This window comes from Proteus hauseri ATCC 700826 (assembly GCF_001654965.1).
GTDB classification, from domain to species: domain Bacteria; phylum Pseudomonadota; class Gammaproteobacteria; order Enterobacterales; family Enterobacteriaceae; genus Proteus; species Proteus hauseri.
Window position 1 is genome coordinate 1 of record NZ_LXEV01000022.1, and the last position, 57,671, is coordinate 57,671.

The following is a 57,671-nucleotide window of genomic DNA, read 5'->3' on the forward strand; positions in this document are numbered from 1 at the left end:
TAACCATAGAGTTAATTACGCCTTTAACACCTGACACGTTACGTGTGGTTTCTATGGCTTTATTTGCATCAGCTTGAGAAGAAACAAAACCACTGAGTTGTACTTTCCCCTTAAAAGTTTCAACACTAATTTGTGTTGAGTTCAGATTTTTTTCACCAATAAGTGCAGTTTTTACTTTAGTAGTGATTACTGAATCATCAAAGTATCCACCAGTACCTTCAGAAGTTGGTGTAGGTGAACATGCAGATAAAGCTAGTGCCATAACCATTGCTGCAAACACAGCAGAAATTTTCGCCCATAATTTCATTATTCAACTCCCTATTGTTACGATGTGATTGGTTATTTAAGAAATGTAAAGATAAAGCTCTGTTTCAAGTATGTGCAAAAAATAGAATATTGCCAAATATTTACTAAAAATAATATTTTTTTGTTTAGGAAAATGAGATGTAGCAATATCACAATAGATCAATAAGTTGTTATCAGAATAAAAGAGGGGATTCGATAAATAACTAGAATAATAATTGAGAATAATCCGCTTAGAAAAAGAAATTTTCTTCTGCTAAAGCGGATTTTTTATAGAAATCTATTGAGTGATTATGCTGTGAGTGTTGCTGCCTTCATCTCTTTTACAAATTGGGTTAGGGTTTTTAGCATCACATCTGGCTGATTAAGGTTTTTCTCAATAATTTGTACCACCGCAGAGCCTGAAATAGCGCCAGCTGCGCCATTGGCTAAAGCTTCTTTAACTTGTTTGGGCTCAGAAATACCAAAGCCTTGTAATGCAGGTGGTGCATTATAGCTGGTTAGTTTTTCTGTTAAATGTGCTAATGGTGTCACTGCTCGTTTATCTGTACCTGTTACACCAGCTCGAGAAAGCAGATAGGTATAAGCTTTACCTGATGTTGCTAACTCTTTTAATAGCTCATCATCGGCGTTAGGTGGGCAGATAAATATAGGCGCAATATTGGCGCGTTGTGCAGCTTCGCGAAATTCTTGCGATTCACGTAGTGGCACATCACCGATTAAAACCGAATCTACACCCGCTTGCTGGCATTTAGTATAAAAATTATCAATGCCATTACTGAATACTAAATTAGCATAGACTAATAACCCAATAGGAATATTAGGATATTTTTCACGAACCTGGGCTAATAATGCAAAGCAAGTAGTGGGTGTAACATCTGCATTTAATGCGCGTAAATTAGCGCCTTGGATTGTTGGCCCATCAGCTAGGGGGTCAGAAAATGGAATACCAATTTCTAAGGCGTCAGCGCCACCAGCAATTAAAGCATCAATAATTTGTAATGAAAGCGCTGGGGTTGGATCACCTAATGTGACAAAGGGAACAAATGCACCTTGGTTTTTTTCTTTCAGTGTATTAAAGCACAATTGATAACGGTTCATTAAATTTCTCCTCGCGCTGCTAAAATATCATTTACAGTAAAAATATCTTTATCGCCACGGCCTGATAAGTTCACAATGAGTAATTGCTCTTTATTCGGATTTTGTGCGATTAATTTCAAAGCATAAGCAAGGGCATGTGATGATTCTAATGCTGGAATAATTCCCTCACGACGAGAAAGTGCTTTAAAGGCATCGATAGCTTCATCATCAGTAACAGAAACATAATCGGCGCGGCCAATGCTATTTAAATGTGCATGCTGTGGCCCCACGGATGGAAAGTCGAGCCCCGCTGAAATAGAGTAAGACTCTTCAATTTGACCTTCATCTGTTTGCATAATCGGTGATTTCATACCGAAATAGATGCCAAGTTTGCCGTGTTTCAATGGTGCACCATGTTCACCTGTTTCAATGCCTTTACCTGCGGGTTCGACACCAATAAGCTGCACTGAGCTTTCAGGAATAAATGAGGCAAATAATCCAATAGCATTTGAGCCTCCACCAATACAGGCGATAACAGCATCAGGTAAACGGCCTTCGCGATCTAAAATTTGCGCTTTAGCTTCATCGCCAATCATTCGCTGGAATTCACGTACAATGGTCGGATAAGGATGTGGGCCTGCCGCGGTACCTAATAGATAGTGAGCGCGGTCGTAACAGCCAGACCAGTCACGTAAGGCCTCATTACAAGCATCTTTTAAGGTAGAAGAGCCACTGTGAACAGGGATCACTTCAGCACCCATTAAACGCATACGAAAAACGTTAGGTGATTGGCGCTCAACATCTTTTGCTCCCATATAAATACGGCATTTCATATTTAGCAGTGCGCAAGCTAACGCTGTTGCTACACCATGTTGACCTGCGCCTGTCTCAGCAATAATTTCTGTTTTGCCCATTCGTTTTGCTAACAGTGCCTGGCCTAACACTTGGTTAGTTTTATGTGCACCACCATGTAATAGGTCTTCACGTTTTAAATATAAACGGGTACGAGTACCTTCAGTAAGATTGCGGCAAAGTGTTAATGCTGTTGGTCTACCTGCGTAGTTTTTTAGTAAATCTTGGAATTCTTGCTGAAATGAAGGATCGCTTTGGGCATCAATAAATGCTTGTTCGAGTTGATCTAGTGCTGGCATTAAGATTTCAGGTACATATTGGCCGCCAAATTCGCCAAAGTAGGGATTAAGTTTTCTCATTATGCTGTCATCCTGTTTAAAATTTTATCTTTGTGACAAGTTATCTTGATGTAATTGATTAAATACTTGAGCAAGAAGTTGGGGATCTTTTATACCCGGTGCAGACTCCACTCCAGAGTTAAAATCAAGACCGATACAACCTGTTTTAACTGCGCTTAAACAGTTTTCACTGTTAAGACCTCCAGCTAGTAATGCTTTTTCACGTAAGGTTTTCGGAATATGTTGCCAATTAAAGGTTTTTCCTGTGCCACCAGCACCATTATCAAGAACATATTTATCAGCGAGAGCTATCGGCTGAATGTCATCTTGTTTCGCCATATTTATCGCCTGCCAAATTTCACAGTTAGGGGAAAGCTTTTGGCGTAACTGTTTAATAAATTGGCTGTCTTCTTGGCCATGTAGTTGAATTGCCGATAAACTAAGTTCTTCTGCATAATCACAAATAAGTTCAAGAGGTTGATTTTGAAATACACCAACGTAACTCATCGGGGCTTGTGTGATTAATTTTTTTGCTTGTGACAATGTCACCTTGCGTGGTGATTTTTCTGCAAAAATAAGCCCTGCATAATAAGCACCCACAAGATATGCCGTTTTAATATCTTGTGTACGGGTTAAGCCGCACACTTTATGCTTTCCCAATGTAAGTGCTCTTACTGCTTGGTCGATATTTTCTTGCGACATTAATGCGCTACCGACTAAAAAACCATTCGCAAATTGGCTGAGCGCTTTAACTTGCTGGTGGGTATGAATACCTGATTCGCTGATAATAATGGCGTCTTGCGGTAAACCTTGACTAAGCTGTTGGGTGCGGGCTAAATCAATAGAAAGATCACGTAAATCGCGATTATTAATACCAATGACTTTGGCATTAAGATTAATTGCACGCTGACGCTCTTCTTCTGTACTGACTTCCGTTAATACGCCCATATTTAATTGATGAGCAACAGCTGAAAGTGCACGATATTCATTATCATTTAGCACTGATAACATTAATAAAATGGCATCAGCTTGATAAAAGCGTGCTAAATAGATTTGATATTCATCAACAATAAAATCTTTGCATAAAACAGGTTGATGTACAGCATTACTCACTTGTTGTAGATAATCAAAACTTCCTTGAAAATACTTTTCATCAGTTAAAACTGAAATAGCCGCTGCATAAGGCTGATAAATTTTAGCAATTGTTGCTGGATCAAAATCGGCCCGAATTAATCCTTTTGAGGGGGATGCTTTTTTGCATTCTAGAATAAATACCGTTTGAGGCTGCGTTAATGCCTGATAAAACGAACGTGTTGATGGTGTTATTTTGTGCTGAAATTCTGATAGTGGCTGAGCTGCTTTGCGGGCAACCAGAAACTCTGCTTTATCTTTAACAATGGCATTTAATACAGTCATGAATTTATCCTCTTGCCGCTAGTGCGTTTACACGATTAATGGCTTTGCCACTGTAAATAGTATGCATGGCAATTTCGGTATTTATTTTTAGATCTTCCTGACCATGTAAGCGCATTAATAGCGCCACATTGGCTGCAACAGATTCGGTGTGCGCTCGTTTACCCTGTCCTTGTAGTAAATCAGTCAGTAATTGACGGTTTACTTCAGGTTCTCCGCCTTCAAGATCGGACATTGCACAAGGGCGTAGACCAAAATCACTTGGTGTTAATTCATAACGGATGATTTCACCATTATGAAGCTCAGCAACTTGTGTTGGTGCATGTAATGAGACTTCATCCATACCGCCACTATGAACGACAGCAGCACGCTCATAACCTAATACTTTAAGGGTATCGGCAATAGGGAGTAACAAATCTGGGCTATATACCCCAATTAATGCTAATGGTGGGCGAGCTGGGTTAATCAACGGTCCTAACACATTAAAAAGTGTGCGCGTTTTAAGTTGTTGACGAACAGATGCCGCAAAGCGAAAACCGCTATGATATTGGGGGGCAAATAAAAAACAGACGTTAACATCATCAAGTAATCGACGAGCATCAGCAGCGCTATTATCTAATGCAATACCAAAGGCAGCTAATAGATCAGAAGAACCAGAACGGCTAGATACACTGCGATTACCATGTTTTGCGACTTTAATACCTACTTCAGCGGCAACAAAAGCACTTGCTGTTGAAATATTAATGCTGTTTGCACCATCACCACCGGTACCAACAATATCGCAAAAGGTATAATCAGGGCGAGGGAAAGGCAGTGCATTATCAAGTAAAGCACGAGCGGCACCCGCGATTTCTTGTGGATGTTCTCCACGCATTTTCATGCTAATTAATACCGCCGCTAATTGTGATTCAGTTAATTCACCGCGAATAATTGCGCTAAAAAGAGTTTGGCTTTCTTCTAGCGTTAATTGTTGTGCGCTAAATAATTTATTGAAGATAGTTTCCATTTTATGCGTCTCCTTTAGGCGTCTGTGCCCATGCGATAGTTTGTTCTAATAGTTGTGCGCCTTTTGTGGTTAAAATTGATTCCGGATGAAACTGAAAACCACAGGTTTTATGTTGACGGTGACGCACCGCCATAACGGTGTTATCGCACCACGCATTTATAATTAGTTCTTCAGGTACTTGTTCACCAGAAAGCGAATGATAACGGGCTACAGGGAGTGGGTTAGGTAAGTTGTTAAACATAGCATTGTCATCGTGCTGAGCTAATGTCGCTTTACCATGTAAGATCTCGCCACAAGAAGAAACTTTGCCACCATAAGCTTCAATAATGGCTTGATGGCCTAAACAGATGCCAATAATAGGTAAAGTACCTAGTACTCGTTGCAATAATTCAGGCATACAACCTGCTTGTGAGGGTGCTCCTGGGCCGGGTGACAGCAATAAAATAGGATGAGTTAATTCATTGAGCTTTTGTTCAATAAAATCGGCACTCATATTATTGCGATAAATAACCACTTGATGATTATTACTGCGCAATTGATCGACTAAGTTGTATGTGAACGAATCGATATTATCGAGGAGTAGAATAGTCGCCATTAGTAAGCTCCTTGTGCTGTCGTGACAGTGTGTGCTTGTAAAATGGCATTAATAACGGCTTGTGATTTGTTTCTTGTCTCTTCAGCTTCCATTTTGGGATCTGAATCAAGCACAATTCCGGCACCAACTTGAATAGTGGCAATATTATTTTCGACATAAGCAGAGCGAATAACTATGCAAGTATCAAAATCTCCAGCACCAGTAAAATAACCAATAGCACCACCGTAACTACCACGTTTGGTATTTTCATAGCGCGCAATTAATTGCATCGCACTGACTTTAGGCGCGCCTGAAAGTGTTCCCATATTCATGCAAGCTTGATAAGCATGGAAAATATCTAAATCATTACGCAATTTCCCGACAACGCGAGAGACTAAATGCATAACAAAAGCGTAGCGATCCACTTTAGTTAATTCAGCAACATAACGACTACCTGCTTGGCAAATTCGCGCTAAATCATTGCGAGCGAGATCAACCAGCATTAAGTGTTCTGAAAGCTCTTTGGTATCGGTACGCATTTCTAATTCAATACGACTATCTAAATCCTGATTGATAGAGCCGTCCGCATTGCGTCCTCTTGGTCGAGTACCGGCAATTGGGTAGATTTCAATTTGGCGATCTGCTGCTTGATATTTCAATGCACTTTCAGGTGAAGCCCCAAAAACGGTGAACAGCGGATCTTGCATATAAAATAGATAAGGGCTTGGGTTTTTCGCTTTTAATACTTGGTAAGCAGCAAGTGGTGAGGGGCAAGCCACTTGAAAGCGGCGAGAAGGCACAACTTGGAAAATATCACCACGACGAATATAGGTTTTCATTGCTTCAACAATATCGCCATAGCCATCATCATTCATATTGCCGCGTACCACGGCTTCTTCGGCTGATAATCGGCGGGGATCCGGCTGTTTTAACGGTTGTTTTGTCTGCTCAATTAATTGTTGTTGACGCGCTTGAATACGCTGGTTTTCAGTTTTATCGCCAGTAAATGAAATTGAAACTAACTGGCTATCGCGATGTTGATGGTCGATAACAATTAATTGTTCTGCTAAATAAAAACAATAATCAGGGCAAGAAAAAGTACTATCTAAATCTACAATAGGTTCAAAACCACAGACTAAATCATAGGCAAATAAGCCACCGACAAAGATAAACTGGGCATCATTAGCGTTGGAATTACTTAAAAAGAAACGCAGAGCATCAAATACGCTGGCTGATTTAAGTTTGCTCTCTTCATCAATATTTTGTTGTGTAGCTGAAAAAGTAAATACGCACTGCTGTGCTGTTTCTGATATCAGCGTTGCTTGTTCTTTTAGTGCGATTTTTATGCCTGGTAATAGGGCTTGGCCGTTAACCGTTAACGCGTCGATAGTGACCTGATTTTTTAATGCGCTAATGCGTAATGCACTATCGACAATTAATAAACTTTTTAAGTTGGCTTTCGTTTCTATTTGAGCTGATTCTAATAATAATGTGTGTCCGCGATTTTCACATAATGTATTGAAAATCAAGGCCGGTTCGCTGTGATAAGGTAAGGATGCTGCCTTAGTTTTAAATGAGAAGCTGTGTGATGTATTCATTGTATCGCTCTATATTGATTGTCTTTGTTTGTGGCTTGCCGTACTTGTTTTGGCGCATAAAAAAACCCGCCTAGGCGGGTTTTTGATATCACTGGCGCTAAGCCGGAGATCAAACCGCCCATAACATAGGATTGCGCCACCAAAGAGCGATAAAATGTTGATAGGTGTTCATAAGATCTCCTTAAAGATAATCATAAGTAGCAATTAACGAACTAGCTCGTGTTGTGTACTAGTAAACTAGAACTGATTGGGTTCGTCAAGTACTTTGTGGCATACTCTTTAAAAATTATTGTATTGTTAGCGGTTATAAAAGGAGAACCAATGACAGAACGGCTATCTGATTTACGAGTGATTTATGATTTACACAGCCACACTACCGCATCAGATGGCGAGCTTTCACCTGAAGAGTTAGTTGAAAGAGCAGTAGAGCGTCAGATTAATGTGTTAGCAATAACCGATCACGATACAACGGCGGCAATTGAACCCGCAACTCGCTATATCACAGAAAAAAATCTTCCTCTGACCCTGATATCAGGTGTCGAAATATCGACTTTGTGGGAGAATATAGAAATCCATATTGTGGGGCTTAATATTGATATTGGGCATGATGTGATAAAAAGTTGCCTTGCCTCACAAAGCCAATGCCGAGAAGAACGCGCTAAAATGATAGGTGAGCGTTTGGCAAAAGCGGGCATTCCAAATGCTTGGGAAGGTGCAAAAGCGTTAGCACAAGGCGGACAAGTGACAAGAGGACATTTTGCTCGCTTTTTAGTTAATGCAGGGCACGTAGACTCTGTTAATAAAGTATTTAAACGCTACTTAGCTAAAGGTAAAACAGGCTATGCTCCGCCACAATGGTGCTCTATTGGTGACGCTGTCACGGCAATCCATGCCGCTGGTGGTGTTGCTGTGTTAGCACACCCAGGCCGATATGGTCTATCCTCTAAGTGGTTAAAACGTTTAACGCTTTATTTTAAACAACAAGGTGGCGATGCTATCGAAGTGGCGCAATGTCAACAGCCACCACAAGAACGAGAACAACACGGTGCATTAGCACAATCTTTTGAGTTAAAAGCATCGTTAGGTTCTGATTTTCATCGTCCTTGTTCGTGGATAGAATTAGGACGTAATTTATGGTTACCCGGTGGCGTCGAACCTGTTTGGACGTTATGGCAGGAGTAACATCAGAAAGTCGTTGAGGGATGTATGAGCCAACTTTTTTATATTCACCCTGATAATCCGCAGGCTCGTTTAATTGAACAAAGTGCTGATATTTTACGCAAAGGCGGTGTGGTGATTTATCCAACAGATTCTGGTTATGCCATTGGCTGTTGTTTAGATAACAAAGATGCAATGACGAGAATTTGTCGTATTCGTCAATTAGATAAAAATCACAATTTTACTTTAATGTGTCGTGATTTATCTGAGATAGCAACTTATGCCTATGTGGATAATGTGGTTTTTCGGTTAATTAAAAATAACACTCCGGGAAATTACACTTTTATTTTAAAAGCGACCAAAGATGTACCTAAACGTTTAATGAATGAGAAACGTAAAACAATAGGTTTACGTGTTCCGTCTAACCCTATTGCATTAGCATTATTAGAAGCAATAGGTGAGCCATTAATGTCGACTAGCCTGATTTTACCAGGCAATGATTTTGCTGAGTCTGATCCTGAAGAGATCAACGATTTACTCAGTAAACAGGTTGATATGGTGATCCACGGTGGTTATTTAGGGCAAAAACCGACCACTGTGATTGATTTAACCGAAGATAGCCCTGTTATTGTGCGAGAAGGAACGGGTGATATCACACCTTTTCAATAAGCATTAAATAACAAGTCAGCATTCTTTTGGTGGACAGCTTTTATCGCGTAATAAAGATATAAAACGTGAAGCTAACGGCTGCTTGTGTTAAATTTATACGTTGCGACAAAAGTCACGATACATGCCTTTAAGTTGGTTATAACCATTAACCTTAGATAAGTGCGTTTAAGTAGTTAAAGGTGGTTTTTGTTGGCACTATTTTTGTTAGCACTGTTGGTATTTAGCTTTGTTATCAACAGTGTTTACCTTAAATTATAAGCCTTTGTTTGTTAAATAATATGTTGTTAAAAGATATTGTAAACAAGGGTTGTTTTTACTTGATTGATTTTAAAAAATTAATTTTATTTTATGACGCCTGTGAAGGCGACACATGAGGTTGTTTCATGAGCGATAAATCGCAACGCACCGAAAAATTACAAAAAATTCTAGCTCGTTCGGGTCATGGCTCACGCCGTGAAATAGAAGGCTATCTGCAAGAAGGTCGTATCAGCATTGATGGCGTAAAAGCTACTCTTGGTGATCGTATTGATGTTACTACAACCGCTAAAATTCGTTTAGATGGTCGTATTTTAAGCATTCGCGAAGCACAAAAAGATGTTTGTCGTGTTTTGGCTTATTACAAACCAGAAGGCGAGTTATGTACCCGTAGCGATCCTCAGGGACGCCCAACGGTTTTTCAACGTCTTCCGCGTTTAAATCATGCTCGTTGGATTGCGGTAGGTCGTTTAGATGTAAATACTAGTGGTTTATTACTGTTTACTACAGATGGTGAGTTAGCTAACCGTTTAATGCATCCAAGCCGTGAAGTTGAACGTGAATATGCGGTACGTGTTTTTGGTGAAATTGATGATACAAAAATTCGTCAATTGACTCGAGGCGTGCAATTAGAAGATGGTCCAGCCTCATTCCGTTCTGTTTCCTATCGCGGTGGTGAAGGAATTAACCAATGGTACAACGTTTCTCTAACAGAAGGTCGTAACCGCGAAGTTCGTCGTATGTGGGAAGCAGTAGGCGTTCAGGTTAGCCGTCTTATTCGTGTCCGTTATGGTGATATCGATTTACCTAAAGGCTTGCCTCGCGGTGGTTGGGTTGAATTAGGACTTGAGCAAATTAACTACTTGCGTCAGTTGGTTGAATTAAATGATGAAACGGTTACTAAAGTAGCGGTAGAGAAAGATCAACGTCGAATTAAGGCAAATCAAATTCGTCGAGCAGTTAAACGTCATACAAAAGTATCCGCTCGTACATCAACATCGCCAGCCAAAAGAGTATCAAGCCGTCGTCAATCAGCAGGAAATAAAAAATAATTAAACGAATAATTATTTATTTTTTTAATTTAAAATTTCATTATTAATAGAGAAGCCCTCGTATTTTATGAGGGCTTCTTTTTTTGATGACTTTCTTTTTATTATAAATAAAACTATTATGTTTATATCAAGACAACAAAAATTATTGTGTTGATATTATAATTATATTTTACGATTACGATAAGGTATGCGCGATAATATGTATCGTTATTTATATTTAACAACAGTGTTATGTGCAATTTCTCTTACCGTGGGTTGTGATGATCCAATTAATCCAACTGCAATAGCACAATCAGGTGTGTTTTATATTAGTAATAACAGCACAGTCCCATTGGAATTTAAAATTGATAATACTCATTTTCTGATTAATTATGGTGAAATTAAAAAGATAAAATTAGAAAATGGTAAACATATATTAGTGGAAGCTAATGGAAAGAAAAATACTTTTATGGTTTACCCTGGAAATCATGGCGGAATAATTAATCCCGCTAGGGATATTTACTATAGCTTTACTTCTGTATTTGCATCAAAAGAAAACAGCCAACGTTTTTATTTAGACAAACGCCCAGTATGGGTTGATGGACGACTGGTTAGTGGTGCAATTAATAGTTCAGATGCCTTATTTATTGATAATAATGTTTTCCGTTGTGATGTGCCGTTAAATGAACCTATACCTACTTATTTACCCGATTGGAAGAATACCGGAATAGGGAATGTTTTAACTAAGTGTTTTTCACAAGATGAATTCCATGAATTTTTAGCAAAATATCCATATGGTATTCATTTTAATTCAGAACACGATCTTTTAAAAGAATCGGAGAGTGATCAATATAGTTGGATAAATAAAGAAAATACTCGAACAGATGACTTTATCCCAAGACTTAATAATATTGATTTTAATAACGAAAAATTAATTGAGGAAGCGGGCGCTATTTATGAAATTATTGATCTTTATTTAGCATCAAGAGATGCGAATGAAAGGCTAGGTTTTTATAATGAATACCATTTGCATATTATGATAATGGCAATGATTTATAGTCAACAAATCCAAAATGATATATTCGATGATAAAGATGCTTACTTTCAATTTATGCAAGAAACTGGAAGAATATTTGGTGCTGGCATTTTAAGTGAGCCAGCACTAATATAAATAATTATTCATTTTCTCATAATATAAATAGGGTAGAATAAGGTCACCAATCTATTCCTTTTTGTGCTTTAATACCGCTATCAAATGCATGTTTAACTGGGCGCATTTCTGTCACTGTATCTGCTAATTCAATTAAACTTCTATGGCAACCTCTACCTGTAATAATAATATTTTGATGTGCGGGGCGAGATGTTATTGCTTTGATAACATCCTCAAGTGGCAAATAATTAAGCGTTATCATGTAAGTGATTTCATCCAAAATAACTAAATCATATTCTGAAGAATTAAGCAGCTTAAGTGCATATTGCCATGTGTTTAAACAGGCATGTGTATCTGCCGTTTTATCTTGAGTTTCCCATGTAAATCCTGTTTCCATTACATAAAAAGGGACGCCTGCTTGTTCTAAAAGATTGCGCTCTCCATTTTCCCAAGTTCCTTTAATAAACTGCACAACACCAACCTTTTTTTGATGTCCAACTGCACGCGTGGCGGTACCCATTGCAGCTGTTGTTTTTCCTTTGCCATTTCCTGTAAAAATCATAAAGATACCTTGCTCGCGTTGAGCTTGTTCAATTCTAGTATCTACTTTTTCTTTTAAACGTTGTTGGCGTTGTTGGTGTTGTGCATCGCTCATTCGTGTTACCTCAATATGGGGTATTTTATGGATTATTTTGCTGGTCCTGCTTTTCTACCTGGTTGTGCATCTAAAGATTGTCCACGCACATTGAGACTGTCATCACTCATCAGATAAAGATATAACGGCATGATGTCTTTAGGCGTTTTTAGTTTTTGTGCATTTTCATCAGGAAATGCACTGGCTCGCATACCAGTACGTGTGCCACCAGGATTAATACAATTAATACGTAGAGTGCTATCTGTATACTCTTCGTTTAATACTTGCATAAAGCCTTCTGTGGCAAATTTAGATACAGAATAAGCCCCCCAGCCATAACGGCCTTGGCGCCCGACACTCGAGCTAGTCAAAATTAAGCTAGCATGAGGCGCTTTTAGCATTAATGGAATTAATTCTTTGGTCAGCATAAATGTCGCATTAACGTTGACTTGCATCACATCATGCCAAAGCGAACTAGGCTGATTAACGATAGGTTCTACAACGCCTAATAAACCCGCATTTTGTAAGACACCATCGAGATGATGAAATTGTTTAGCAATGGTTTTAGCAAACTGTTGATAATCTTGTTCGGTGGCGGTAAGTAAATCGAGAGGGTACAACATCGGTTTTTGCCCACCAGATACGATAATTTGTTGTTGTACATCTTCAAGTTTAGATAAAGTACGACCTAACAAGATTAATGTCGCACCATAACGCGCATAAGTAAGTGCGGCTTCTTTACCGATACCATCACCCGCCCCAGTGATAAGAATAATTTTATCTTTCAATACGGCATGAGTAGGTTGATATTGCAACATAGTGAGATCCTGTTTGGTGGAAAGTAAATAAATTGTAACGTCTTATTCGCTTAACGACCAGTTACCGCTTCTTTTATTCTTAACTCACTGCGCTATTTAACAGAATTTTTCTTTAGCAGGTGGCGCTAAAGCAGAATTTCGTTAAACTAGGGCGCATATATCTCAATTAGTTTGATTAACCTTAAAAAGAGGTCTTTGTGGAGTATATTTTGCAATATGGGCTATTTTTAGCCGAAATTGTCACAGTGGTTGTGGCTATCATCGCTATTGTATTGTTTTTTGTCATTATTGGTAATAAAAAGCAAAATCGTAAAGGCACTTTAAAGGTGACGGATATTGGCGAAGCTTACCAAGAAAAACAGCGCATCATGCAACAAGCGAGAATGGATGATGCGGAGTTAAAAGTTTGGTCTAAAGCATTTAAAAAACAGCAGAAAAAAGAGAATAAACAGAGTAAGAACGACGCCAAAGAAGGTAAAAAAGGTGTTATAAAACCGTGTTTATATGTAGTAGATTTTAATGGCAGTATGGATGCCCATGAAGTTGGTGCATTACGTGAAGAGATCAGTGCTATTTTATCTGTTGCTCAAACGGGCGATGAGGTGTTATTGCGCCTTGAAAGTCCAGGTGGCATGGTACATGGTTATGGTTTAGCTGCTGCTCAATTAACGCGTTTAAAAGATAAAGGCATTAAACTTACTGCTGTTGTTGATAAAGTCGCTGCAAGTGGCGGTTATATGATGGCATGTGTTGCGGATAACATTGTTGCAGCACCATTTTCAATTATTGGTTCTATTGGTGTAGTAGCACAAATTCCTAACATCCATCGCTTACTAAAGAAAAATGATATTGATGTAGAATTACATACCGCAGGTGAATACAAACGTACACTAACCTTAATGGGTGAAAATACCGATGAAGGACGTGAGAAGTTTAAACAAGATTTGAATGAAACACATTTATTGTTTAAAGCCTTTGTGCACAAATATCGCCCAGCATTAGATATTGATAGCGTCGCAACGGGTGAATATTGGTATGGCTCAGAAGCATTAAACCGAGGTTTAATTGATGAAATTGGTGTGAGTGACGACTGGTTAATTAACCGCATCAATGATTATGAAGTGTTTTCTGTTCAATATGTAACCAAAAAACGCATGGTTGAGCGCGTTACGGGTGGTGCAATGGAAAGCGTAGATAAACTGATGATGCGTTGGTTACAACGTGGCCAAAAACCATTGGTGTAATAATGATATCAAATTTGTCTAAGTCGTGATTTTACGATACTGGGAAGTGTTATCTTCTCCAGTATCGTAAGGTGCTCTTTACCAAAACAATCACCATAGTGATCCTAGCAACAGCATCAATTCTTCATGAATTTCATCATGTAAATATTAAACTCTCTAGTTTAGTTCCGCCTTTTATTATTCAAATAATGAATGCATAAAAACAATTCATTATTTGATGTATATGTATTCCGATATAAAAATAATTAAATGACGTAATTTTACTCACTATTTTAACTGTAATGGTCAGGGTAAAGTTAAATTTAAAAAATACCTTATTCTAAATGGTATTTGTCTGATAATAGATGTGCTAAATGTTTGAACATATTAAATGCAGCTGTGCTTTTGGCTGTAGGTAAGCCTTGCTCATCTAAAAAAAACTCACCTTTAAATACGAGGACATTACCCTTTTGCTCAACAGAATCAGCACGCATTCCTTGTAAATAATCTTCATGTTCACGTATGATTTTATTCGCTTTTTCAAGTAGCATCTCTGTTGTGATCGGTGTAGTTTGTTTTGACATAATTTGTGCTCCTTAGAAAAATAATTTGTTGCGCCTCACTTTTTATCAGGTAGAGTGTGGCTTTTTTAAAACTCAGCTACTCTATATGTAGCAAACAGTGTGTTATCTGTTACCTGAAAAAAGTGGTGAGGTGTTTAAAATACCTCAAAAAATTTAACGAGTTTTGCGTTTAAACAAAAGCTTTGAATAAAAACAGGTTGATATATTGCAAAACTAACGCAATATAAAAAAGAGATTTCTAAAAGTTTTCTGAGTTGATGGCATTGAATGATGCCGTCATGACAAAGTTTAATTAGGTAAAGGTAATTATGGGTAAAGCTCTTGTTATCGTGGAGTCCCCGGCTAAAGCCAAAACGATCAATAAATATCTAGGCAATGACTACGTGGTTAAGTCCAGCGTAGGTCACATTCGTGATTTGCCAAAGAGTGGATCTGGCAGCCAGAAGAGCGAAAACTCATCCGCCACGAAAGGCGTAAAAGTAAAAAAAGTAAAAAAGGATGAGAAATCAGCCTTAGTTAGCCGCATGGGAGTTGATCCCTATAATGGCTGGGATGCGAATTATCAAATTCTACCCGGCAAAGAAAAAGTGGTTGCTGAGCTTCAATCATTGGCTGAAAAAGCCGATCACATCTATCTCGCGACGGATCTCGACCGCGAAGGAGAAGCTATCGCGTGGCATTTGCGCGAAGTTATCGGCGGTGATGATGATAGATTTAGTCGTGTGGTTTTTAACGAAATCACCAAAAATGCAATTACACAGGCGTTCCAAACGCCGGGTGAATTAAATATAGATCGCGTTAATGCGCAACAAGCACGCCGTTTTATGGATCGCGTGGTTGGCTATATGGTTTCTCCTTTGCTTTGGAAAAAAGTGGCGCGTGGTTTATCTGCGGGTCGCGTGCAGTCTGTGGCTGTTCGCTTATTAGTTGAGCGTGAGCGTGAAATTAAAGCCTTTGTTCCTGAAGAATATTGGCAATTACATGCTTCTTTGCTTACACCCGATGAGCAAAAGTTGCGTATGGAAGTTACGCATTACAACGATAAGCCTTTTAACCCAGTTTCAGCGACTGATACTCAGGTTGCTGTTGATGCATTGAAAAATGCCGCTTTTGTTGTAAAAGATCGTGAAGACAAACCAACATCAAGCAAACCAAGTGCACCATTAATTACATCAACACTCCAACAAGCCGCAAGTACGCGTTTAAGCTTTGGTGTGAAGAAAACCATGATGTTAGCACAACGCCTTTATGAAGCCGGTTATATAACCTATATGCGTACTGACTCGACAAATTTAAGTCAGGATGCAATTCAAATGGCGCGTGATTATATTGGTGAAAAATTTGGCAGTAAATATTTGCCTAAAGAGCCAAATGTTTATTCAAGCAAAGAGAATTCACAAGAAGCGCACGAAGCTATTCGTCCTTCTGATATCAGCGTAACGTCTGAATCGTTAAAAGATATGGATAACGATGCTCAGCGTTTATATCAACTGATTTGGAATCAATTTGTCGCTTGTCAAATGACACCGGCAAAATATGATTCAACAACGTTAACTGTGCAATCAGGTGATTATAAATTACGTGCTAAAGGACGTACTTTACGTTTTGCTGGTTGGACTAAAGTTATGCCGGCTATGCGTAGTAAAGATGAAGATAAAACCTTACCTGCTGTTGATGTAGGTGCAACGTTATCATTATCTGAATTAGAGCCAAGTCAGCACTTTACTAAGCCACCAGCGCGTTTTAGTGAAGCAACGTTAGTTAAAGAATTAGAAAAACGTGGCATTGGTCGTCCTTCAACCTATGCATCGATTATCTCTACTATTCAAGATCGTGGTTATGTAAAAGTAGAAAATCGCCGTTTTTATGCAGAAAAAATGGGTGAAATTGTTACAGATCGTTTAGAAGAAAACTTCAGCGATTTAATGAATTACGATTTTACTGCGCAAATGGAAGATCATCTCGACCATGTTGCAAATAACGAAGAAGATTGGAAAGCGGTATTAGACGCGTTCTTTAAAGACTTTAGTCAGCAATTAGAAGTTGCAGAGAAAGATCCGGAAGAAGGCGGTATGCGACCAAACCCAATGATTATCACCTCTATTGAGTGCCCAACATGTTCTCGCCATATGGGAATTAGAACGGCAACAACAGGTGTATTTTTAGGGTGCTCAGGTTACGCATTACCACCTAAAGAACGTTGTAAGCAAACCATTAACCTTATCCCTGAAGATGAATTACTGAATATTCTTGAAGGGGATGATGCAGAAACAAACGCATTACGAGCACGCCGTCGTTGTCCGAAATGTGGTACTGCAATGGATAGCTACCTTATCGATACTCACCGTAAATTACATGTTTGTGGTAATAATCCAGCATGTGATGGTTACGAAGTAGAAGAAGGGGAATTCCGCTTAAAAGGTTATGAAGGCCCTGTTATTGAGTGTGATAAATGTGGTTCTGAAATGCACCTGAAAATGGGGCGTTTTGGTAAGTACATGGGTTGTACCAATGATGAGTGTAAAAACACACGTAAAATATTAAAAAGTGGTGAAATTGCACCACCGAAGGAAGATCCGGTACCGCTTCCTGAATTACCGTGTGAAAAATCAGATGCCTATTTTGTCTTAAGAGATGGCGCAGCAGGTGTTTTCTTAGCGGCGAATACCTTCCCGAAATCGCGAGAAACACGGGCACCTAAAGTTGAAGAATTGGTTCGTTTTAAAGATAGATTGGCAGAAAAACTGCGTTATTTAGCAGATGCACCTGTGGCTGATCCTGAGGGTAATCCGACCATTGTGCGTTTTAGTCGTAAGACAAAGCAGCAATATGTTTCTTCAGAAAAAGATGGCAAAGCAACTGGCTGGTCTGCATTTTATGTAGATGGCAAATGGGTTGAAAAAACCAAATAACTTTGACATATCTCGATAAATGAAAAAGCGACTAGCGTGAGTTAGTCGCTTTTTTTGCATCTACAGTTATGCTAGTTAAGGTAGATTAAAATAGTATTAACAGTAAATTTTTGTTTAATCGATAGTTTAAATTACTAATTATAAAATGGAGATACTATGAAACTGACACCTTGGTTATTATCAGGTTTTTTATTTACCTCAATAGCAGCAAGTGCAGCCACATTAGATGTTACGTTAAAAGAAGCATTACCTACGGGAGAAGGAAATGATATCGGTGTTGTTACCATCACTGAAACAGATTATGGCTTGCTATTTACGCCTAAAATTAATGGGTTAGCACCCGGCATTCATGGTTTTCATGTTCATGCTAACGGCTCATGTGAGCCCGATATGAAAGAGGGTAAACCTGTTCCTGCGTTAAAAGCGGGTGGCCATTTAGATCCAGAAAATAAAGACACGCATTTAGGTCCTTATAATAAAGATGGACACTTGGGTGATTTACCTGGTTTGGTTGTGAGTGATAAAGGTGTGGCTGATTATGCTGTATTAGCGCCAAGACTCACTAAATTGGAACAGATAAAAGATAAAGCACTGATGATCCATATGGGGGGTGATAACTATTCTGATCACCCTGAAGTATTAGGCGGCGGCGGTGCTAGAATGGCGTGTGGTGTAATTAAATAGCCTTCTTGACAACAAATTAACCTAATTTTAAAGCTGGCTTTGGTCGGCTTTATTTTTGTACATATTCTTATAGCTTATAACTATTTAATATAACCAAGGATAAATAACCTTATCAATTACGTTAGACCGAAATGAAATAAGTGATATAGTGGTTATATATTACATCTTTATTATTCTTTTTAGTTATATCAATATAAATGGAATAACAGAATAATACGTTTTTTGTTAAAGGGATAGCGTCTCTATGAAATTACAACAGTTGCGTTATATCGTTGAAGTTGTAAATAACGATTTAAACGTTTCAACCACGGCTGAACGTTTGTATACCTCACAACCGGGGATCAGTAAGCAAATCCGTATGCTAGAAGATGAGTTAGGTATACAAATTTTTTCTCGTAGTGGTAAGCATTTAACGCATGTGACACCAGCAGGTGAAGAGATTGTAAGACTATCTCGTGAAATATTATCTAAAACAGAAGCTATTCGATCTGCCGCCGGTGAACATACTTATCCTGATCGTGGTTCGCTCTCTATTGCGACAACACATACACAAGCACGTTATGTATTACCTCCAGTAATTAAAGGTTTTATTGAGCGTTACCCAGATGTTTCTTTGCATATGAATCAGGGTTCTCCAACGCAAATTGCAGAAGATGTCTGTAGAGGAAAAAGTGATTTTGCGATAGCGACAGAGTCACTGCATCTTTATAACGATTTAGTTATGCTACCTTGCTATCGTTGGAACCGTATTGTCGTGGTTTCTAAAGATCATCCATTAGCGCAAAAACGAGAAGTGACTCTTAAAGAGCTAGCTTGCTATGATATTGTCACCTATACCCACGGGTTTACTGGGCGCTCTGATCTTGATGATGCATTTGGTAAAGTAGGTTTGAAACCTAAAATTGTCTTTACTGCAACAGATGCCGATGTCATTAAAACTTATGTGAGGTTGCATTTAGGTATTGGTGTTATTGCCAGTATGGCATTTGACCCTGTACTTGATAGCGATTTGGTTGCTATTGATATGCGAGATAAGTTTAGTTATAGCACGACTAAAATTGCGTTTCGTCGTAGTGGTTTTTTACGTGGCTATATGTACGATTTTATGTGGCGTTTTGCACCTCATCTTACCCGAAATTTGGTAGAGCAAGCGGTGGCATTACGTACTCATGAAGAAATTGATGAGTTATTTAAAGATATTGAGCTACCTCTGGTTTGATATTGACAAAGTTTAATACTGAAGGGCGGGGATTTCCCGCCTTCAAGCGTTGTTAAAAGTTAAAAAATAATTTTATTTTAGATAAAAATCCCCACTAAAAAAGGCATCTGATTTTTCAATACTAAGCTGACGATATTTCTGCAAAAAAGCATAAAAACGTTGGTTAATAAGTGGATCGTCAAGGGCCGCTGCATCAAACACCGACGTAATAGTGGTGTATTCCAAAGATAAGGTGAATTTTCGCCCTGTACAGCTAGCTAATAACATTTTTGCAGATTGTGTTGAAAAACGCAGACTAACAATTTTTAGCTTTGGTACAAAAATAAGATGATTATTATGATTTAATATTTCTGTCACACCTGCAATGGTAATGGTTTTATAACTATCAAAAGAGTGTCGTAATCCAATCTCTATTTGTTGTCCTTGCTTACGTAAAAATTCGATAAATTCATTTAATGAGGGCGACGCCACATTAATTGCGGCTCCCAGTAATATTTGGACAAAAGCCTGAGCAACAGAAAAATCGAAGGTTTGTTTATTTAATTTTTTTGTCTCTATTTTATTTCTACCTAAAAGCGGTAAATGGTTTAACGTTTCTAACCAGTGTTCAGGATGATAATACGCTTGCTCATCATGTTTTTTTAACGCATGAAGATGATTAGCCATAATTGAAATAAGTGCGATTTGAATATCTTTTAATTGTGTCATGCGTGCTAATTCTGTCTGATTAAAAGTTTTTGGTGACGCAATAATAAATTGCACTAAACCTTCGGTATCTTTTAAATTTTGTGTATGTAGTGAGTTAATTGCAACGGATTGTGGAAAAGGTGGTGTGATGGGATCTGCAAAATAACTTTCAGCCATTATGATTTTTTTCAGTAATTCAGGGGGGTGGTTATTCATATTTTATTATCCTTTTCTTGGCTATAACCTAGCCATTTAATCCTAATCAGCTTTAAAAAAAGAGATTAAGTTTTATTAGCGACATAATGGCGATAACATCACCTTAACAAATTGTGTGATCTTTAAGCGAAATACCCCTTTATATGGTATGTTTAATAGATAACCTTACCTATTTTGATGGTTTAGATTGCTGTCAGTATAAAAATAAGAAGGAGGAGCTATGTCGTTACGCTTAAAAAAAGAGAGCCTTTCTACGCTTTTAGTTGGCACTCATCAATACGAGTATTACCGTCTTTCTGAAGTTGCTCGCCAATTAGGAGACATCACACGCCTTCCTAAATCTCTAAAGGTGTTATTAGAAAACTTAGTCCGTTATCTTGATGACAATACGGTCGTTGAAGATGACATCAAGGCATTAGTTACATGGCAGGAAAAAGCTCATGCAGATCGTGAAATTGCATATCGACCAGCAAGGGTCTTAATGCAGGATTTTACGGGCGTTCCCGCGGTTGTAGATTTAGCCGCAATGCGTGAAGCCGTCAAATCACTGGGTGGTCAGGTTGAGAAGGTTAATCCGTTATCACCCGTTGATTTAGTGATTGACCACTCGGTAATGGTAGATGAATACGCAACAAAAAATGCATTTGCAGACAACGTAGAAATAGAGATGGAACGTAACTATGAGCGTTATCTCTTTTTACGTTGGGGGCAGCAATCGTTTCAACGTTTTCGGGTTGTACCACCAGGAACGGGTATTTGTCATCAGGTAAACCTTGAATACCTTGGTAAAGCGATTTGGCATGAAAAGCAAAATGGTCGTAATGTTGCTTACCCAGACACGCTAGTGGGGACAGATTCACATACCACTATGATAAATGGCTTAGGTGTATTAGGTTGGGGTGTTGGCGGTATTGAAGCAGAAGCTGCGATGTTAGGTCAGCCTATTTCAATGCTTATTCCTGATGTTGTTGGATTTAAATTAACCGGTAAATTACGAGAAGGGATCACAGCAACTGATTTAGTCTTAACAGTGACTCAAATGCTGAGAGCTCATGGTGTTGTGGGTAAATTTGTTGAGTTTTATGGTGATGGATTAGCCTCTTTACCCTTGGCGGATCGCGCAACTATCGCCAATATGTCACCAGAATATGGCGCAACGTGTGGCTTTTTTCCTATCGACAATATTACGTTGGATTATCTGCGTCTTACAGGGCGCGAAGAAGATGAAATTGCTTTGGTTGAAGCATATAGCAAAGAGCAAGGCTTATGGCGAAATGTAGGTGATGAACCAATATTTACCTCAACCTTATCGTTAGATATGGCAACGGTTGAAGCAAGTCTTGCAGGACCTAAGCGTCCTCAAGATCGTGTTAATCTTCCTAATGTACCCAAAGCGTTTAAAGCGGCCGTTGAGCTTGAAACCAATAAGAAACCGCTTACTCAGTTTCCTCAAGTTAAAATCGATTCACAACCTACTTTTGAGTTATCTGATGGTGCTGTTGTTATCGCAGCAATTACATCATGTACCAATACGTCGAATCCTAATGTTTTAATGGCGGCAGGCTTACTGGCTAAAAATGCAGTAGAAAAAGGCTTACAGCGTAAACCTTGGGTCAAATCATCATTAGCGCCAGGTTCTAAAGTTGTCACAGATTATTTAAAACTAGCAGGATTAACCCCCTATCTTGATATGCTAGGTTTTAATCTGGTGGGGTATGGCTGTACCACTTGTATAGGTAATTCAGGGCCTTTACTTGCACCTATTGAAGCGGCAATTAAAGAAAATGATTTAACCATTGGTGCCGTGTTGTCGGGAAACCGTAACTTTGAAGGACGAATTCATCCGTTAGTAAAAACCAACTGGCTTGCTTCTCCTCCATTGGTTGTCGCGTATGCATTGTCAGGCAATATGAATATTGACTTAACCGAAGAGCCATTAGGGGAAGATAAACAAGGTAATCCGGTTTATTTAAAAGATATTTGGCCTGATAGTAAAGCAATAGCTGATGCTGTTGAAAAAGTGAAAACGGAAATGTTCCATAAAGAGTATTCGGCGGTATTTGATGGTGATGAAACTTGGCAATCACTGAAAACACAAAATACGCCAGTTTATAATTGGCAGCCAGATTCTACTTATATTCGCCATCCTCCTTTCTTTGAAGGTATGACTAAAACGCCAGTTCCTATTAAAGATATCCATCAAGCTAATATTCTCGCGATTTTAGGTGATTCAGTTACTACAGACCATATTTCCCCTGCGGGAAATATTAAAGCAGACAGCCCAGCAGGACGCTATTTACGTGAACATGGAGTAGAACCTAAAGATTTTAACTCTTATGGTTCAAGACGGGGAAACCACGAAGTGATGATGCGAGGTACATTTGCCAATATTCGTATTCGTAATGAAATGGTGCCTGAAGTAGAAGGTGGATTTACGCGTTATATTCCAACAGGTGAAACATTAGCCATTTATGATGCAGCGATGCGTTATCAGCAAGATGCAACACCGCTGGCGATTATAGCGGGTAATGAATATGGTTCTGGCTCTAGTCGTGATTGGGCAGCCAAAGGAACACGTTTATTAGGTGTGCGTGTGGTTATTGCGGGTTCTTTTGAACGTATTCACCGCTCTAACTTAATTGGTATGGGTGTTTTACCATTAGAGTTTCCAAATGGCGTGACACGTAAAACATTAGGTTTAAAAGGTAATGAGAAGATTGAGATAACGGGTCTTAATAATTTAACGCCAGGACAAGATGTTGCAGTTAATATCACTTTTGCTGATAACCGTCATGAAACTATAATGGCACGTTGTCGTATTGATACCCAAACTGAATTAGCTTATTTCCAACATGGTGGTATATTGCATTATGTTATTAGAAATATGTTATAAATAATATTCTAATAACAGATATAAAATATTGAATTTTTTATAAAAGGCAGTGTTTAATTTTTAAATACTGCCTTTCTATTTTAAATTAATATATTTCTTTTTTTATTTAATTCTATCTGATTGATTCATTTTTTTATATTATTGTAATTGGTTTTTATTTTTAATATTTTTTAACCTTAATTTAAAATAAATAAAAAGGTATATTATGAAGAAATATATTATTACTAATGAATCCAAAGTATATAATGGAATTACTTTATTTAAAATAAAAAGAGTTTATACTGGTAGTCCAGGAGGATGGATTGAAAATGAAAGTAATTTAAGTCGTGAAGAGGGTTGTTTTATTTATGATGATGTTATGGTATTTGGTAATGCGAGAGTGACAGAAAATGCAATAGTATCAAATAATGCTAAAATTTATGATAATGCGATCATTTCAGGTAATGCTAAAGTATCTGATAATGCCTCAATATATGATTCTGCTGTAGTTACACAAAACGCTATTGTTAAAGGTAACGCTATTATTCGAGGTAATGCAAAAATTGAAGGTAATGTAATTGTTTCAAATGATGCTATTGTTGAAGGGGATACAGTTGTATCAGGTGATGAACAAATCCAATATTATACAGGTGGTTGGAAAGATATTAATAAAGTAATACAATTTACATTTTATATTAATTATATATATCAAGAATCAAATCTTTATGTCAATGGTAAGCATCAAGTTCCTATCGGTGTTTCTTTGTATGTGTTAGATAAAGAATCTAAACATTTTAAAATTTCAGAAGAGGAAATGTATAAAAATATTCGTATCGTTGATGATAGTAATAAGCCGTTAAATCAAGATATACATATTTCTAGAGAGTCAAAAGGTTATGTTTATCCTGAAAGTGAAAATATTTTTGTTCAAAGAAATCTTTCAGAATGTGTATGGTATGTTTCTGTTGATAAAATCATGGATCCTTTCAAACTCTGTGCGCAATGTAATATAAATGGTAAAGAATATACAACCGCCTTTAGAAGTGATCTTAACCGAGATCGCCAGAGTGTTGTAACATTAACAGTTTTACCAACACGAGTTTTTACAAAAGAGGATATGGATATCGATCCGTTATTATACCCAGTGGTAGAGAAAAATGTATCGATACCAGGTGGAACACTGTCTAAGTATTACCTTGCATTTAATGGTAGTGGAGGAGAAATAACAACATTCGCAGAATGTGAAGAAAATAAAGAATTTTATTATGTTCATAATGGTAATTATCAATCAATAAGTACATCAACGGATCAATCTATTTCTTACCGTTTTTCTGATTATTATACAAAAAATTTTCATTTTAATAATATATTACCAATCCCAGTAATATCAGAAAATCACGAAAGGTCAGGATTATGTTTTTGGACTTATAGTATACAATTTGGAGTTCCATTTTCTTCTAGTAAAAAAGAGGAAAAAATGGATTGTGTTATTCGTGATCAATATGGTAATGGTGCTAATATTTCAGTTAAGACAGATGAAAATAATAAATTAATTTTCATGTTAGATAATGAAGTGAAATTAACTTACTGATTTTTATTTCTATTAAATTATAAACTGTTTGTTATTATGCTAATGTTGTAAGTTGAAAATTAATTGAAAATAAAAAGAGTATATGTCTATAACTGGTAACTATTTTTATGAAATTAAACTCTACAATCATTTTTTATTTTAATTATCTTATAAAAAACCTAAGGTAGTTAATTTATATTAATTTAAAAATATTATTATAAATTAATATAACAAAGATAAACTATGAATAAATACATTATGATACTTTAATCAAAGATACATAATGACATTACTTTATTTAGAATAAGATGAATGTATTCTGGTGCTCTAGGTAAATGATTTGGTCACATATTAATAATAAGTGACCAATCATATTATTAAAATATTACCAGCCTTGAATAGCACCCCCATTAAAGATAGTCTCTGCGGCGGTTGCGACTTCAGGTGATTGGTAAGCTTTTATAAAATCACGCACATTATCAGCGCCTTTGTTGTCTTCTCTTGCTACAATAATATTGGTATAGGGTGAGTTTTTATCCTCTATAAAAATACTGTCTTTGGTTGGTGATAAGTTAATTTGTTGAATATAGGTAGTACTAATTACCGCTACAGTTACTTTAGGATCGTTTAATACGCGTGGTAATTGTGCACCTTCTAATTCCATAATTTTTAGGTTAAGAGGATTTGCAGTAATATCGAGCGCTGTAGGTAATAAACCGCTGTCTTCTTTTAATGTTACTAACTTTTCTTTTTGTAACAATAGTAAAGCACGACCTAAATTTGTCGGATCGTTAGGAACTGCAATAGTATCTCCTGGTTTTAATTCAGAAGGGTGTTTGATTTTTGTCGAATAACCCGCCATTGGAAATACAAAGGTATTGCCTACAGCAACTAAGTTATAACCTCTAGATTGATTATCTTGAGCTAAAAAAGGGCGATGTTGAAAAACATTAGCATCTAATTCACGATTTGCAGTGGGATCGTTAGGTAATAAAGAGCCACTAAAGCCAACGAGTTCTACATCTAAACCGTACTTTTCTTTAGCAACTTGTTTTGCTATTTCAGCGACATCTTGCTCAGCACCATTAATTACACCAACTTTGATTGAATAAGTGTTGTTATTGCTGTCATCACAACCTGTTAATAATGTGCCCACTAATAAAAGCGCACCGAAAAGCCTACCTGAAAATTGCATTGGCATAATGTATTCCTAAATCGATAATTTATTTATTTAAAAAATAGCTGAAAATCAGATAGATAGTCAATGAAATGGCATATGATAAAAAGGCACATGATATAATTTAATAATAAAAAATAGGATAATAAATAAGATAAAACAAGCTGAGGTGATGATTTAACAGGGAAATAAAGAATGAGGGTCAGAATAAGGATCCGGGTAATTGCTACCCGGAATGAAGAAATTTAATTATGAATCACTGTGCTTTTTTAAATAATAGATGACCCATTTTATCTGCTTTTGTATCAAGATAATGTGCATTACTCGGATTACGTCCAACAATTAATGGTACACGCTCAATAACATTGATACCCGCAGCCTTCATAATTTCAATTTTCTTCGGGTTATTGGTTAATAACCGAACCGCGTGTACACCTAAAAGGTTATACATATCAGCACATAGAGTAAAATCACGTTCATCAGCTTTAAAGCCTAATTCAAGATTTGCTTCAACGGTGTCTAAGCCTTTATCTTGTAGTGCATAAGCGCGAATTTTATTCAGCAGCCCAATATTTCTGCCTTCTTGACGGTGATACAGTAATACACCACGACCCATTTTGCTGATTTGAGAAAGTGCAGCTTCTAATTGAAAACCGCAATCACAGCGTAGGCTAAAGAGGGCATCTCCCGTTAAACATTCAGAATGAATACGGGATAAAACAGGCTCTGAGCCTGAAATATCGCCATAAATCAAGGCGACATGATCTTTTCCAGTTGCGATTTCTTCAAAACCAACCATTAAAAACTCACCAAATGGTGTTGGTAGTTTTGCTTCTGCGATACGTTTTAATTTCATTATTTTTTGACTCTTAATTTCAGGTGATACTCTCATTCATACTATATGTTTTAGTGGGATGAACGAAGAGAAATAAAACACTGAAATATTTCCATGTTAAATAAACAAGGAAAAATCTACACATACACTTATAAATACACACCGGTATAAATTATCAGATTTTGCGGTTTTTTGCATAATGATTTATTTATTAATAAACATCGTTTATGGTAATTGGGTTTAATTAATAGATGCATAAATAATAGCAATTTAAAAGGATTAATCGATTGAATAAGCAAATAACTTTTTTGATCTTATTGGGTAGTATTGTGATGTTGTTGCCACCCGTGGTGCTATTATCTATTGGTTGGCATTGGCAACCAACAGATCATCCTATTGGCGGTATTACAACGCTATGGTTCGCTGATAGCGCGGCGAAACCTTGGGGCGCTTTAACGCTGGTTATCTGTTTTATATTGCTATTTTTTATCTTGAAGCTCCCTAAAAAAGCATTTGTTCAGTTGGCGCTGATTGTATTAACGACATTAGCGATAGGGCAATTAATTAAAGTTGCGGTAAAAAATACGGTAAAAGAGCCACGACCTTATGTGGTGTGGGTAAGTGAAAATTTGCATATTTCTACAGATTATTTTTATCAAGTATCAAGACCTGAAAGAGAGCAACTATTACATAAAGGATTAGCTAACTCGGCCGTTATTCCTGCCTGGCAATTAAAACATTGGCGAGCAGAAACAGGATATGCATTTCCTTCAGGGCACAGTTTGTTTGCTGCTACTCTCGCTTTGTTTGTTTTTGCCTTTTTTATGTTGCGCCATCATTATTTTTTAGCATCATTCGGGTTATTATGGGGAATGGACGTCACTGTTGGGCGTATTGTATTGGGAATGCACTGGGCATCTGATGTTATTGTCGGTATTCTTATTAGTGCTGTACTTGTTTGGATAGCATTTAAGTTGATTGAGTGGCGTTTATTACTCAAATCCTGACGATAAACCGTATTTTTAAGATACAGAATTTATTTTTCGCTATTTATGTGAAAAAATATACGAAAATCAGATGATTCTAAGAAATGGCTTTCTTTGTGAGTGGTGAAAATGCTACCTTTATCTGTCCTCTAAAGAAAAGCGAATAAAAAAGGAAATAATGTGAAAAAAGTCCTACTTTTTATTTTGGTTATTCTTGTTTTTGCCGTTGTAGTCATTGCCATGACTTTAGGCTCGAATAATGATCAGGTAGTTACTTTTAATTATCTTATTGCACAAGGTGAATATCGTATTTCTACCTTGTTGGCAACGCTGTTTGGTGTTGGTTTTGTACTCGGTTGGGTTGTCAGTGGTCTTTTTTATTTACGAGTACGTCTATCTTTAGTAAGAGCAAAACGTAAGATTAAACGTCTTGAAAGTAGCCAAACTAAACAAGAAAGCCAAGAACATCGTCCAACTGTTGCTTCTGCTGCGAAATAAGGACGATAGCTGATGCTAGAATTGCTGTTTCTGTTATTACCTGTCGCTGCGGCTTACGGCTGGTATATGGGACGCCGCGGTGCCCAGCAGGATAAACAGCAGAATGCCGACCGCTTATCACGAGAATACGTGGCAGGCGTTAACTTCTTACTTTCTGATCAACAAGACAAAGCGGTCGATCTCTTTCTTGAAATGCTTAAAGAAGACAGCTCTGCTTTTGAAGCTCACCTCACGTTAGGTAATCTTTTTCGCTCTCGAGGCGAAGTCGAACGTGCCATTCGTATCCACCAATCCTTAATGGAAAGCGCCGCATTATCTTTTGAACAACGCCTGTTAGCGGTTCAGCAACTTGGTCGCGATTATGTTGCTGCGGGTGTGTATGATCGTGCTGAAAATATGTTTCAACAACTTATTGATGAACAAGATTTTCGCCAAAGTGCATTACAATCACTATTGGCTATCTATCAACTTACGAGTGATTGGGGTAAAGCGATAGAAACAGCCGAGAAGCTGGTTAAACTTGGTCAACATGAATTAAAAGAGCAAATTTCACATTTTTATTGTGAATTAGCTTTGCAAGAAATGAGTAGCGATAATCTGGATAGCGCATTGAGTTTTTTGCAAAAAGCAGGGCAAACAGACCCACTTTGTGCGCGAGTCTCTATTATGTATGGTCGTATTTATATTGCCCGCGATGAAAAACAAAAAGCTATCGATGTATTGATGAGAGTTATTGAACAAGACAAAGAGATGGTAAGCGAAACGCTACCAATGCTATTTGAATGTTTTCAAACCCAAAATAATAATGATCCACGTTGGGAAAGTTATTTACGTCAATGTGTCGAAAGCAATTGTGGCGCAATTGCAGAGCTTTACCTTGCTGATATTATTGAAGCCAGAGAAGGCATCGAAGCGGCACAGCTTTATATTAATCGTCAATTAGAACGCCATCCTACTATGCGGCTTTTCTATCGTTTAATGCGTTATCACTTATCTGAAGCAGAAGAAGGCCGAGCAAAAGAGAGCCTGATTTTGTTGCGTTATATGGTGGGTGAACAAATACGTACTAAGCCTGATTATCGTTGCCATAAATGTGGTTTTACCTCTCATGCATTATATTGGCATTGTCCATCCTGCCGTTCGTGGGATACCGTTAAGCCAATTCGTGGCTTAGATGGTCAGTGACAATGTCACTTTTACTAAAATAGTCTCTTTATAAATAAAGGCCCTAAAATGTCATATCACTGTGATAAAAAATCGCCCGAATTCACCTGCGCGCCCGTTATTGTGGCATTAGACTATGAAGACCAGAAAAGTGCGTTGGATTTTACTCAACGTATCGACCCTTCATCTTGTCGTCTAAAAATAGGCAAAGAGATGTTTACCCGTTTTGGTCCTCAATTTGTTACCCAGTTACAAAAGCAAGGATTTGAAATTTTTTTAGATTTAAAATTTCATGATATTCCCAATACAGTCGCTCGAGCTGTAGCCGCTGCCGCTGATCTCGGTGTGTGGATGGTTAACGTTCATGCTAGTGGTGGTAGCCGCATGATGCGTGCAGCAAAAGAGAGCCTGGTATCTTTTGGTAACGATGCGCCGTTATTAACTGCGGTGACGGTGCTTACCAGTATGGATCAATCTGATCTCACTGAATTAGGTATTACACTAACGCCAGCACAACAAGCAGAGCGTTTAGCGTTACTAACAAAAGAGTGTGGCCTTGATGGTGTTGTGTGTTCAGCGCATGAAGCAACTCGATTTAAACAGGTATGTGGTGATGATTTCTTATTAGTGACCCCCGGAATTCGACCTACAGGCAGTGATGTCGGTGATCAGCGCAGAGTTATGACACCAGAACAAGCTATTATTGCTGGTGTTGATTACATGGTGATAGGACGACCAATCACGCGTAGTGAAAATCCATTAGAAACATTGCGTCAAATAAATACAGCAATAAAAGGAGTTCAACATGGATAATAACTCCCGTCTGGTTTATTCCACGGATACAGGACGAATTAAAGAAGAAGAACAAAAACCAGAACGTCCTGCTGGCGATGGTATTGTCCGTATTCAGCGCCAAACCAGTGGACGCAAAGGCAAAGGGGTTTGTGTGGTTTCTGGTATCGATTTAGAGGATGCTGAACTGACCAAATTGGCCGCAGAATTAAAAAAGAAATGTGGTTGTGGTGGTAGTGTTAAAGATGGCATGATAGAAATTCAAGGCGATAAGCGAGATTTAATTAAATCGCTATTAGAAGCCAAGGGAATGAAAGTTAAACTTGCTGGTGGCTGATAAAGTTATTCACTCGCAATCCAATTAAATACTAGTGCGCTGATTTTTAATAAAAATTGGCGCATTTTTATTATCATTAGATAGATTATTCTTTTTAAAAGGTGTTTTATGAAAACGTATTTGATGATATTTGCGATGCTATATTCTTCGGCACTTTTGGCTGAAAATAAAACAGATATGCTGGTGACAGAAAATAAATACTGTTCATCACCAAAACAAACGATGGACGAAATTTATGAAAATGGTGCGCGAACCTATTGTGTTTATAAAGGAATGAATCTTCTTGATGCTTATAAGAAATATGTCAACGAACATGATGAAGAATACCTAGAAAAAACGTTAAAACTGAACGTAAATCGCGAAAAAGAGTATGCTGATGGAAGCATTTCTGTGGTGTATAAATGGGAAAGCCCACGCCGTTTAGTGATTGAACAGCAGTTTTCTGGTGGAAGCACTGATTTTCTGTTTGAAGAAAATAAGGCGGGAACAAAAATAACCATTACAGGGTATCCCGATTAATTTGTCATGTTCAATAATACGTTCTACAAACATAATAACATGATAGTACTTAGGTGACATTGTCACCTTTTTAAACTTTATGACTTACTCTATATCACTATCTCTATTATTCTCGGGCTTAAAATAATCTATTGCATCTAAAATATTTTGTAGCACCACTCCCTCTTTTTTATTAGCGGCATCTTGTAGTAAGCCCGCGAGGATCGATTTTCCAATATCGGCTGGAACCACCATAGGTGCTAAAACATCATTTACTTTAGGAAAATTATCCCAATACAACCCTATGCATTTATTCGATTTTTTTTCTCTATTTAAATGATTATATTTACCATAAATAACATAAAAGCCTCTTTCTTTATTATGATAAGCAATATGAGGTGATCTCCAATATGAAATTAATTTACTCATTTTAGTCTCCGTACTTTTGTGATTAAAAAGTACAATGTTATTGTATTTTATTAATTTTTAGATATTTTACTGGCACAGCCAATGTTAACCATACGCCATTATCAGCTTGATAAAATTCGATACCATCTTCAAACATTTGCTGACTATTTACTGTTAATACCACTGGTTTTCCGTGTCGATGACCGACATTTACCGCTGTTTTATCGTCTTCAGAAAGGTGCACATATTGGCGGCCATTAGGTATTAAGCCTTTGTCAAAAATACTCTCTATAAAACGACTTGCTGTACCGTGATAAAGCGCTTTAGGGGGGCTAATAGGTTGATAATCAACGGTGGTCTTTAATGAGTGACCTTGAACCGCGCGAATAAATAGTCCATCTTCTGAGATAGCAAACCGCTTTTTATCATTGGTTTCTACCACATCTTCAATTAATTTGCGTGTTAACTGTGTACCTTGTTTCTGTGCTAACTGAATTAATGTTGAGATTTCACCCCATCCTTGTTTATTGAGTGATAAACCAATACTTTCAGGGGAATGGCGTAAGATATAGCTTAAGAAACGGCTAATTTGTACTTTGTCTTTCATTGTTGGTATTCCATTTATATTCAACTAAATTTATGGTGCGCATTGCCTTAATTATTTTGCTAACCATAAAATATTTCCTTTAAACTCAATGCGTTTAACATATTGATATGTATATATAAAAAAAGCTGATGACTCAGATGAATCACCAGCTTTATTGTATCTTGTTTTATTACCGATTAAATAGGGCGAGCAACGATATTTCGGGTTTCAAGCTTAACGTCTTCAATGCGTACCGGAATGATATCATTGAGTTTATAAGCTGCTTCTCCTTTAACAATCACTGTGCCCGTTTCTTGGCTGCACTGAATTTCATCGCGTACTGAGTGTAAGAATGGCGCAGGAATAAAGGCAACTGCACCATTTTCAACTAAGCGAACGCGAATACCACCACGGGTGATATCGATAATTTCTGCATTAAATGGCGTGTCAGTACCAGCAAAAGATTTTAAGAAACGCGCGTATAACCAATCACCCACATCACGTTCAGCCATACGGTTTGCACGACGACGTTCAGCAATACGGATACAAGCTTCTTCTTGCGGTTTTTCTGCGGCACCTTTACTAATTATTGCCTTGAGTAAACGGTGATTTAAAATATCACTGTATTTACGAATAGGCGATGTCCAAGTGGCATAAGCGTCAAGGCCTAAACCAAAGTGGGGACCGGGTTCGGTTTTGATTTCTGCAAAGTTTTGGTAACGACGAATGCGGCTATCAAGAAATTGATTTGGTTGATTATCGAGTTCTCGACGCAACTGACAAAAACCATTTAAGGTTAATAAACTTTCTGACGTGGTTTCTACACCATTGTCTTTTAATGTTTGAACAACTTGGTCGATATAGAGTGGATCAAACCCAGTATGAACATTATAAACACCAAAGCCGAGTTCTTTTTCTAACACTTTAGCAGCGCAGATATTCGCAGTGATCATCGCTTCTTCTACAATGCGATTCGCAATGCGGCGTTTATCCGCTACGATATCTAATACATTACCGCCTTCATCAAGAATAAAACGGTAATCTGGGCGCTCTTTAAAGACTAACGCATGTGTTTCACGCCATTGGTGACGTTTTTCACACATCTCTTTTAATAGCATCACTTGCTGATGAACAACTTCATTTTCTGGCTGCCAATCAGTGGCTTCGCCTTCTAACCAGTTAGATATATTGTCATAAACCAGTTTCGATTTAGACTCTACCCAAGCTGAATAAAAATTAATATCCTCAAGCAATGCGCCATCTTGCGCAATAGACACTTGGCAAACTAGTGCAGGGCGTTTTTCATTTGGACGTAATGAACAGATGTTATCGGATAACTCACGTGGCAACATCGGTATATTAAAGCCTGGCAAATAGTTAGTTAAAGCGCGTTGTGCTGCGATTTTGTCTAATTCACTATTTGGTAGAATATAAGCGGTAGGATCAGCAATGGCGATAAACAGTGTCAGCTGGCCATTGTCTTCTTTGCGAATATAAAGTGCATCATCCATATCTTCGGTTGATGCACTATCAATAGTAACAAAAGAGAGAGCCGTTAAATCTTCACGAGGTTGAACATCGTGTAGGGTTAATGCTTCTTCGCCCATTTCTGGCGCATCACGCTCTAATTGATGACGCATTAATGTTACCCACCAAGGGGCAAAATGGTCATCTTTATCTGTAATAAAGTGTGTTAATTCAGCTTGAAAATTTTTGCCGCCCTTAAGTGGGTGACGGCGCATTTCAGCCACAGCCCAGTCTTGATCAGAAAAAGTATGATCTAAACCTTGAATTGGACGGCTAGGAATAGCGTCTTTTAATAAAGGATGGTCTGGGATGATCCACAGACGGTTATCACCTTCTTTTTTCTGAACGCGTCCGACAAAACGTGTTAAAAAAGGTTCTACAAGTTCTTCTGGCTCGACAGATTCTTTATTATTATTAGTATGAACGGCAGCAAGAACACGGTCGCCATGCATAACCTTTTTCATTTGAGGAGGCGGGATAAAATAGCTTTTCTGACCATCAACTTCAAGGAAGCCAAAGCCTTTATCTGTTCCCTTTACAAGGCCTTCCACGCGCGGTGTTTGGGCATGGAGTTGCTGTTTTAGCTGTGCAAGCAGCGGATTGTCTTGAAACATATTTTTCCGGAAAGTCGGCAGTTTTAATAATTAAAGTGGGCAATAGTTTTATTCGATTGTGCGTAGTGACGCAAGTAGTATGCATCAGAAAAACAGTAAAATATTACTCTGGATCCGTTTTTTCTTTAAATTCGCAGAGATCTTCAATAATACAAGAGCCACACCGTGGTTTTCGTGCAATGCAGGTATAACGACCATGAAGGATAAACCAATGATGGCAATCTACTTTAAATTCTTCAGGAACAACTTTTAGTAGTTTTTGCTCAACTTCATTAACGTTTTTACCGGGCGCAAAGCCTGTGCGGTTACAGACTCGAAAAATGTGAGTATCAACGGCAATGGTTGGCCAACCAAATGCGGTATTAAGAACCACATTAGCCGTTTTTCTTCCTACTCCTGGTAATGCTTCTAATGCCTCTCTGTCTTCTGGCACTTCACTATGGTGTTTATCTACCAAAATCTGACAGGTTTTAATCACATTTTCTGCTTTGGTATTAAATAAACCGATGGTTTTAATGTATTTTTTTACCTCGTCAACACCTAAATTTAGGATGGCTTGAGGTGTATTAGCAACAGGATAGAGCTTTGCCGTTGCCTTATTTACGCTCACATCTGTCGCTTGTGCTGATAATAACACGGCGATTAACAATTCAAACGGAGAGTCAAATTTTAGCTCTGTCGTAGGGTGTGGATTGTCATTACGCAACCGAGTTAGAATTTCAATACGTTTTACTTGATTCATTGTGCTCACAAATTAATTTTTAACGATATGGCTGCCACAACCTTGTTCTTTTTCGTAGGTTTTAGTTGCAGCTGATGAACGTTTTTTCTGTTTTTCATCAATCAGGTATTTGGCGGCTAACATAAAGCCCAAACCAATAAATGCACCTGGTGGTAAAATAGCAAGTAAGAAAGGCGAGTCTAAATGAATTATCTCAATTCTTAACACTTGTGCCCATTCACCTAAGAGTAAATCCGCGCCATCGAAAAGTGTGCCGTTACCTAAAATTTCACGTAATGCACCTAATACAAACAGTGCAGCTGTTGCGCCTAATCCCATCGCTAAACCATCAATTGCCGAAGGAAATACTTCATTTTTAGCAGCAAAGGCTTCAGCTCGGCCAATAACAATACAGTTAGTAACAATTAGAGGAATAAAGATCCCTAAAGATTGATATAAACCATAAGCATAAGCATTGATAAGCAATTGTACGGCGCTAACAACAGACGCAATGATCATAACATAAATTGGGATACGAATTTCAGAAGGAACCCAACGACGTAAACTAGAAACAGCTACATTGGTACATACCAACACCAATGTTGTGGCTAAACCGAGTCCTAAAGCATTTGTCGCAGTAGATGAAACCGCCAGTAAAGGGCAAAGACCAAGCAATTGCACTAATGCAGAGTTATTTTTCCATAACCCTTGTGAAAATAGCTCTTTAATTGAATTCATTCTATTGTTCCTCACAAACAGGCAGTGTTGCTATTTGTTCAGGTAATGATTGCATTAACCATGCTGTACGTTTTGATGCATTAACTACCGCACGAGGGGTGATCGTTGCACCTGTAAATTGATCAAAATCTCCACCATCTTTTTTAACGGCCCAGCGAGGATCGCTTTCACCAGAAATGAATCTATTACTCAGCGAGTTGATCCAATCAGAAATACGAGTTTCTATTTTATCGCCTAACCCTGGGGTTTCATTATGGGTTGTTACGCGAACACCAAGTACTTTACCTTGAAAATCAGCGCCAACTAATAACTCGATAGCACCGGAATAACCATCAGGTGCTGTTGATTCTAGAGCTGCTGCAACAGGCTTGCCATCTAAACGTGCCACATAAAGTTTATGAGGTTTATCATTGCCCAATGCTTTATTGGTTAAAATATAACAATCGTTAGAAAGATTATTATTATAAATAGATTGAGGGATAACCTGATCGAGCAATTTCTGTTTTTCTAAGGCGGCTTGTTCGGCAATAGTATCCGCGGTTAAATGATAAACAACAGCGGTTAGTCCTGTTGTACAAGCAGCAAAGATAGCTAATGTTAGCCCATGACGTTTTAGTATATCGATCATCATTTTCTCCTTGGCATTAATGCCCGTAAACACGGGGGCGTGTATAGCTATCAATTAAAGGTACTGCAATGTTGGCTAATAGCACTGAGAATGCCACCGCGTCAGGATATCCACCATAAACACGAATAACCCAAATTAATAAGCCAATGATAGCACCATAAATTAAACGACCTTTTGGTGTGGTTGATGCGCTAACTGGGTCTGTAGCAATAAAAAATGCGCCAAGCATCGTTGCGCCAGAGAAAAGCTGTAATAGTGGTTGAGAATAACGAGTAGGGTCAATTCCCCAACTAATAACAGAACACAGCGCTAATATTGCTAACATTGCTACTGGAATATGCCAACTAATAATACGTTTATAAAGTAGGATAATTCCTCCTACTAAATAGGCGATGTTAACCCACTGCCAACCAATACCTGCGAATTCACCCTGTAAAATAGGCGTTGCTAATACTTCATCAATAGAATGTGTTAGTAAGCCAGTTTTAAAACTGTCGAGAGGGGTTGCTTGCGTAATGCCATCTACTGAACGTCTTAAATCTTCTAGTGTTAAACCTGATGATGTATGGCCACTAAAAAAGAGACTTAAGCTATCCATCATATTATAAGAGACAGCTTGTAGTTCTATTGGGGGCATCCATGAAGTCATTTGTACAGGAAATGAAATAAGCAGTACAACATAACCTACCATTGCAGGATTAAACGGATTTTGCCCTAATCCGCCATAGATGTGCTTAGCAATAACGATGGCGAAGAAAGTTCCTAATACGATGATCCACCAAGGTGCTAATGGAGGAATACTAATTGCTAATAGTACGCCAGTAAGTAATGCCGAGTTATCTTTAAGATAAGTGCGAGGATCTTCTTTTTTTAGCCATATACAAAGGCTTTCTGCTACTAGTGCCACAATGATTGCTAACACAATTTGGTAGATTGTGCCTAAACCAAAGAAATAGATTTGGCTAAAGATACCTGGTAACGCAGCGAGAGCAACCCACAGCATCACTTGGCTGGTGGATTGCTGATTATGCGTAAAAGGTGAACTCGCAATTTTTAGCTTACTACTGTTATTTTGTATTGGTCTGAATTTCATTTGTTATTAATCCGAGGTGACTTCTTCTTTAGCACTGAGTTGTTGCGCTTTTTTTGCTTTGACTCTCGCAATGGCGGCGGCAACGGCCGCTTTACGCGGATCGATTTCAGCATCAGGGCTTTGTGCAGGTGATCCACTATTTTTTAGTTCAACTTCGGCTTGCTGTGCGGCTTTTTTAGCTTTAACACGGGCAAGTGCAGCAGCAACAGCGGCTTTACGTGGGTCGATTTCTTCCGCTGCATCGTTAACGCTTGCTGCTGGCGTTTCAATTGTTGGTGCTGTTTCGGCTTGCTGTGCGGCTTTTTTAGCTTTAACACGAGCAAGTGCAGCGGCGACAGCGGCTTTACGTGGGTCGATTTCTTCCGTCGCAGAGTTATTGCTTGCCACAGGTGTTTCTACGGTTGTCGCGGTTTCGGCTTGCTGTGCGGCTTTTTTAGCTTTAACACGGGCAAGTGCAGCGGCGACAGCGGCTTTACGTGGGTCGACTTCTTCCACTGCATCGTTAACGCTTGCTGCTGGCGTTTCAATTGTTGGTGCTGTTTCGGCTTGCTGTGCGGCTTTTTTAGCTTTAACACGAGCAAGTGCAGCGGCGACAGCGGCTTTACGCGGATCGATTTCTTCCGCTGCGACATTGTTATCTGCCGATGATGAAAGTATTTCTTGTTCAGCTACTTTAGCCGCTTGTCTTGCTCTCGCTTCTTCTTTACGTTTTTTACGTGCTGCAATAGCCGCCGCGTTATCAGGTAATTCGCCAGCCTTCACTGCGATAATTTTACCAATGCTCTGTTTTTCTTTTACACGAGACAGCGCTGATTGAATTTCGCTCTGTTCTTTATCATCAAGTTTAACTGCTGCACGTTGATGGCGAGCTTCACGTTCAAGTTTTTCTCGTTCCATCCGCACTTTTTTCGCTTCAAAACGTTGTTTAGCTTCGCTGGCTCGTTTCGCTTCAGCCGCAATTTCACGAATTTCAGCTTTTTCTTGGCGATAATATTGCACTAACGGAATATTACTTGGACAGACATAAGCACAAGCACCACATTCAATACAATCAAATAGATTATGTTGTTCTGCTTTTTCATGCTCTTTACCTTGACTAAACCAGTAAAGCTGTTGTGGTAATAAGCCACTAGGGCAAGCATCAACACAATGACCACAACGAATGCAGGCTTCTTCAGGATTATCTGCATCCATTTCATCTATGGAAGGAATTAATAAACAGTTAGTGATTTTTACTACTGGAGCATTTAAGTCTGGTAGGGTGAAACCCATTAAAGGTCCCCCCATAATGACCATTTGTTCTGAACCCGCTACAAAGCCAGCTTGTTTTAAAACATTATGAATAGGTGTACCTAATCGTACCCAAAAATTACCCGGTGTTTTGGTTCCGTTACCGGTTATGGTAACAACGCGTTCAATTAATGGTTCATCATCAATTATGGCGCGTTTTATTGCGACAACGGTACCCACGTTTTGCATTAACACACCAATATCGGATGAACGTCCACCAGAAGGCACTTCTTTACCCGTTAATATTTTGGTGAGCTGTTTAGCGCCACCCGATGGGTATTTGGTTGGAATAATTCGAATAAAGATACGCTTTTCATCAGGTAGTGCGTTTAATGCTTGTCTTAAGGCCTCAATAGCTTCAGGTTTGTTATCTTCAATACCAATTAACACTTCGTCAGGTGAAAGTAAGTGAATTAATATCTGACACCCCGTAATCACCTCATCGGCATGTTCTTGCATTAAACGATCATCAGCAGTGATATAAGGTTCACATTCAGCCGCATTAACAATTAATGTTTTAACTAAATCGCCAGCCCCCTTGAGTTTAGATGCTGTAGGAAAACCTGCACCACCTAATCCTGCAATACCTGCGTCATGTATGCGGTTTAACAATGCTTCTCTACTTTGTGAGTGGTAATCAGCTATTGGTGATTTTTCACGCCACTCATCTTTACCATCAGATTTTATTCTTACGGCAATTTCAGGTAAGCCAGAAGGGTGTGTACTAGGAAAGGGTTCAATCGCTGTAACAGTGCCAGATATAGAAGCATGGACAGGTAAGGTTCTGCCAACACCTTTAGTTAAAGGTTGGCCTTTTAATACGTGATCACCAATATTAACGCAAACTTGTCCCGGCACACCTAAATGCTGATGAATAGGAATAATCACTTCATCAGGAAGCTGTGCTACGCGCATAGGTGTGCGGCTTGATTGCAATTTCATTTCAGGAGGATGAATACCGCCTTTAAAATCCCAGATTTTATCTTTTTTAAATAGTGAAAAGAGATTAAACATGAGCATTATCCTCCGCCTTTAACGACGGTTCATCTTCGGGTGTTTCTTCTGGTTCTACGGGAATATTTTTAACCGGAATGGTGTTTAAATCCCATTTCCAGTTTGATGTTGTGACTTTTACTGGAACTAACGTTATGCAGTCTGTAGGACATGGCGGTATGCATAAATCACATCCTGTACATAAATCTTCAATCACTGTGTGCATGGCGCGTGTGGCTCCAACAATGGCATCGACAGGGCAAGCCTGAATACACTTAGTGCATCCTATGCAATTGTCTTCATCAATCAGCGCGACTTTTCTAATTGGATTTAATGCTTCTTCATCGCCATCAAGTGGTTGAGGATCGACGCCCATGAGTTCGGCTATTTTTAACATCACTTGCTCGCCGCCCGGCGCACAACGATTAATCATTTCACCATTGTTAGCTACTGCATCTGCATAAGGGCGACAACCCGGGTGTCCACATTGTCCACATTGGCTTTGTGGTAAAATGGCATCGATACGTTCAACAATAGGATCTTCTTCCACTTTAAAACGACGAGCGGAATATCCCAAAATAAGACCAAAGATAAGGCCTAGTGCACCAAGTACACCAATTGCTATCCATAAAGAGTTCATTACAGTTTCACCAAACCACTAAAACCCATAAAGGCGAGAGACATTAAACCAGCAGTAATTAAACCAATAGATGATCCCTTAAACGGTGCAGGAATATTGGCAACAGCAAGTCTTTCTCGAATAGCAGCAAATAATACCATGACTAATGAGAAACCCACCGCTGCACCAAAACCATAAACTGCCGATTGCATAAAGGTGTGCGCTTGATTGATATTGAGTAAGGCAACCCCTAATACAGCGCAGTTTGTCGTAATTAAAGGTAAGAAAATCCCCAATAGGCGATATAACGTTGGGCTGGTTTTTCTAACAACCATTTCAGTGAACTGTACAACAACAGCAATCACTAGAATAAAACTGAGTGTGCGTAAATAGAGTAAGTCTAGCGGGACTAAAATAAAGTTATCCATTAGCCAGGAGCTAATCGAGGCCAATGTCATAACAAAGGTTGTTGCAAATCCCATTCCTATAGCGGTTTCTAATTTTTTTGATACACCCATAAATGGGCATAAACCAAGGAATTTGACCAGTACAAAGTTGTTTACCAATACGGTGCCAACGAATAGAAGCAAGTAATCAGTCATTGCTATGCCAAAATTGTTAAAAATGGAGAAAAAGCCTCATAAAATAATGAGGCTAAACGGGCGAGTATAATATCAAGCTGAAATGTATGAAGTTATCGATCTTGTGTGAAAGTCTCACGAACACGCTTGGAGTACTTAATATAAGGAACAAAACAGACCGTCGATGCCACAGACCATAAAAGCGATTTTACGGCAAGTTGATCATCAACAGGCGCAAAACCAAAACTTTTAATTGCGAGCAGCAGATTTATCATCAGCCAGATAATAAATAAGCGAGGGAAATTCTTTGCGCGATAAAAAAATTGCCTAATTAAATAAAGAGTAAAGGCAAACATCACCCAAGTCGTTAAAGCAGAAAGATACCAGCTAGACATTAAGTGGATAGGAAGCTGGTGGAGAATCGAAAAGTCTGAAAAATATTTTATTACATACAGTACAGACATCAACCCTGAGCCTATAATCGATAAAAGCATATAAGCCAAGGGCGCAAGTAACCAACCAGTAATAGGCGCTCTTGATGAAGAAGGATAATCAGAGTTTAACTTAGGTTTTAATTTCATTAATTAAATATCTCTATTTGGGTACAAGCAACTAAACGCGATATTATCACAAACTTTGTTATTATTTATTTAGCTGTAAAAGGTAAAGTGATTTTTAGTTAACAGAAAAAGCAATACAAAATAAAAAATAGGATGGGGTAATGGCAGATAAACTTAATGTTGGGATCATCGGTTATGGCTATGCAAGTAAAACTTTTCATGCGCCATTAATAACAACCACAGAAGGTTTGCATCTTAGTGCAATTTCAAGTTCTGATGAAAATAAAGTTAAACAAGATTTTCCTGATATGACGGTATATGCCAATTCGCAGGCATTACTTGATGATCCTTCGTTAGACCTGATTGTTATTCCAACACCCAACGATACGCACTATTCACTCGCTTCTCAGGCACTGGCAAAAGGTAAGCATGTTGTTGTTGATAAACCTTTTACGTTAACGCTTGGAGAAGCTGAAAAGCTAACTCAACAAGCCACCGAAGCAAGAAAGCTTTTATCTGTTTTTCATAATCGTCGTTGGGATTCAGGATTTTTAACGGTTAAAAAACTTTTAGCGGATAAAGTATTAGGGGATGTTACTGCTTACGAAGCTCATTTTGATCGCTTTCGACCCACTGTTCGTCAACGTTGGCGAGAAGATGCCGGTATAGGTGGTGGGCTTTGGTATGACTTAGCACCTCATCTTTTAGATCAAGCTATTTGTTTATTTGGTGAACCTAAAGCGATTACCGCAGAAATTGCTCAATTACGTCCTAATGCTAAAAATGCAGATTACTTTCATGCTCTATTAGATTATGACAATCTTAAAGTTGTTCTTCATGCCTCCATGCTTGTTGCTGCTCAAACGCCTATTTTTGCTATTCATGGTACAAAAGGGAGTTATGTGAAGTATGGTCTTGATACTCAAGAAGATGCGCTAAAGATCGGCCATCTACCCACAGAAATGTATAATTGGGGAATGGATCCTAATGATGGTGAACTCACTACATTGGGTGAGTCAGGTGAATTAGCGACAACGACAATTCCTACACTTGCTGGTCATTATTCTGCTTATTACGATCAAATTTATCGTGCTATTACATTAGGTGAAGAAAATCCGGTTACGCCAGCACAAGCAACAGCAATTATGCGCCTGATTGAAGCGGGTGAAATTTCTAATCGTTTAAAACAAACTATTACGCTATAAGTAAAAAGGAGCGCAAAATCTAATGTCTTGGTGGCAAAAACTAAAACTTGATCCTTTTCTAATGATAATGATTTGTGTGGTAACACTGGCAACGCTATTACCAGCACAAGGCGATATCAAAGTGATTTTTCAATATCTCACCACAGGGGCGATAGCGCTGCTATTTTTCTTGCATGGTGCCAAGCTTTCTCGAGAAGCAATATTGGCGGGGTTAGGTCATTGGCGATTACATCTTACTGTCTTTACAAGTACTTTTATTCTGTTTCCGATCCTGGGATTAGGATTACAAGTCATTGTACCTGAGTGGATGTCACCAACTGTTTATATGGGTTTTTTATATCTTTGTGCACTGCCTGCAACGGTTCAATCTGCGATAGCTTTTACTTCTGTTGCTGGTGGTAATGTTGCAGCCGCAATTTGTAGTGCATCAGCTTCAAGTATTCTAGGTGTGTTTCTATCACCCATTCTGGTGGGTTTTTTAATGCAGACTCAAGGTTCTGCTGAAGACTTTGATACTGCGGGTGCAATTCAATCTATTTTACTGCAATTAATGGTACCGTTTATTATCGGGCATTTGTCTCGCCCTTTAATTGGACGTTGGGTCGATAAACATAAAAAATTAGTAAATCGAACAGATCGTTCCTCTATTTTACTCGTGGTTTATGTGGCATTTAGTGAGGCGGTTGTTGAAGGTATTTGGCATAAAATAGACGGTTGGTCGCTATTAACTATTACGGTTGTGAGCTGTGTACTATTGGCGATAGTTATTGTGATTAATATTTATAGTGCGCGATTGCTTGGTTTTAATAAAGCCGATGAAATAACGATTGTTTTTTGCGGTTCTAAAAAAAGTCTTGCCAATGGTGTGCCGATGGCGAATGTATTATTTCCTGCGGCAACAGTGGGTATTATGTTATTACCATTAATGTTATTCCATCAAATTCAATTAATGGTTTGTGCGGTATTAGCCCAGCGTTATGCGAATCAAGGAAAAAAAACAGAAAATAAATAGGTTTATGCTGGTGGCTGTATAATAAACAATATATTTTTTATTATACACATTGATTATTGAGCATCGATTTAAAAATAAGTCGGTGCTTTTTTATATGATAAATAAGTGATTACTTTATTTATCTTGTATATTCGATAAAGGCTTCTGTTGTGATTTAAACGGAATAGCTAAACCAAATACAAAAAAAATCAAAAAAACAAAAAACATATTCAAGTAATCTTCTTTATTGTTTTTTACAATAGTATCTAAATGACTTGTAGAGAGTTCTCGTTGTTCATTAATCGCATGTTTTCCTTGCTGAAGTTCATTTAGCATAGTTTGAGCTATTGAAAAATTTTCTTGATTAACCAGTAATTTTACACCACCCATTGCTTGGGCATACATTTGATTATTCCAAATAATGTTTTCATCTAACAGAATGGCATCTATTCCTTCTGATTGAAGAAATCCGACTTCAATTGCGGCTTCTAACGGTGATAAATATTGTGATAATAATTGATATTGACCGCGAGTAGGATGAATGTTCCACATATCAATTCCCTAACTAAAAAAGATATTAAGATTTTATTTTAGCTTAAGAACGATAAAATTTTCCATTTATTATTAAATAGAAATAAAAAACCACCGGTTAGACAAGTGGTTTGAATTAATTTAGCGAGTATTTTTAATTTAAAATATTAACGCAAACTTGCTTTTTTAATTAACGCTTCACGTTCAGCTTGGCTAATAAACGCCATTTTTAATCCGTTAATTTGCGTTTGACGAATTTGCGCTGGTGTTAAACCAGCTGCTGGTGCTGCAACGTTATATTCGTGTTTTAATTCAATACCTTCAACGGCGGGATCATCTGTGTTCAATGACGCCAAAATGCCATGAGCTAAAAAGGTTTTTAATGGATGTTCTGCCAGTGAACTAATAGTGCTAGTTTGAATATTTGAGGTTAAGCAAGATTCAATTCCAATTTGGTGCTCGGCTAAATAATCCATTAAACGAGGATCTTCAATTGCTTTAACGCCATGGCCAATACGTGTTGCACCTAGCTCTTTAATTGCATGCCAAATACTTTCAGCACCCGCGGCTTCACCGGCATGAACAGTAATATTCCAACCGGTATCACGCGCACGATTAAAATGAGGTAAAAATAAGTGCCCTGGAAAGCCTAGTTCATCGCCCGCTAAATCAAGCGCTGTAATTTTATCTTGATGTTGCAATAATCCGTTAAGTTCCTGTTGGCAAGCATCTTCACCAAAAGTACGACTTAAAATACCTATTAAACGAACATCTACATCGTGAGTTTGTAAGGCACTTTGAACACCGTCAATTATTGCTTCTACCACACCTTCAACAGGTAATTGATGTTTCATTGCCATATAGTAAGGCGAGAAACGTAATTCTGCGTAGTCGATTCCTGCATTAACAACATCAACCACATTTTCATAAGCTACACGCTGACAGGCATCTAAATCAGCTAATACAGCCACACCCCAATCAAGTTTCTGTAAAAAACTGACTAGGCTTGGCTCATTTTTAGTAATTTGCACATGAGGGCGCAACGCTTCTAATTCATAAGCAGGCAGCGCAATATTATGTTGTTGCGCTAAATCTAAAATAGTTTGTGGACGAATATTTCCATCTAAATGACGGTGTAAATCGGTTAAAGGCAACTGTGTGTCAATCACGCGTTATTTTCCTTTTTAATAATAATAATGAAAATCTATCGTTTTAAGTGATTTTCTTTTAATTGAGGTAATAATAAATAGTTGCTCATTATTATGAGCTATTTTTATATTATTCACCATCAATACAATTAATATTGTCTATTTTTAATACTAAATTTAATTGTTTTTATTAATATTTATCAAGTAGATACCATTAAATTTATTTTTCGACTCATTTATTGTCTGCATTTTTCAATATAACTGACGTTTATTATCAATCCAATTGAAACATCAGAATATTTGCTAATAAATAAACTTATCATTTTTTTTGATGTAAGCTATCAGTTTGTTTGATAGAAGGAAGGTTAGAAATAATATAGCTATTCATTAATATATAAATAATATTTTTTATGAGTTATTTATTTTAAACAGGGATCTAAATAAGATAATTATTTATAGTTAAATATAAAAAATAAAAACTCTTTTATTAATTGTGGATTAAATTTAATGAAAAATCATTAATAATATTCGCGCATTAAATTTTTTAAATAATTTTAATTATTTATAAAGAATAACTATCTATAGTTAATTAAACAAAATAAAGGATTATTATGAATAATACTTCAGATAATGAAATTGAAAAAAATGATGATATAACAAGTAAATCTACGGCTAAATTGCCAGAAACATCAATTATTCCTCCTACATCAACAAATACAACTTATGGCTCTCAAGTTGTGACGGGGAATGGTTCTATTGCGTTAGATTTAGTGGTTGTGATTGATACTAGTGGTTCAATGTCTGATGAATCAGCAGATTTGAGTAATCAAATTGATGCGGCTATTCAAAAGGCATTAGGACTTTGTCCATCAAGCCTTCGAGTTACATTCCTTGGTATTGAAGGTACTTGGGATGGTACTAAATTTGATCAGTCGGTAAGTGATTATTTAATTGCACAAGGTATTGATGCCAGTGAACTACAGGCGAGAAAGCCATTTAAAGAAGCTGATGGGCGCGATCACGCGGGTAATAAAGAAGATTTATGTCGCGCGGTTATTGATGTCAGTAAATTCTTTGATTGGCGTGATGGTGCTCGTCGCGCTATTTTTGTTTTAGGTGATGAAGGAATGGAAGGCGGTGGGGGGGTTTTAACTAAAGCAGCGATCACTAAAAATAATGAAGCGATTTTAGTAGCAAGAACGGAAGGTATTAAGGTGCATACCTATCAAGGTACGCCGGATGATAGTCCTACAAATATTGACCGTTTTCCATCTATGGCAGCAAAAGACAATATAACCAAAGAATACGTTCGGTTAGCGACACAGACTGGAGGGCGTTCTTATATTTACACCACCGGGATTGCCAATTTTGTATTAGTTTTACAAGAGATTTTCTGTGATAGCTTGCTGCCACCTGTTCTACCTGATCCTGATACAGAGCATCCAAATTGTAGTTATGTTTGTGAACAACTCCCTGCAATTATATCGACAGTAAATAAACTTGCTGAAATTATTAATAAAACAATAGATTCTTGTTGTAATGATGATGCAGGGCACAAAAAAGACTGTAGTGGGTGTTGATGTAATTAAGTCGTTGGTGTGAATATTAAAACACCCCATCATATTATTTTCTGATGGGGTGTTTTTTTAGTTCAAACTAACTGATAAGAAATAAAATTATTGAGCTTGTGCAGGTTGCTCAGGAATAACAATTTCTTCTTCTTCAAGAATGGCTGGATCTTCAGTCATTTCTTCAGATTCTGCTTCTGGGTATTCTGAATAATCTGATTCATCATAATCACCATAAGAAGAACCCGCACCAATTAGCATACCAATCAGACCTAACATCTGAGGCGCTTGAGTCACTTCCATAAACTCATTGAAGCTATAAGATTTACCATTCATGGTAAATTTATCAGCTGCATAATCGAGGCTTAGATTCAATGCGTTACCATCTTTAGAAAGCAACATCAGAGGTAATGCATTTTTCTCATCTTGAGACATCTGATTGATGTTTTGTTGTAACTCAGTTTTGATTTTCTCAATATCCGCAGTCGTTTCTTTCTGAATTTCTGCTTTATCAGCATCAGTCAGTGCCGTTTCTTGATAACGAGCCGCATCCAGATACTGAGTTGTGTTACGGAACTCAGTTAACATTGGCATTGATAAATCAACGTTTAATTTGATGTTTTTAAACAGTTTATTAAACAGTTCAGCGGGGTCTTTTACGCTATCTAAATCTTTGATGCTAAAGGCATTAAGATCAATGGCAAAATTAAGCTTAGTTGTGCCTTTAGTATTAGTTAAAGAAGCATCGTCAATACGGAAAACTAAACCTTTTTCTAATACATCACGAACAGCTTGTTCAATCATATCTGAACTGTCGTAGTTGTATTTATTCCAAGGTAACAATGAGTTGTTATAAGCTTTAGTTAATAACAACATGGCATCTGTATTTGCTTTATCAATAGAGTAAGCAAGTTTACCTGCACCAAATTCTAAGCCACCGATAGTGAGTGATTTAAAATCATAAGATTGAGAGGCATAGAACAGTTTATCTTTGATATCACTTTTTGTCGTGATAGACATATCTTTTAGCGAGAAATTAGACGCTTTATCATCACTAACATGTGAAATTTCAGCAAGTTTTAGTGATTGCTCGTTAAACAGATATTGGTCATTGTTAACTTTAGTTCCTGAAATCGTACCATTGATATTTTTAATGGTAAAAACTTCAGTATCACGGTTGGTGATAATCATTTCATCGCTTTTGATCGAGGTTGCAATTTTAGTTGCATCTTTATCAGAAGAGAACGCGATAGTAATTGGTGTCGTTTTAACTTTGTCTTTATCTTCAGCAAAATCGATAGCACTGATTGTGACTTCACCTGATGCAGAACCATCAAAACCTAAAGAGGTATGAGAGCCAACAATAGATTTATCTTTAGTCAGTTTAAATAGCTCTTTGGTAGTTTCGTTATTAACCAGAGTACTATCTACTGCTGCTAATTTTGGTGCTAAATTAAATTTTGCCAGATCAGAAAGAGGGAATGGGCCATGAGCGATATCAGTCGCCATCAGGATTTCTTCAGGTTTGTTGTCTGATGCTTGGTCTGAATCTGGATCTGAAATTTTTGTAATAACAACAGCTAAGTTCGCATTAGAAGAAAAAACTCCTTTTTTGTAATCACGAACTTCTAATTTAACATCAATGCCTAGTTGGTTTTCTTTAGCTAGTTGAGCCAACTGAACATTTGCGCGTTCTGTTTCTTGTTGTAAGCGGCTCTCAATTTTGCTGCCCATGTACCAAGATGCACCGGTCCAAACAACACCAAGTGCAACAATGACACCAACAGCGACAAGCGATTTCTTCATAATTCTAGTCCATCCTCAATGTACATCTGGCGATGTACGTTATAAAAGCTGTTTTGTAACCCTTAAACAACCCGATAAATTGGTGATAAATATTACTAAATTTGGATATAGATAATCTGCATATATACATCGCCATCTATATTAACTGTAAATATAGATTTAGTGGAATAAAATCGCAATCAGAACTTACTTAGTTACTTGCTAACGTAATGAGTTTAAAGCGAAATGATTATGGACATTAATCAATATAAGATATTAGTTAAATACACTTGATTTTATCAGTTTCAGATTTAAACGATATTTAATTGTGATGGGTTGCTATTTCTTCAGTTTAATATAAACATATAATTAGTGTGGGTATAAATAAGATAGCGAAAAGAGTAAAACGTGAAAGATGAAATAAGTACGCTAATCGTATTTCATCAAAAAAATCAACAGATTTCATTCTGTTATAAATTTCATAAGCTCGCTTTAGCTCTCATATTTATTATTCTATATATGGCATGATAACTGTATCCGAGTTATTTACTATAAAGTGATTCGGGATTAATCAATTATTCTGTGTACTTAAGGAGATTGAAATGGCAGCCACTCGCATTGAAAAAGACTCAATGGGGCAAATCGAAGTACCAGCTGACCAGTTATGGGGAGCACAAACGCAGCGTTCTCTAGAACACTTCCGTATTTCAGTAGAAAAAATGCCTGTTGCACTTATCCACGCGCTTGCTTTAACTAAAAAAGCGGCGGCGGGTGTTAATATGGATTTAGGCTTATTACCAAAAGAACGTGCTGATGCAATTATTGCCGCCGCAGATGAAGTTCTTGCTGGTAAACATCCAACTGAATTCCCATTAGCAATCTGGCAGACCGGTTCTGGCACTCAATCAAACATGAATATGAATGAAGTGTTAGCTAACCGTGGTAGTGAGATACTTGGTGGTATCCGTGGCATGGAACGCAAAATCCATCCGAATGATGATGTTAATAAAAGTCAGAGTTCGAATGATGTGTTCCCAACAGCCATGCATGTCGCTGCTGTTATTGCATTACGTCAGGATTTGCTGCCTGAACTAAAATCACTGCTGAAAGTATTCAAAGAGAAAGCAGAAGCTTTCCACGATATTGTTAAAATTGGCCGTACTCACCTGCAAGATGCGACGCCATTAACTTTAGGTCAGGAAATTTCTGGCTGGGCTATGATGCTAGAAAATAGTATTAAACATATTGATAATTCTGTTCCTCATGTCTGTGAACTGGCGCTTGGCGGCACAGCAGTAGGTACAGGATTAAATACACATCCTGAGTATGCCGTTCGTGTTGCTAAACGTATCGCAGAATTATCTGGTCAGCCATTTGTGACTGCACCTAATAAATTTGAAGCATTAGCAACGTGTGATGCATTAGTTCATGCTCATGGTGCATTAAAAGGCTTAGCCTCTTCGCTAATGAAGATTGCTAATGATGTACGTTGGTTAGCATCTGGCCCTCGTTGTGGTATTGGTGAAATCGCTATTCCAGAAAACGAACCAGGCAGTTCAATTATGCCAGGTAAAGTTAACCCGACTCAGTGTGAAGCATTAACTATGCTTTGTGCCCAAGTCATGGGGAATGATGTTGCAATCAATATTGGTGGTGCATCAGGTAACTTTGAACTGAACGTTTATCGCCCAATGATTATTGATAACTTTTTACAATCAGTACGTTTACTTGCTGATGGTATGCGTAGTTTTAATGAACACTGTGCTATTGGTATTGAACCAAACCGCGAACGTATCAATAAATTACTGCATGAATCATTAATGTTGGTCACTGCGCTAAATACGCACATTGGTTACGATAAAGCCGCTGAAATTGCGAAAAAAGCGCATAAAGAAGGCTTAACGCTGAAAGAAGCTGCATTGAAACTGAACTACCTAACTGCTGAAGAGTTTGATAGCTGGGTACGTCCAGAAGATATGGTTGGTAGCATGAAATAATAAGAGCGCAAAATCTCTTGTTAGCTATGAATAGTCAAATGCTCAATCCCGTCAATATGGCGGGATTTTTAGATCATATTAGGATAAATAAATATGAATGAAGACATTATTTTTACGGCAACGGAAGTTAATTGTTACATTGAAGACGATGTCACTATTATTGGAATAGGGGATGACCCGGTATCGCCTGAACATTTTATAATTCTTTCAAGATTTGATGAAGAAGATGAAGATATTGATAATTCTATTGGATTTATGACTCATTTATCTGATATCGAAACAATTAATGCGATAAAGCAAATTACATTAAGTCGAGAAAAAGTCATTTTTTCATTAACGACTGATATTAAAATTTCAATCAATCTAGAAATTGATGATAGCCATTTTACTCATTTACACGAGTATTTATTACTTATTATCAAAGACAGTTCAATTAAGTTAATTGTAAAACAATAATATCAATAAGTACCAAAATAGAAAGAGCCTATTGGCTCTCTATTTTTCAAGATATAAATGCATCCTTGGAATAATAAGTTCTAAACTTTTTGCTTTAGGGCGATGACGGATTTGAATGTTATCCACATCGTAATCTGAAAGCTCACCGATAACAGGTTTAAAATCTTGCTCTTTATCGATGTAAAATACCAATAAAGGTAGAGGGCAGGCATATTGAACCTGTTTTTGAATTTCTGAATACCAAACTCTGGCAATAGGTTGCACTTTTACTGGCCGTTTTATTTTTAATTTTGCAGTTTCGGGTAACTGAGAAAGAGTAATAATCTCTTTATCAAGTCGTTCAGCCCATTGCTCGCTGGTATAAGGTGGAACAGCGCGATTGGCTTCACGGCTTTTTCCTAATTGAGCGAGTATTTCATTACGGGTTAAATTCTTAATAATATTCTTATTTGCCCAACCAAAACGAACGGTATCAGGATCAGAAAGTAGGGTGAGGGTACGATAGGCATTCAATGTAATTAATCCTTTTAATTGATTATGAACAAAATCAAATCGTTCTTCCTTAGAAATGCCAGACTCTTTTGTCACAATTAAAGATAACTGCTTTTTAAGTGTATTAATACGCTTAACCACGGCATCAACCGCTTTAAACTCCTTGTTACTGGTGCTAAAACAAAGAGCTCCAGGTAAACGAACGGCTCGTTTGCTGCTAATATGTGGGGCATTATCGTAAATAAATAAATTCGCAATTAGTTTTAAGGCTAATTCAAGTGCTTGTTCATTATAAGAGGGAGATACTGTTATTTGCGTGATTTCATCATGTTCTTCATCTTTGCTCACATCGGGTAATTCGAAAACAGCAGAAGGTAATAAAGTTAGCGTTTTAAGATGTTGATTTAAAATATTTATCTCATCTTCTAATTGTTTAAAGCAGTGATTAAATTGCGCTATCAAATCATACTTACTCATTATTCTTACCCTTATTAGTTACAACATACAATTAGTCTTAATTCCAAATATTACATTAGCCACAGAGTTAAGTACATCGCTTAATAGGGGGAAAATTGAAATAAAAGCCGCATACTGTATATATATACAGTATTGGGTAAAAAGGGCATTTTCCTCATCATATTTCTTACGGTTATGCTTGTTTGGTTGTTTTTAGTTCTATTTTGGTTTGTTTTATCATCAGATTATTGGTGTGGGCATTTGTTTACTATATATTTCCCACGACCTAGTTTCGATAATGACAGTTTTCTTCTAAAATTAGAGAAAAAGAAGTAAGCCAAAAGAAGGGTCGTGCGATAAAAGTTTGATAATAGGCATGTCGGTTATTCTTATAGATATAAACATGGTCTACTATTTAAAAATAGTAATGCAAATTAGCAATTGTATTATCAGTCGCTATTTATCTTTTAGATAAATCATTGGGCCACTTTATCCAGATGAAATGCAATTAATAGTGCAGCTGACATTAAAAATGCAATAAATAATCCCACACCAAGCCAACCAAAGTTAACCCAAAATACGCCACCTAAAGTGCCCGCTAAACTAGAGCCTGCATAATAAGTAAATAAATATAACGATGATGCTTGAGCTCGTCCTCTTTTAGCTCGACGTCCAACCCAGCTACTAGCGACTGCATGTGCAGCAAAAAAACCCGTGGTAAGAATAAGCATCCCAATAAAAATGACAGGTAATAATTCTACTAATGTAATCAGTATTCCAACTAACATCATAGTAATACCGGCAATAAACACTTTACCTAAACCATATTTAGTTGTTAATAATCCAGCTTTAGAAGCGCTATAAGTACCACTAAGATAAACCAGAGAAATTAAACCAACAGTAGTTTGGCTTAAGGAATAAGGAGCATCTAATAAACGATAACCAATATAGTTAAATAAAGTGACAAAGCCGCCCATTAATAACCCGCCTTCAATAAACAGTAAAGGCAAACCTTTATCTCTAAAATGTAATTTAGTGGTGATAAGTAAGTTACGTGGTTTTAATGTTGAAGGCCTAAAATGCTGCGACGCAGGTAATATTCTCCAAAATATAATGGCAGCTAACAGTGCAAAAATTCCTAAAATAACAACAGATAAACGCCAAGAATAATAATCACTTAGTACTCCTGTTATTACCCGACCGCTCATTCCACCAATTGAATTACCACTAATATATAAACCCATCGATAGCGCTAAATAAGCAGGATGAATTTCTTCACTTAAATATGTCATTGCTACCGCAGCAACGCCACTTAAGGAAAGACCAACTAGTGCACGAGTGATCAAAATACCTGTCCAGCTATTCATGGTGGCACTTAATAAAGTAAAGAATGCAGCACAAAAAAGCGCGATCACCATGACATTTTTGCGACCAAAAGCATCAGATAAAGGTCCTGTGATTAATAGTCCACATGCCATTAATGCAGTGGATAATGAAAGGGCAAGGCTACTTGTTGCTGGGCTTATTGAAAATTCATCAGATAACACAGGCAAAATAGGTTGAACAAAATAGAGCAAGGCAAATGTCGCTAGGCCGACCATAAAAAATGACACTGTCACTTTTATATAAAGTGCATCGTCTCGTTGAATATAATGTTTAGGGTTAACAGAGTGAGAGGACTCTTCTTTCAGTGCATTTAGTGGTATATCCGCATCTAGCTTTATACTTTTTCTACCTATTTCTTGCGTATCCATATTAATTTAGCGTCCATTAGTTAAATTTGATTTGTATCAATGTTAGAAATATTTGATTTTTTTGTCTAATATATTAATCATTAAGAATAATATTTTTAAAGTATCATTGATTGTATGATGAGGGATTGTGAATATTGAACTTAGGCATTTGCGTTATTTTATTGCTGTAGCTGAAGAACTACATTTTGGTAAAGCTGCTGAACGATTAAATATTTCTCAGCCACCTTTAAGTCAACAAATACAAGCGCTTGAAAATGAAATTGGCGCGAGATTGCTTGAAAGAACAAATCGTTCAGTTTCTTTAACACCCGCAGGACAAATGTTTTTAAAGGAGTCTTATCAAGTCTTAGCGCAAGTTAATGCTGCCGCAATGCGAGCATCTCGAATGGAAAAAGGTGAGTTGGGTGAAATTTCGATAGGATTTACGTCGACGACTCCGTTTATGCATTTAGTGACATTAAGTTTACGTCAATTTAGAGAAAACTATCCTGAAGTTGGTATTCATATGCATCAAATGAATACAAAACAACAAATTCCACCGTTGGTCACAGGCCGTATTGATTTAGGTATTATGCGAAATACGGTGTTGCCCGATACCTTACACCACCAGCTATTGTTTCGTGAACCTTTTATTTTGGCTGTGTATGAAGGCCATCCTCTATTGGCTTATAAAGAAACGGGCGTGAATATTCATGATATTGGCCAATATCCCTTTGTCTTTTTTGAACGTGATGTCGGTACTGCGCTTTATGATGAAATAATTCAACTGCTTAGTTTATCGGGGATCACGCCAACAATAGCTCAAGAGGCTGGGGAAGCAATGACTATTCTTGGGTTAGTTGCCGCAGGATTAGGAATATCAATTGTAACTGAATCATTTACACGGATGAAAGTTGATGGTGTGCATTACTTGCGTTTTGCAAACTCTCAGGCATTTTCTGAGGTTTGGTTAGTCTCTCATAAACAAAGAACAATTCCTGCTGCCGCAAATAGATTGACACAATTATTATTGAAAAATATCTTTGATTATCAAAAATCTTGATCCGCCAGTGTTTTAGAATCTGATTTTTATGTAGTATTGTACAACAATCACAAGTTAGCGACATAATCGATAAAAAGATTTATTTGGAGCTGTGAATTAATTAAGGCTTCTATTAAGGATGACATATAATGGGGAACCAACCTAGCCATATTGATCACGTAAAACAATTTAATCTGGGAGCTGTCTTCCGGTTAATTGATGAGCATGGTCCAATTTCTCGGATTTCCCTTTCTAAAAAAGCTGAGCTCGCACCTGCAAGTATTACTAAAATTACCCGGGAATTAGTAGAAGCACATCTTATTCATGAAACAGAATTTTCTGGCCTAGGTTTTCGTGGCAGGCCCGCTGTTGGATTAAAACTAGAGAGCAACGGGTGGCATTTTCTTTGTATTCGTATCAATGATGGTAATTTGTTATTTAGCTTACGTGAATTAGATAGTAATTTAGTCGTTGAGGATACCTTTGATTTTCCTAAAAGTTACAGTGAAGATTTCCTACATCATTTCTTAAGTGCAATAGATAAATTTTTTGAACGTTATCAATCATATGTTGAGCGTTTAACAGCAATTAGTATCACTATGAATGCAATTGTTGACCCAATAAGCGGTATTATTCATAGTTCACCTTATTATTGTGTTAAAGATATTCCTCTCGCTGAACAAATCCATAAAAAAACAGGTGTTTCTGTTTTTTTACAGCATAATGTAACCGCATGGACAATGGCTGAATCACTTTATGGTGCAGCTAAAAAAACAACTGATGTTTTACAAATCGTTATCGATGATATCGTTGGTGCTGGGGTGATCACCAGCGGAAGAACGCTACATTCTAATAGTCACAGTGCAGTAGAAATTGGCCACACAAAAGTTATCGATTCTCAAAATAGCTGTTATTGCGGTGCAAAAGGGTGTTTAGAAACGGAAATAGCCCTTCCTTATTTGCTGAAAAAGGCACAAGCCTTAGCGACAAAAAATCCAGATTCGTTGTTAAACCGTTATCCTATTACTGTTGAATCGTTGTGCGATGCTATTTTAGTGGGTGATACACAAGCAATAGAGATTATTAACTTAGTTGCTGATCGCTTAGGTTTTATTCTTGCGGTTATGGTAAATACCTTTAATCCTCATAAAATATTAATTGGTTCGCCACTTTGCCGAGCTAAGTCAATATTCTTTCCCTTACTTCTTCGTAATATTCAAAATCATGTATTACCTCGTTATGCACAAACATTAATTATTGAAGAAACTGAGCTTCGTAATAAAGGTACGCTACCTGCAGCTGCATTAGTGAAAGAAGCTTTATATAACGGTTCTTTGTTAATTGAATTAATGCAAGGATAAAATAAGCATAATAGAACGTAAAAAAAGTGTTTTGCATCTGTAAATATGACAATTGATCATGACGGAATTCTCTATTTTATAGCAATTAACCAAAAAATTGAGCTATCTCAAGCCACAAGAAACGGTGTTACCCTAAACTCTAATCTCTGTCATTTTTTGTGAACCTGATTTTATCTGTCATAACGGAAGTAAATTATATGTTAACACGTTTGTTTGTTACGGGGACAGATACCAACGTAGGTAAAACTGTTGTAACCCGAGCACTTCTTCAATCATTAAATCGCAGCGGGTCAACAGCAGTGGGTTTTAAACCTATCGCAACCGAATCACATGAAACGGTAGAGGGTGAGCGTAATCGTGATGCACAGATTATTCATAACTCTTCACCTGTTGAAGTTCGCTACGACGAAATTAATCCTATTTTGCTAGAGAACTGTTATTTAAGTAAAAATGAAATTGATTTTAATCAGATTTCAAATGAATTAAATAAATTAAGCCAAAAAGCAGAATGTGTTGTTATTGAAGGCAATGGTGGTTGGCGCTATTTGCTTGATGATACAACTTTTTATTCTGAATGGGTCGTTAAAGAGCAAATACCTGTTATATTGGTTGTTGGTATTCAACCTGGTTGTGTTAACCACTCAATTTTAACGGCACAATCTATTGCAAACGATGGCTTAAAATTAGTTGGTTGGGTTGCTAATAGAATTAACCCAGGATTACCTTATTATGCGAAAATTGTTGAAAGATTATCACAGCATATTCAAGCGCCGCTAATTGGTGAAATCCCTTATTTGTTACGTCCTGAAGAAAGAGACCTTTCTTGTTATCTTGATTTAAGTCAGCTAGAAATTGCTCAACCAGCTTAAATTAATAGATAAGATTAAATTCAATAATATTGAATAGCATATTACTAGCTATAAAGAATTTATAAAGAAATAAGTAGTTGGGTAGGTATGCGTAAATTGTTCCGCTGAACTTTACGATAACTTGCTACGTTTTAAACGCCTAATGAAGAAACACATTGGGTGTTTTTATTTTTTAGCTTATATAAAATGACAGCAAATTGTAATTGCAATGCACAGAAAGCATTAGTAGATTTAGAATCAATAGGTTCGCTATAGATTTAATTGCTGAAAAGGGCGCAAGAAAATTTGCGCCCTTTGTTATTTTATATAGTCATAAAAATCTTAATGATTAATGACGAGTGTAAATGATCTTTTTAGAGTCATTTTCACAAGTACCTACGACTTTACCTTCAGTCTGTGCAACTTGATCATTTTCTACTACAACTAGTGTAAAGTTAGCAGCAGGTACACCATTGTTTACAATTTTTTGTTGAATGGCATCAACAACTTCATCACAACCTGCATTAGCAGCTAATGGTGCAAATGCAAACATTGATACCATGGCAG

The 57,671-nt window shown here is 37.5% G+C and carries 52 protein-coding genes and 1 pseudogene (1 of these 53 running past the window's edge); 24 read left to right on the plus strand and 29 right to left on the minus strand.

Annotation, left to right across the window (positions count from 1 at the left end; translation table 11 throughout):
• The 6 genes and pseudogenes from M997_RS09135 to M997_RS09165 all read right to left on the minus strand — a co-directional run.
• The coding region (locus M997_RS09135) for a BON domain-containing protein (protein WP_064719812.1) at positions 1-307 on the minus strand (307 nt) is incomplete at its 3' end.
• Between the two features lie 287 nt (positions 308-594).
• Entirely contained in the window at positions 595-1,404 is an 810-nt protein-coding gene (gene trpA / locus M997_RS09140) for a tryptophan synthase subunit alpha (protein ID WP_064719813.1), read from the minus strand.
• Positions 1,404-2,594 carry a tryptophan synthase subunit beta gene (gene trpB / locus M997_RS09145; protein WP_064719814.1) on the minus strand — a complete coding sequence of 397 codons (1,191 nt, stop codon included), beginning with the start codon at positions 2,592-2,594 and terminating at the stop codon, positions 1,404-1,406. The genes trpA and trpB overlap by 1 nt, the downstream gene beginning before the upstream one ends.
• A gap of 24 nt (positions 2,595-2,618) precedes the next feature.
• Complete coding sequence (gene trpCF / locus M997_RS09150; protein WP_064719815.1) at positions 2,619-3,989, minus strand: bifunctional indole-3-glycerol-phosphate synthase TrpC/phosphoribosylanthranilate isomerase TrpF; 1,371 nt, start codon at positions 3,987-3,989, stop codon at positions 2,619-2,621.
• A 4-nt stretch (positions 3,990-3,993) separates the two neighbouring features.
• Positions 3,994-5,587, minus strand: a pseudogene (gene trpD / locus M997_RS17730) (bifunctional anthranilate synthase glutamate amidotransferase component TrpG/anthranilate phosphoribosyltransferase TrpD).
• Positions 5,587-7,164 carry an anthranilate synthase component 1 gene (locus tag M997_RS09165; protein ID WP_064719818.1) on the minus strand — a complete coding sequence of 526 codons (1,578 nt, stop codon included), beginning with the start codon at positions 7,162-7,164 and terminating at the stop codon, positions 5,587-5,589. The pseudogene trpD and the gene M997_RS09165 overlap by 1 nt, the downstream one beginning before the upstream one ends.
• A 321-nt stretch (positions 7,165-7,485) precedes the next feature.
• Between M997_RS09165 and rnm the strand changes: the two genes are divergently transcribed.
• From rnm to M997_RS09185, 4 genes are all read left to right on the plus strand, one after another.
• Positions 7,486-8,346, plus strand: coding sequence for an RNase RNM (gene rnm, locus M997_RS09170; protein ID WP_064719819.1), 861 nt, complete (start codon positions 7,486-7,488; stop codon positions 8,344-8,346).
• 24 nt (positions 8,347-8,370) lie between these two features.
• Positions 8,371-8,991: an L-threonylcarbamoyladenylate synthase gene (locus tag M997_RS09175; RefSeq protein ID WP_064719820.1), complete on the plus strand. Its 621-nt coding sequence runs from the start codon at positions 8,371-8,373 to the stop codon at positions 8,989-8,991.
• A 383-nt stretch (positions 8,992-9,374) separates the two neighbouring features.
• Positions 9,375-10,298, plus strand: a complete 924-nt coding sequence (gene rluB / locus M997_RS09180) for a 23S rRNA pseudouridine(2605) synthase RluB (RefSeq protein ID WP_064719821.1) — start codon at positions 9,375-9,377, stop codon at positions 10,296-10,298.
• 187 nt (positions 10,299-10,485) lie between these two features.
• On the plus strand, positions 10,486-11,448 hold the full coding sequence (locus tag M997_RS09185) for a hypothetical protein (RefSeq protein ID WP_239994661.1): 963 nt from the start codon (positions 10,486-10,488) through the stop codon (positions 11,446-11,448).
• Positions 11,449-11,491: 43 nt separating this feature from the next.
• On the opposite strand, the gene cobO is transcribed toward M997_RS09185, so the two are convergent.
• Together cobO and M997_RS09195 are read right to left on the minus strand one after the other, a co-directional pair.
• The gene (cobO, locus tag M997_RS09190) at positions 11,492-12,082 is read right to left on the minus strand and encodes a cob(I)yrinic acid a,c-diamide adenosyltransferase (RefSeq protein ID WP_064719823.1); all 591 of its coding nucleotides are present in this window, start codon (positions 12,080-12,082) and stop codon (positions 11,492-11,494) included.
• A gap of 32 nt (positions 12,083-12,114) precedes the next feature.
• The gene (locus tag M997_RS09195) at positions 12,115-12,876 is read right to left on the minus strand and encodes a YciK family oxidoreductase (protein WP_192876364.1); all 762 of its coding nucleotides are present in this window, start codon (positions 12,874-12,876) and stop codon (positions 12,115-12,117) included.
• 200 nt (positions 12,877-13,076) lie between these two features.
• On the opposite strand from M997_RS09195, the gene sohB reads away from it, so the two are divergent.
• On the plus strand, positions 13,077-14,123 hold the full coding sequence (sohB, locus tag M997_RS09200; RefSeq protein ID WP_064719825.1) for a protease SohB: 1,047 nt from the start codon (positions 13,077-13,079) through the stop codon (positions 14,121-14,123).
• A 314-nt stretch (positions 14,124-14,437) separates the two neighbouring features.
• Here the strand turns inward: sohB and M997_RS09205 are convergent, their stop codons facing one another.
• Positions 14,438-14,686 carry a YciN family protein gene (locus M997_RS09205; protein WP_064719826.1) on the minus strand — a complete coding sequence of 83 codons (249 nt, stop codon included), beginning with the start codon at positions 14,684-14,686 and terminating at the stop codon, positions 14,438-14,440.
• Between the two features lie 308 nt (positions 14,687-14,994).
• Between M997_RS09205 and topA the strand changes: the two genes are divergently transcribed.
• The 3 genes from topA to cysB all read left to right on the plus strand — a co-directional run bounded on the left by topA (position 14,995) and on the right by cysB (position 19,501).
• The gene (topA, locus tag M997_RS09210; protein ID WP_064719827.1) at positions 14,995-17,598 is read left to right on the plus strand and encodes a type I DNA topoisomerase; all 2,604 of its coding nucleotides are present in this window, start codon (positions 14,995-14,997) and stop codon (positions 17,596-17,598) included.
• Between the two features lie 156 nt (positions 17,599-17,754).
• The gene (sodC, locus tag M997_RS09215; protein WP_064719828.1) at positions 17,755-18,282 is read left to right on the plus strand and encodes a superoxide dismutase family protein; all 528 of its coding nucleotides are present in this window, start codon (positions 17,755-17,757) and stop codon (positions 18,280-18,282) included.
• A gap of 244 nt (positions 18,283-18,526) precedes the next feature.
• Entirely contained in the window at positions 18,527-19,501 is a 975-nt protein-coding gene (cysB, locus tag M997_RS09220; protein WP_064719829.1) for an HTH-type transcriptional regulator CysB, read from the plus strand.
• A gap of 72 nt (positions 19,502-19,573) precedes the next feature.
• Here the strand turns inward: cysB and M997_RS09225 are convergent, their stop codons facing one another.
• Positions 19,574-20,404, minus strand: coding sequence for a hypothetical protein (locus tag M997_RS09225; protein WP_064719830.1), 831 nt, complete (start codon positions 20,402-20,404; stop codon positions 19,574-19,576).
• 220 nt (positions 20,405-20,624) lie between these two features.
• Between M997_RS09225 and acnA the strand changes: the two genes are divergently transcribed.
• Both acnA and M997_RS09235 read left to right on the plus strand, forming a co-directional pair.
• A complete protein-coding gene (acnA, locus tag M997_RS09230) occupies positions 20,625-23,297 on the plus strand; it encodes an aconitate hydratase AcnA (protein WP_064719831.1) in 2,673 nt (890 codons plus the stop codon).
• Between the two features lie 205 nt (positions 23,298-23,502).
• Positions 23,503-24,867 carry an LbetaH domain-containing protein gene (locus M997_RS09235; RefSeq protein ID WP_064719832.1) on the plus strand — a complete coding sequence of 455 codons (1,365 nt, stop codon included), beginning with the start codon at positions 23,503-23,505 and terminating at the stop codon, positions 24,865-24,867.
• 364 nt (positions 24,868-25,231) lie between these two features.
• Here M997_RS09235 and M997_RS09240 read toward each other — a convergent pair whose 3' ends face one another.
• A complete protein-coding gene (locus M997_RS09240) occupies positions 25,232-26,047 on the minus strand; it encodes a MetQ/NlpA family lipoprotein (RefSeq protein WP_064719833.1) in 816 nt (271 codons plus the stop codon).
• A gap of 232 nt (positions 26,048-26,279) precedes the next feature.
• Positions 26,280-26,879, minus strand: a complete 600-nt coding sequence (gene ribA / locus M997_RS09245; protein ID WP_064719834.1) for a GTP cyclohydrolase II — start codon at positions 26,877-26,879, stop codon at positions 26,280-26,282.
• A gap of 266 nt (positions 26,880-27,145) precedes the next feature.
• Between ribA and pgpB the strand changes: the two genes are divergently transcribed.
• The 6 genes from pgpB (at position 27,146) to M997_RS09275 (ending at position 31,154) form a co-directional block, all read left to right on the plus strand.
• The gene (gene pgpB, locus M997_RS09250; protein ID WP_064719835.1) at positions 27,146-27,865 is read left to right on the plus strand and encodes a phosphatidylglycerophosphatase B; all 720 of its coding nucleotides are present in this window, start codon (positions 27,146-27,148) and stop codon (positions 27,863-27,865) included.
• 159 nt (positions 27,866-28,024) lie between these two features.
• A complete protein-coding gene (locus tag M997_RS09255) occupies positions 28,025-28,342 on the plus strand; it encodes a LapA family protein (RefSeq protein WP_064719836.1) in 318 nt (105 codons plus the stop codon).
• Positions 28,343-28,354: 12 nt separating this feature from the next.
• Complete coding sequence (gene lapB / locus M997_RS09260) at positions 28,355-29,527, plus strand: lipopolysaccharide assembly protein LapB (protein ID WP_064719837.1); 1,173 nt, start codon at positions 28,355-28,357, stop codon at positions 29,525-29,527.
• A gap of 48 nt (positions 29,528-29,575) precedes the next feature.
• Positions 29,576-30,319 carry an orotidine-5'-phosphate decarboxylase gene (gene pyrF / locus M997_RS09265; RefSeq protein WP_064719838.1) on the plus strand — a complete coding sequence of 248 codons (744 nt, stop codon included), beginning with the start codon at positions 29,576-29,578 and terminating at the stop codon, positions 30,317-30,319.
• Complete coding sequence (gene yciH / locus M997_RS09270; protein WP_064719839.1) at positions 30,312-30,635, plus strand: stress response translation initiation inhibitor YciH; 324 nt, start codon at positions 30,312-30,314, stop codon at positions 30,633-30,635. Before pyrF ends, yciH begins: the two co-directional genes overlap by 8 nt.
• 108 nt (positions 30,636-30,743) lie before the next feature.
• Positions 30,744-31,154 (plus strand): hypothetical protein, encoded by a 411-nt coding sequence (locus M997_RS09275; protein ID WP_064719840.1) that lies wholly within the window; start codon positions 30,744-30,746, stop codon positions 31,152-31,154.
• 84 nt (positions 31,155-31,238) lie between these two features.
• Here the strand turns inward: M997_RS09275 and M997_RS09280 are convergent, their stop codons facing one another.
• From M997_RS09280 to M997_RS09330, 11 genes are all read right to left on the minus strand, one after another.
• Positions 31,239-31,562, minus strand: coding sequence for a hypothetical protein (locus M997_RS09280; RefSeq protein ID WP_064719841.1), 324 nt, complete (start codon positions 31,560-31,562; stop codon positions 31,239-31,241).
• A gap of 37 nt (positions 31,563-31,599) precedes the next feature.
• Positions 31,600-32,148: an RNA 2'-phosphotransferase gene (locus tag M997_RS09285; protein ID WP_064719842.1), complete on the minus strand. Its 549-nt coding sequence runs from the start codon at positions 32,146-32,148 to the stop codon at positions 31,600-31,602.
• Between the two features lie 176 nt (positions 32,149-32,324).
• The gene (locus tag M997_RS09290) at positions 32,325-34,268 is read right to left on the minus strand and encodes an exoribonuclease II (RefSeq protein ID WP_064719843.1); all 1,944 of its coding nucleotides are present in this window, start codon (positions 34,266-34,268) and stop codon (positions 32,325-32,327) included.
• Positions 34,269-34,371: 103 nt separating this feature from the next.
• Positions 34,372-35,010, minus strand: coding sequence for an endonuclease III (gene nth, locus M997_RS09295; protein WP_064719844.1), 639 nt, complete (start codon positions 35,008-35,010; stop codon positions 34,372-34,374).
• Between the two features lie 12 nt (positions 35,011-35,022).
• Entirely contained in the window at positions 35,023-35,727 is a 705-nt protein-coding gene (locus M997_RS09300; RefSeq protein ID WP_064719845.1) for an electron transport complex subunit E, read from the minus strand.
• A 1-nt stretch (position 35,728) separates the two neighbouring features.
• Positions 35,729-36,355, minus strand: a complete 627-nt coding sequence (gene rsxG, locus M997_RS09305) for an electron transport complex subunit RsxG (RefSeq protein WP_064719846.1) — start codon at positions 36,353-36,355, stop codon at positions 35,729-35,731.
• 16 nt (positions 36,356-36,371) lie between these two features.
• Entirely contained in the window at positions 36,372-37,448 is a 1,077-nt protein-coding gene (gene rsxD, locus M997_RS09310; RefSeq protein WP_064719847.1) for an electron transport complex subunit RsxD, read from the minus strand.
• 6 nt (positions 37,449-37,454) lie between these two features.
• Positions 37,455-39,752: an electron transport complex subunit RsxC gene (gene rsxC, locus M997_RS09315; protein ID WP_064719848.1), complete on the minus strand. Its 2,298-nt coding sequence runs from the start codon at positions 39,750-39,752 to the stop codon at positions 37,455-37,457.
• On the minus strand, positions 39,745-40,371 hold the full coding sequence (gene rsxB, locus M997_RS09320) for an electron transport complex subunit RsxB (protein WP_064719849.1): 627 nt from the start codon (positions 40,369-40,371) through the stop codon (positions 39,745-39,747). Before rsxB ends, rsxC begins: the two co-directional genes overlap by 8 nt.
• Positions 40,371-40,952, minus strand: a complete 582-nt coding sequence (gene rsxA / locus M997_RS09325) for an electron transport complex subunit RsxA (protein ID WP_064719850.1) — start codon at positions 40,950-40,952, stop codon at positions 40,371-40,373. Before rsxA ends, rsxB begins: the two co-directional genes overlap by 1 nt.
• Positions 40,953-41,044: 92 nt before the next feature.
• Positions 41,045-41,512 (minus strand): DUF2569 domain-containing protein, encoded by a 468-nt coding sequence (locus M997_RS09330; RefSeq protein WP_064719851.1) that lies wholly within the window; start codon positions 41,510-41,512, stop codon positions 41,045-41,047.
• A gap of 140 nt (positions 41,513-41,652) precedes the next feature.
• On the opposite strand from M997_RS09330, the gene M997_RS09335 reads away from it, so the two are divergent.
• Positions 41,653-42,696 (plus strand): oxidoreductase, encoded by a 1,044-nt coding sequence (locus M997_RS09335; RefSeq protein ID WP_064719852.1) that lies wholly within the window; start codon positions 41,653-41,655, stop codon positions 42,694-42,696.
• A gap of 22 nt (positions 42,697-42,718) precedes the next feature.
• Positions 42,719-43,708: a bile acid:sodium symporter family protein gene (locus tag M997_RS09340; RefSeq protein WP_064719853.1), complete on the plus strand. Its 990-nt coding sequence runs from the start codon at positions 42,719-42,721 to the stop codon at positions 43,706-43,708.
• 114 nt (positions 43,709-43,822) lie between these two features.
• On the opposite strand, the gene M997_RS09345 is transcribed toward M997_RS09340, so the two are convergent.
• Both M997_RS09345 and add read right to left on the minus strand, forming a co-directional pair.
• Positions 43,823-44,239: a hypothetical protein gene (locus M997_RS09345; protein ID WP_064719854.1), complete on the minus strand. Its 417-nt coding sequence runs from the start codon at positions 44,237-44,239 to the stop codon at positions 43,823-43,825.
• Between the two features lie 146 nt (positions 44,240-44,385).
• On the minus strand, positions 44,386-45,387 hold the full coding sequence (gene add, locus M997_RS09350) for an adenosine deaminase (protein WP_064719855.1): 1,002 nt from the start codon (positions 45,385-45,387) through the stop codon (positions 44,386-44,388).
• Between the two features lie 590 nt (positions 45,388-45,977).
• Here add and M997_RS09355 point away from each other — a divergent pair.
• A complete protein-coding gene (locus M997_RS09355; RefSeq protein ID WP_064719856.1) occupies positions 45,978-46,946 on the plus strand; it encodes a hypothetical protein in 969 nt (322 codons plus the stop codon).
• 96 nt (positions 46,947-47,042) lie between these two features.
• Here the strand turns inward: M997_RS09355 and M997_RS09360 are convergent, their stop codons facing one another.
• Positions 47,043-48,740 carry a YdgA family protein gene (locus tag M997_RS09360; protein WP_064719857.1) on the minus strand — a complete coding sequence of 566 codons (1,698 nt, stop codon included), beginning with the start codon at positions 48,738-48,740 and terminating at the stop codon, positions 47,043-47,045.
• 581 nt (positions 48,741-49,321) lie between these two features.
• Here M997_RS09360 and fumC point away from each other — a divergent pair.
• Entirely contained in the window at positions 49,322-50,716 is a 1,395-nt protein-coding gene (gene fumC / locus M997_RS09365; protein ID WP_064719858.1) for a class II fumarate hydratase, read from the plus strand.
• A 93-nt stretch (positions 50,717-50,809) separates the two neighbouring features.
• A complete protein-coding gene (locus M997_RS09370) occupies positions 50,810-51,172 on the plus strand; it encodes a hypothetical protein (RefSeq protein WP_064719859.1) in 363 nt (120 codons plus the stop codon).
• Between the two features lie 39 nt (positions 51,173-51,211).
• Here M997_RS09370 and tus read toward each other — a convergent pair whose 3' ends face one another.
• Positions 51,212-52,141 (minus strand): DNA replication terminus site-binding protein, encoded by a 930-nt coding sequence (gene tus, locus M997_RS09375; protein WP_064719860.1) that lies wholly within the window; start codon positions 52,139-52,141, stop codon positions 51,212-51,214.
• A gap of 455 nt (positions 52,142-52,596) precedes the next feature.
• Positions 52,597-53,874 (minus strand): MFS transporter, encoded by a 1,278-nt coding sequence (locus M997_RS09380; protein ID WP_064719861.1) that lies wholly within the window; start codon positions 53,872-53,874, stop codon positions 52,597-52,599.
• Positions 53,875-54,001: 127 nt separating this feature from the next.
• On the opposite strand from M997_RS09380, the gene M997_RS09385 reads away from it, so the two are divergent.
• The 3 genes from M997_RS09385 to bioD all read left to right on the plus strand — a co-directional run bounded on the left by M997_RS09385 (position 54,002) and on the right by bioD (position 57,125).
• Positions 54,002-54,916, plus strand: coding sequence for a LysR family transcriptional regulator (locus tag M997_RS09385; RefSeq protein WP_064719862.1), 915 nt, complete (start codon positions 54,002-54,004; stop codon positions 54,914-54,916).
• A 128-nt stretch (positions 54,917-55,044) separates the two neighbouring features.
• The gene (gene mlc, locus M997_RS09390) at positions 55,045-56,256 is read left to right on the plus strand and encodes a sugar metabolism global transcriptional regulator Mlc (RefSeq protein WP_064719863.1); all 1,212 of its coding nucleotides are present in this window, start codon (positions 55,045-55,047) and stop codon (positions 56,254-56,256) included.
• Between the two features lie 197 nt (positions 56,257-56,453).
• Positions 56,454-57,125, plus strand: coding sequence for a dethiobiotin synthase (gene bioD / locus M997_RS09395; protein WP_064719864.1), 672 nt, complete (start codon positions 56,454-56,456; stop codon positions 57,123-57,125).
• A 328-nt stretch (positions 57,126-57,453) separates the two neighbouring features.
• On the opposite strand, the gene M997_RS09400 is transcribed toward bioD, so the two are convergent.
• On the minus strand, positions 57,454-57,671 hold the 3' portion of the coding sequence (locus tag M997_RS09400) for a DUF1161 domain-containing protein (protein ID WP_064719865.1). The gene runs 19 nt beyond the window's last position; only the last 218 of its 237 coding nucleotides appear in the window; the start codon falls outside the window, past its right edge — the gene reads right to left on this strand; its stop codon occupies positions 57,454-57,456.

Bases quoted from the DNA above. Each gene is read 5' to 3' on its own strand.
- trpA (WP_064719813.1), bottom strand. From the start codon at position 1,404: ATGAACCGTTATCAATTGTGCTTTAATACACTGAAAGAAAAAAACCAA.
- trpB (WP_064719814.1), bottom strand. From the start codon at position 2,594: ATGAGAAAACTTAATCCCTACTTTGGCGAATTTGGCGGCCAATATGTA.
- trpCF (WP_064719815.1), bottom strand. From the start codon at position 3,989: ATGACTGTATTAAATGCCATTGTTAAAGATAAAGCAGAGTTTCTGGTT.
- M997_RS09165 (WP_064719818.1), bottom strand. From the start codon at position 7,164: ATGAATACATCACACAGCTTCTCATTTAAAACTAAGGCAGCATCCTTA.
- rnm (WP_064719819.1), top strand. From the start codon at position 7,486: ATGACAGAACGGCTATCTGATTTACGAGTGATTTATGATTTACACAGC.
- M997_RS09175 (WP_064719820.1), top strand. From the start codon at position 8,371: ATGAGCCAACTTTTTTATATTCACCCTGATAATCCGCAGGCTCGTTTA.
- rluB (WP_064719821.1), top strand. From the start codon at position 9,375: ATGAGCGATAAATCGCAACGCACCGAAAAATTACAAAAAATTCTAGCT.
- M997_RS09185 (WP_239994661.1), top strand. From the start codon at position 10,486: ATGCGCGATAATATGTATCGTTATTTATATTTAACAACAGTGTTATGT.
- cobO (WP_064719823.1), bottom strand. From the start codon at position 12,082: ATGAGCGATGCACAACACCAACAACGCCAACAACGTTTAAAAGAAAAA.
- M997_RS09205 (WP_064719826.1), bottom strand. From the start codon at position 14,686: ATGTCAAAACAAACTACACCGATCACAACAGAGATGCTACTTGAAAAA.
- topA (WP_064719827.1), top strand. From the start codon at position 14,995: ATGGGTAAAGCTCTTGTTATCGTGGAGTCCCCGGCTAAAGCCAAAACG.
- sodC (WP_064719828.1), top strand. From the start codon at position 17,755: ATGAAACTGACACCTTGGTTATTATCAGGTTTTTTATTTACCTCAATA.
- cysB (WP_064719829.1), top strand. From the start codon at position 18,527: ATGAAATTACAACAGTTGCGTTATATCGTTGAAGTTGTAAATAACGAT.
- M997_RS09225 (WP_064719830.1), bottom strand. From the start codon at position 20,404: ATGAATAACCACCCCCCTGAATTACTGAAAAAAATCATAATGGCTGAA.
- acnA (WP_064719831.1), top strand. From the start codon at position 20,625: ATGTCGTTACGCTTAAAAAAAGAGAGCCTTTCTACGCTTTTAGTTGGC.
- M997_RS09235 (WP_064719832.1), top strand. From the start codon at position 23,503: ATGAAGAAATATATTATTACTAATGAATCCAAAGTATATAATGGAATT.
- M997_RS09240 (WP_064719833.1), bottom strand. From the start codon at position 26,047: ATGCCAATGCAATTTTCAGGTAGGCTTTTCGGTGCGCTTTTATTAGTG.
- ribA (WP_064719834.1), bottom strand. From the start codon at position 26,879: ATGAAATTAAAACGTATCGCAGAAGCAAAACTACCAACACCATTTGGT.
- lapB (WP_064719837.1), top strand. From the start codon at position 28,355: ATGCTAGAATTGCTGTTTCTGTTATTACCTGTCGCTGCGGCTTACGGC.
- pyrF (WP_064719838.1), top strand. From the start codon at position 29,576: ATGTCATATCACTGTGATAAAAAATCGCCCGAATTCACCTGCGCGCCC.
- yciH (WP_064719839.1), top strand. From the start codon at position 30,312: ATGGATAATAACTCCCGTCTGGTTTATTCCACGGATACAGGACGAATT.
- M997_RS09275 (WP_064719840.1), top strand. From the start codon at position 30,744: ATGAAAACGTATTTGATGATATTTGCGATGCTATATTCTTCGGCACTT.
- M997_RS09280 (WP_064719841.1), bottom strand. From the start codon at position 31,562: ATGAGTAAATTAATTTCATATTGGAGATCACCTCATATTGCTTATCAT.
- M997_RS09285 (WP_064719842.1), bottom strand. From the start codon at position 32,148: ATGAAAGACAAAGTACAAATTAGCCGTTTCTTAAGCTATATCTTACGC.
- M997_RS09290 (WP_064719843.1), bottom strand. From the start codon at position 34,268: ATGTTTCAAGACAATCCGCTGCTTGCACAGCTAAAACAGCAACTCCAT.
- nth (WP_064719844.1), bottom strand. From the start codon at position 35,010: ATGAATCAAGTAAAACGTATTGAAATTCTAACTCGGTTGCGTAATGAC.
- M997_RS09300 (WP_064719845.1), bottom strand. From the start codon at position 35,727: ATGAATTCAATTAAAGAGCTATTTTCACAAGGGTTATGGAAAAATAAC.
- rsxG (WP_064719846.1), bottom strand. From the start codon at position 36,355: ATGATCGATATACTAAAACGTCATGGGCTAACATTAGCTATCTTTGCT.
- rsxD (WP_064719847.1), bottom strand. From the start codon at position 37,448: ATGAAATTCAGACCAATACAAAATAACAGTAGTAAGCTAAAAATTGCG.
- rsxC (WP_064719848.1), bottom strand. From the start codon at position 39,752: ATGTTTAATCTCTTTTCACTATTTAAAAAAGATAAAATCTGGGATTTT.
- rsxB (WP_064719849.1), bottom strand. From the start codon at position 40,371: ATGAACTCTTTATGGATAGCAATTGGTGTACTTGGTGCACTAGGCCTT.
- rsxA (WP_064719850.1), bottom strand. From the start codon at position 40,952: ATGACTGATTACTTGCTTCTATTCGTTGGCACCGTATTGGTAAACAAC.
- M997_RS09330 (WP_064719851.1), bottom strand. From the start codon at position 41,512: ATGAAATTAAAACCTAAGTTAAACTCTGATTATCCTTCTTCATCAAGA.
- M997_RS09335 (WP_064719852.1), top strand. From the start codon at position 41,653: ATGGCAGATAAACTTAATGTTGGGATCATCGGTTATGGCTATGCAAGT.
- M997_RS09340 (WP_064719853.1), top strand. From the start codon at position 42,719: ATGTCTTGGTGGCAAAAACTAAAACTTGATCCTTTTCTAATGATAATG.
- M997_RS09345 (WP_064719854.1), bottom strand. From the start codon at position 44,239: ATGTGGAACATTCATCCTACTCGCGGTCAATATCAATTATTATCACAA.
- M997_RS09355 (WP_064719856.1), top strand. From the start codon at position 45,978: ATGAATAATACTTCAGATAATGAAATTGAAAAAAATGATGATATAACA.
- M997_RS09360 (WP_064719857.1), bottom strand. From the start codon at position 48,740: ATGAAGAAATCGCTTGTCGCTGTTGGTGTCATTGTTGCACTTGGTGTT.
- fumC (WP_064719858.1), top strand. From the start codon at position 49,322: ATGGCAGCCACTCGCATTGAAAAAGACTCAATGGGGCAAATCGAAGTA.
- M997_RS09370 (WP_064719859.1), top strand. From the start codon at position 50,810: ATGAATGAAGACATTATTTTTACGGCAACGGAAGTTAATTGTTACATT.
- tus (WP_064719860.1), bottom strand. From the start codon at position 52,141: ATGAGTAAGTATGATTTGATAGCGCAATTTAATCACTGCTTTAAACAA.
- M997_RS09380 (WP_064719861.1), bottom strand. From the start codon at position 53,874: ATGGATACGCAAGAAATAGGTAGAAAAAGTATAAAGCTAGATGCGGAT.
- mlc (WP_064719863.1), top strand. From the start codon at position 55,045: ATGGGGAACCAACCTAGCCATATTGATCACGTAAAACAATTTAATCTG.
- bioD (WP_064719864.1), top strand. From the start codon at position 56,454: ATGTTAACACGTTTGTTTGTTACGGGGACAGATACCAACGTAGGTAAA.